The organism is bacterium, assembly GCA_026708055.1.
GTDB lineage: Bacteria > Actinomycetota > Acidimicrobiia > Acidimicrobiales > CATQHL01 > VXNF01.
On the sequence record JAPOVS010000052.1, the window covers coordinates 1 to 57,671 of the forward strand.

The window sequence follows — 57,671 nt, forward strand, 5'->3', positions numbered from 1 at the left end:
CGCCGCCTTCACGGTCACCGCCCGCCCGGCCCCGGCGTCGCCGCTCACGGTCAACGTCGCGGTCGCGCAGACCGGCGACTTCGGCGCACCCGCCGGCGCGACGACGGTGACGATCCCCACCAGCGGCAGCATCACCCACACCGTCGCCACCCTCGACGACGCAGCCGACGAGGCCGACGGCGCCGTCACGCTCACCGTCAGCGCGGGCGACGGCTACACCGTCTCCTCCAGCAGCGGCGCCGCGACGGTCGCGGTGTCCGACGACGACACACCCGAGGTCAGCGTCAGCGCCGGCAGCGGGATCACCGAGGGCGCCAGCGCCGCCTTCACGGTCACCGCCCGCCCGGCCCCGGCGTCGCCGCTCACGGTCAACGTCGCGGTCGCGCAGACCGGCGACTTCGGCGCACCCGCCGGCGCGACGACGGTGACGATCCCCACCAGCGGCAGCATCACCCACACCGTCGCCACCCTCGACGACGCAGCCGACGAGGCCGACGGCGCCGTCACGCTCACCGTCAGCGCGGGCGACGGCTACACCGTCTCCTCCAGCAGCGGCGCCGCGACGGTCGCGGTGTCCGACGACGACCAGGCGCCCCCCGAAGCGGACGACGACGAGGGAGGGCCCGGCGACGACGTCGCGGTCGCGGCCTGCGCCAGCGACGACGCCGCCCTCTTGGCCCGAGTCGCCGCCAAGACGCTCGACCCGTGGAACGGCGCCCGGCCCGACCTGCTGGAGATGTTCGCCCGCGCACACGACACCATGCGGGGCGCCGACACCTACACCACAGCGGACATCAAAGCCCGCGCCGACAAACAGCAGTCCAGCTGGCAGGGCGACGGCCCCAACGACCTCTGGCAGAGCATCTACACAGAACTCGACCGACTCCAAGCCTGCCGCGCCGACCACCAAGACCCGCCCCCGCCGACGTCGCAGCAGCAGGACCCCCCGCCGCCGCAACAACAGCAGGACCCGCCGCCGCCGCCTCCTCCCCCGCCTCCTCCGGCCCCGCCTCCTCCGCCCCCGCCCCCGCCTCCGCCACCGCCTCCGCCGCCGCCGCGGGGCGCGCCGACGCTGTCGGTCCACGACGCCTCAGCCGACGAGGGCTGGGAGCTCATCTTCGTCGTCACCCTCTCGGCGCCCTCCGACGAGGACGTCACCGTGCGCTGGCACACCCGCGCCGCCGACGACCCCGCCGGGCGCGCCCACGCCAGGCGCGACTACCTCCACAACAGCGGAACCGTCACCATCCCCGCCGGGCAGACCACCGCCTTCGGCGCCGTGCTCCTCCAACAGGACGACCTCCCCGAAGGCGACGAGCAATTCGCCGTCCAACTCACCCACCCCCAAGGCGCCACCCTCGCCGACGCCGTCGGCGCCATGACCATCACCGACGACGACTAGCCGGCCGCCGAGCAGTCCACGGTCACCGCCGGCCCCGCGGCTCCGTCATTCCGGCCTCCACCGGAATGGCGGGGCGGGGCGCCGGCGGCCTACTCACCAGCCGCCTGGACTCCGGCCCCGGATCGAGTCCGGGACAGGCTCTCCGCCGGAATGACGCACCGGGGCGGCGGGCGCATTGCTCGGCAGTCTCCTATAGGGCCGAGCAACGCCGACGCCGCGTCGGGCCGGTAACGTCTGGCTGGACCGCTGATGCGCCGAACAGGGAGGGAAACGCCATGATCGACGCGCTCGACCGGCTCGGAGGGCTTCTCGTCGACGGCGACAGCCCCCGCGCCGACGGCAGGCTGGACGTCTTCGATCCCACAACGGGTGACATGATCGCCGGCGTCGCCACCTCCACGACCGACGACTGCCTAGCTGCGGTCGAGGCGGCGGCGCAGGCGGCCGAGGGATGGGCGACCTCTCCGCCGCGTGAGCGGGCCGAGATACTGCGGCGCTGCTACGAGACGATGATGGCCGAGCAGACCGAGATCGCCGAACTCCTGCAGCTCGAGAACGGCAAGCCCATGGCCGAGGCCCTCGGCGAAGTGGCGTACGCGGCGGACTTCTTCCGCTGGTTCAGCGAGGAGGCGGTGCGCGTCGCCGGGGAGGTCCGCCGGTCGCCGCTGGGCGACAAGCGCATCATCGTGCTGCCCGAGCCGGTGGGGGTCTCCCTGCAGATCACACCGTGGAACTTCCCCGCCGCCATGCCGGTGCGCAAGATCGCCCCGGCGCTCGCTGCAGGATGCACCACCATCGTGAAACCGGCGCCGGCCACCCCGCTGACCGCCTACTACATCGCCGACCTGATGGAACGCTGCGGCGCCCCGGCGGGCACAGTCAACCTGGTGCTCCCCGAGCCGCCGAATGAGGCCACGGCGGCGATGCTGGCGCACCGGGCCGTCCGCAAGGTGTCCTTCACGGGCTCCATAGCGGTCGGCAAGCACCTGCTGCGCCTCGCCGCCGACCGGGTGCTGCGGACCAGCATGGAGTTGGGCGGCAACGCCCCGTTCGTGGTGCTGGCCGACGCCGACGTGGAGGTGGCCACCGAGGCCGCCATCGCCGCCAAGATGCGCAACACCGGCGCCACCTGCGTCGCTCCCAACCGGCTGTACGTACACGAGCGCGTCGCTGACGACTTCACCGAGGCGCTCAGCGCCCGCATGGCCGGCCTCACCGTCGGCTACGACCGGCAGCCCGACGCCCAGGTCGGCGCGCTGATCAGCACCCGCGAGCGCGAGAAGGTCGCCGGTCTCGTGACCTCGGCCGTGGACCGAGGCGCCAAGGTGGTGACCGGCGGGCGGGCGCCGGGGGGCGACGGCTATTTCTACGAGCCGACCGTGCTGGCCGACGTGGCGCCGGACGCGCCCATCCTGGCCAGGGAGATCTTCGGACCGGTGGCCCCGCTCGTGCGTTTCGGCGACGAGGCCCGCGCGATCGAGATGGCCAACCACACCGACGCCGGGCTGATCGCCTACGTCATGAGCGGCGACCTGGGCCACGGTCTGGCCGTCGGCGAGCAGCTCGATGCGGGCATGGTGGCCGTGAACAGGGGGATCATCTCCGACGCCTCGGCCCCGTTCGGGGGCGTCAAGGAGAGCGGCATAGGCCGGGAGGGCGGTTTCGAGGGGATCGAGGAGTACCTCGAGCGCAAGTACGTGGCGAGCAACTGGTAGCGGCCGCGGCGGACCGTCCTCCCCCGCCCCGACGGGCGCTGACCGTCACGCCGCGGCGCCGGGGCCGACAGCGGCGGCAAGTGCCGGACACCGCCCGGCGGATAGAATGGTCGACGGTGTTCTGACGCTCCGTCCGGGGTGACCGAGACCCTCGGTCCGCCACCACACCCGCGGAACCGCGCAAGAGCCGACCCCCGAGGCCCGATTGCAGTACCGAGTCGACCGGCAATGAACAGACCCCGCGACTACGACAACCCGGGCTACGAGCGGGCCCGCGGGTCGCACCCCGAGATGGCGGACAACTACGTCGCGCACACCGTGATCGCCGACCCGATAGCCGACGCGGCAGTGGATGCGCTCACGTCGCTTGATCGATTGGACGCCAGCCGGCTCGTCGGCGCCTATATGGACAACACGGACGGGGAAGCCCTGCCCGATGCGCCGGCGGCGGTCCGCGAGCTCTTCGAGGACGCCACGACCCCGCCCGGCTGGCTGGACCTGCCCGCGCTCGCCCCGGCCGTGCGGATGTTCCACAGGAACACGAAGCACGTTCTGGCGGGGATGCTGGCGGGCGTGCTCGTGGAGGGCTTCTCCACCAACATCAGCGAGTCGTTCTTCATCACCGGCCGCCTCCGCGATCAGGGCGTGCGGCGCCTGCAGCAGAACAACCGCCACATGGTGGAGATCTTCCTGCCCGGCGGGCTGGAACGGTACGGCGACGGCTGGAAGCTCTCGTTGCGTATCCGGCTCGTCCACGCGCACGTCCGGCGACTGCTGACGAACTCCTCCGACTGGGACACCGAGCGGTGGGGGGCACCGCTGAGCGCAGCCCATGTGGGCTACGCCGTCACGGCGTTCTCCGCCCGGCTCCTGAAGCACATGCGAAGCCTGGGTGCCACCTTCAGCGACGAGGAGGCGGCCAGCTTCATGGCGACGTGGCGCTATTCGGGCCGCCTGATGGGCATCCCCGACTCGATCCTGTTCCACGACGAGGCTGACGCGCTGCAACTGTTCGAGATCGGCGCCGCCTGCGAGCCGCCGCCCGGATCGTCGTCCATCGTGCTGGCCAACTCGCTCGTCAACTCGGCACCCCTCGTCGTCGGCATCACCGACCCGACAGAGCGGCGGAACCTGGCGAAGTACGTCTACAAGGTGTCCCGCTGCCTCATCGGCGACGAGCTGGCCGATCAGCTGAACTACCCCCCGCAGTCCACCGCCGGGGTGCTGGGCTGGTTCCGGGTCCAGTCGCGCTACGACCGCCTCGTGTCTCGGCACTTCCCGAAATACGTGCGGAAGAACAACTACACCAACTTCACGACGCTGCTGTCGGGCTCCCGGTTCGACGACGAGGGAATCAGCTACCGGATGCCCGACCACGTACACGCCGAGCGCTCCGGCAGATGGTGAGGCCGCCGGCGACGAGGAGCGCAGAGGAGGGACCGATGGGCGCTGAGGGGTCCGCTGGACGGCACGGCGTCGGGCCGGGCGTGACCTCGCCCGCCGATTTCCTGGCGATCGACTCGTTGCTCAACGACGAGCAGGTGCTGCTGCGGGACACGGTGCGGCGCTGGGTGACCGAGCGCATCGTGCCGCACGTCGGCGACTGGTTCGAGCAGGGGACCTTCCCCGCAGAGATGCTCGGACCCGAGTTGGGATCCCTGGGCCTGCTGGGCATGCACCTCGAGGGTTACGGCTGCGCCGGTGCCGAGGCCACCGACTACGGGCTCGCCTGCATGGAGCTGGAAGCGGGGGACTCCGGGGTGCGCAGCTTCATGAGCGTGCAGGGTTCGCTGGCGATGTTCCCCATCCGCGCCTACGGCAGCGAGCAGCAACGCCTGCAGTGGCTGCCCACCATGGCGGCCGGCGAGGCGGTCGGCTGCTTCGGCCTGACCGAGCCCGACGCTGGCAGCGACCCGGCCGCCATGCGCACCCGGGCTCGCCGCAGAGGCCCCGACTGGATCCTCAGCGGCACCAAGATGTGGATCACCAACGGTTCGATCGCCGATGTGGCGGTCGTGTGGGCGCAGACCGACGACGGCGTGCGCGGCTTCGTCGTGCCGACCGACGCGCCGGGCTTCGGTGCCCGCGACATCCCCCGCAAGCTCTCGCTGCGCGCCTCGGTCACATCCGAACTCGTCTTTGAGGACGTGCGCCTCCCCGCCGACGCGGTACTGCCGGGAGTGGTCGGGATGCGGGGGCCGCTGTCGTGCCTCAACGAGGCCCGCTTCGGGATCCTTTTCGGCGCCGTGGGGGCTGCCCGCTCCTGCTACGAGGCCGCTCTGTCCTATTCCGCCGGCCGCAACGCCTTCGGTGGGCCGATCAGCCGGTTCCAGCTCACGCAGCAGAAGCTCGTCGAGATGATGATCGCCGTCCAGCGGGGCACGCTGCTGGCGCTGCACCTGGGACGCCTGCGTGACGCCGGCCGACTCAGCGCCGCGCAGATCAGCGTCGGCAAGCTCGACAACGTGCGCATGGCCCTGGACGTGGCCCGCACCGCCCGCGGCGTCCTCGGCGCCAACGGCATCACGCTCGAGTACCCGGTGGTCCGCCACATGAACAACCTCGAATCGGTCTACACCTACGAGGGCACCCACGAGATCCACACCCTCATCCTCGGCCAGGCGCTCACCGGTCAGTCGGCCTTCACCTGACCGGCACCCGAGCGCCCGAACGAAATGCATTAGCGGATAGGCTCTGACCAGGCGCTTTGCAGTCGACTACGGCGGCGCGAATCGCGTCGCCGGAGCCTGGATTCCGGCCTTCGCCGGAATGACGGGAGTTCGCGGATTGGAATTCTCAGTCGGTGATGGCCGCCTATCCGCTAACGCTCTAAGGTCGAATCATGTTCCGGTGGCAGGCCCGGACGATTCGGAGGTCACCGGGACGGGTGCTCGCGGCCCTCGGCGCGGTGACGCTGGCCCTGCTCGCCGGCTTCCTGGTGCAGGACCGGCCCGAGGGCCCCGTCGACTCCACCGGCATATTCCTGCCCGCCGGCAGTGACCTCGCGGTCGCCACCGACGCCATCAGGGAGAGCTTCCCCGCCGCCGCCGACTTGCGGGTGGTCCAGATCCTCGCCAAGGGCGACGTCCTGACGGCCGAGGGTCTCCGGGCAATCAAGAACCTGCAGACAGCCATCAGCAACGACGCCGGCGTGCAGCCGTTCCTGGTCGCTGAACCGCTCTACGGCTATGTCCAGATCATCGAGCTGGCGGCCGCCGAGGCCGGGCTGTCGCTGGCGACGATCACCGATGACCAGCTCTCGCTGGGACTGGCCCGCCTCGCGCGCGATCCGCAACGGGCAGAACTGCACGACCTGCTGGAGCGCTTCATCGCGCGGAACGCGAGCGGGGAGCCGACGGCGGGGCTCTCCCTGATCATCCTCGACGACGCCGGCGACCCGCTCGGCCAGGAGCGAGCACAGCTGCGCGCCCATGAGATAGCCGAGGGGGTGGACACCGGCGGGCTGGACGCCTCGATCATCACCCTCGCCAAGAGCGACGCCGAGGCCAAGGAGGCGCGGGACCGGAACCTCGTCACCGTCACGCTCATCGCCCTGGCGGTGATCGTCGTGCTGCTGGCCGCCTTCTACCGCACCCAGTCCGACGTCCACATCACCATGGCGGGACTCGGCATGGTGATCCTGTGGACCCTCGGCGCGCAGGCCTGGCTGTCGCCGGGCGGCGCCGGCGTCGTGGACCCCGACAACATCCTGCTCACGCTGGTGCCGGTCCTGCTCATCAGCCTGTCGGTGGACTACGCGCTGCAGATCACCGGACGCTACCGCGAGGCCTTGCGGAGTGATCCCGAGCGCGGGGCAGAGGCGTCGGGGCGCGCCGTCTCGCGCGCCGTCAGGCTCTGCGGGGTGCCGGTCCTGCTGGCGGCGGGCACGACCGCCGTCAGCCTGCTCGCCAACCTGACCAGCAGGTTCAAACCCATAGCCGAGTTCGGCATCATCGCCAGCATCGGGGTCGTCTCGGGCTGGATCGTGATGACCAGTTTCGTCCCAGCCGCCCGCCTGGTGCTGGACCGGCGGCGCGCCGCCAAGGGACGGGAACCGGCGGTCCAGCCCATAGCCGAGCGGATTCCCGGCGCTGCGGCCGCCCTCCCCCGCATCGCCGCGATCGTCGTGCGCCGGCCGCTCCCGGTCCTCGCTGCCGCCATCGCCGTCACGGTCCTAGCCGTCGTGGCCGCCACTGACCTCAGCACGACTTTCGCGGTGAAGGACTTCCTGCCGCGGGACTCCGAGGTGGCGGAGGACTTCGACTACCTCGACGAGAACTTCGACGGGAGCGCCACCCTGATGACGGTGCTCATAGAGACCGATCTCAACAGCGGTCGGGCGGTTCGTGACCTCAGCGACCTCCACACGATCCTGGTCGACCCCGCCCGGCGCCCGGACGGCATCATCGGGCCTCCCCTGTCCTCGGCCGGGACGCTCCTCGCCGACTGGACCGACGAAGCCGGCCAGGCGGGTGACGGCGATGGCACCGCCGTCTCCGGCGCCTTCGCCGAGCTACGCGCCGAGGTGACGGCGCCCGAGGGGGACGTCCGGCGTGCGTGGGAACTGCTCGAAGGCGCCGACGCCGCCGGTTTCGCCGAGGTCCTGGACTTCCGGGCCGACGGCCCCGACCGCACCATCATCCAGATACCCGTTGCCACCGAGAGCAACGAGACCCTGCAGGAGCTGATCGGGGAGATCGAGGCGCTGTGGGGCGGCGGCGCCTCGGAGGTCACCGTCACGGGCGGCGACGCGCTCATCGCTCTGATCACCGACGAGTTGGCGGCCAGCCAGGTTTCCAGCGTGAGCCTCGTCGTCGCTGCCGCGCTGGCGATCCTCATCCTCTACTTCGGCTTGAGCGAGCGCCGCCCGCTGCTCGGACTGATCACGATCCTGCCGATCACGGTGACCCTCGCCTGGCTGCTGGGCGTCATGTGGCTGTTCCGGATCTCCTACAACATGAGCACCGCCCTCATGGTGGTGCTCACGATCGGGATCGGCGTCGACTACACGATCCACCTCACGCACCGCTACCTGGAGGAGCGGAGGGATTCGCCGGAGGTGGCGGAGGCGTTGCGGCGGGCGATGGTCACCACCGGCGGGGCGCTCCTGGGCAGCGCCCTCACCACCGCGCTCGGCCTGCTGATGCTGCTGTTCTCCCCGCTGCGGCCGATGCAGGAACTGGGCATCCTCGCCGCCGTCGCAATCTTCTTGGGGCTCGTCGCCACCTTCGCCGTGCTACCGCCGCTGCTGGTCCTGTGGTCGCACTACCACCGTTGGCGCAGCCGCGGGAACGGGCTCGAGGCCCCCGAGCCGGCGCCCACGGGCTAGGGCGGAGGGCTCCGGCCTGTTCGACGGGACTGCGAAGGCGCTGTCGACCGGGTAGCGTCGGGGTGCCCCTGCGGGTGTAGTTCAATGGCAGAACATCAGCTTCCCAAGCTGAATACGGGGGTTCGATTCCCCTCACCCGCTCCGAGAGCCCCCGCGGGAGCGACATGTCCGAGGCGGGTGCCGGGCCGGTTCAGCGGGTGAAGTTCAGCAGCAGTTCGATGGTTCCGACGTCTTCCACCGAGAGCACCACAGGGGCTCGCGGAGGACTGATCCCGTAGTCCTCGAAGCGGATCTCGAAGGTCCCCCCGACAATAACGACCGCCTCGATCCAGGTGGCCTCGAGGGAGATCTCCACCGGGCGGCTGGCACCGTGGATCTCGAAGGCTCCGACGACGGTCGCCGTCACCGACTCGCCCGCGGCGGGCAGGCTCTCGAAGGTGACCGGCTCGGTCAACTCGAAGCGTGCCGCGGGGAACTGCTGGGTGTCCAAGGCCCGTCGCACGAGACCGTCGCGCTGGGGCCGGTCGCTGACCACCGTGGTGAGATCAACCTCCACCACGGCCGTTACCACCGTCGTCCCGGCGATCTCCAGGGTTCCGGACACAGCCGGAGTCCGCCCCACGGCGTCGGTGGCCCCGATCCCCGAGAGTTCCTCACCCACGCGGTAGCCGGCCCAGGAACTGGTGTAGTCCTCAAAGTTCCCGAGCGTCGTGTTGACCGACCACACGCCGTCGAGGTCGGCTGCGCCGGGTTCGGTGGGTTCGGCGGGCGGCGCTGGCTCAGCGGGGGGCGCCGGTTCAGGTTCAGGCGGTGGCGGCGGCGGGTCGGACGCCGACGGCGGAGCAGGTGAGGCAGGCGGCGCCGGCGGCGCGGTTGGTTCGGCGGGCGGTGCCAGCTCGACAGGGGCCGGTGGAGGAACGGACGCGGCCTGATCGTCGGCCGCGGGCGCCGGCGCGGGCACCTCTGTCGTTGCCGTCAGTGCCTCGCTGCGTTCGAGCACCGACGGTGGCGGCGGGGCGTCGCCGCGCCACACAAGCAGCCACACCAGCACGATCGCCACGATCACGGCCACGACACCGGCTGCCGCAAGGGTCAGGATCTTGCGGCGCCGTGACCAACCGCTGAGACGTTCGAGGATCATGAGGGCACTCCCGCCGCAAGGGTAGGCGGAGCAGGCGGTGCTCCAATCCCGTGCAGCGCTCCGGCAGGCAAGAAGCGCCTAAGAGCACGAGCGGACAGGCTCTGACCAGGCGCTTTGCAGTCGACTGCAGCGGCGCGAATCGTGTCGCCGGAGCCTGGATTCCGGCCTTCGCCGGAATGACGGGAGAATTCCTCGGTCGGCGGTGGCCGCCTATCCGCTAATGCTCTAAGAATCTGCCGCTCGGCTCGGATCAGACTGGCTGAGGACGGCGCCGAGCAGGGGAACGGTCCTGTCAGCCGGGCGCCGCTGACGGTGGACGCCAGCAGGACGGCGCCAGCCAGTGAGTTCAAACTCAGCGTCCCACGAAGCGAGCCTTGCCGGGGCCACCCTCGACGAAGCTCTTGACGCCGATGCGCGCATCCTCGGTGGCGAAGGCGGCGACGAACTCTCTGGACTCCAGGTCGAGGGCGTCGCCGAGCGGCAGGTCGAAGCCGTCGTTCATGGCGGTCTTGGCGTGCCGCAACGCCGCAGGTCCCGCGGCGAAGCGCTCGGCCATGGCCACCGCCTGCTCGTACGTCTCCCCTGCCGGGTGCACGGCGTCGGCCAGGCCGATGGTCAGGGCCTCCTCGGCGCTCACGCGGCGACCGCTGTAGATGATCTCCTTGGCGCGGCTGAGCCCCACGAGGCGCGGCAGGCGCTGCGTGCCGCCGGCGCCGGGGATGATGCCCAACAGGATCTCCGGCTGACCGAAGACGGCGTCGTCGGCGGCCACACGGAAGTCGCCGGCCATCGCCAACTCACAACCACCTCCGAGGGCGTACCCGTTCACCGCTGCCACGAGGATCTGGGGAATGCACTCCAACCGGCGCAGCGCACCAGTGAGGCTCACGGGTGCTCCCGCGCCGTCCGCGCCCGCGGCGCGGCCCGGCCTGAATTCCTTGATGTCGGCGCCGGCGGCGAAGATCCTGGGGCCTCCCCAAAGCACCGCCGCGCGGATGTCCGGGCGCCGTTGCAACTCCTCGGCCACAGCGGCGATCTCCGCTGACACCGCATTGCTCAGGGCGTTCATCTTCGGTCGATCCAGGCGGATCGTTGCCACGCCGGGCGCCGTGTCGGGCTGGAGGTGGACGAATTCGCTCATGGCGGGTCAAGCTATCCGGCGACGAGACTGGCCAACGCCCAGATGGCCGCAACCGTGCCGACGGCGATCATGACGAGGCTCCGCCCCAGGGGCGGGCGGCGCAGGTCCTCGCCGGCTCTGCCGGGGGGCCGAGGACGGGTGAGCGCCAGGATGTTGCCGACGGCCATCGCGCCGCCGAGGGCCAGGACGAGCCAGCGCAGGATGTCGTCGCCGAGGAAGACCACGCGCTCAGAACTCCCCTTCCGATGAGCGCTGGCTGAGGTTGTCGAAGCGCGTGTAGTGCGGCAGGAAGGCCAGCCTCACGACGCCGGTGGGACCGGTGCGGTGCTTGGCGACGTGCAGTTCGGCGATCCCGCGGTCGGAGGTGTCGGAGTTGTACATCTCGTCGCGGTACAGGAACATGACCACATCGGCGTCCTGCTCGATGGCGCCCGACTCGCGCAGGTCCGCCAGCATCGGCCGCTTGTCGGCGCGGCTCTCCGGGGCGCGGGAGAGTTGTGAGAGCGCCATGACCGGGCACTCGAGCTCGCGGGCCAGGATCTTCAGGCCCCGGCTCATCTCGCTGACCTCCACCTGGCGGCTCTCGGCGCCGACACGGCCGCCCATCAACTGCAGGTAGTCGACCACCACGAGGCCCAGATCGCCCCATTCGGCGTGCTTGCGGCGCGCCTTGGCGCGGATCTCCAGAACCGAGGTGCTGGGGTTGTCGTCGATCCACAGCGGCGCCTCGGCGAGATGCCCCACGGCGGCGTTCACGCGCTTCCAGTCGTTGTCGCTGAGGCGGCCCGAGCGGATGTTCTGCGTGCTGACCTGCGCCTCGGAACACAGCAGCCGCTGGGTCAACTCCAGATGGCTCATCTCCAGGGAGAAGAACAGCACCGGCCGGCGGGCGTCCATGGCGGCCGCGGCGGCCAGGCCCAGCGCCAGGGAGGTCTTGCCGATACCCGGCCGGGCACCCAGGATGACCAGCGTGGACGGCTGCAGGCCCAGCAGGAGGTTGTCCAGGTCGGTGTAGCCGGTCGGCACGCCGGTGAGGCTCTGGCCGTGCTGGTACAGCTTCTCGAGGTGCTCCACGCCCTTGTCGATGAGCGTGTAGAGCGACTCCAGCGACGTGGCCGAGGCGCCGCTGGCGACCGAGAAGATCATCGACTCGGCCTGATCCAACGCCGCGTCGACGTCCGCGGGCCGGCTGTAGGCCAACTCGGCCACCTCGCCGGCCGCGCCGATGAGCCGCCGCAGGGTGGCGTTCTTGGCCACGATGTCGGCGTAGTGCGCGGCGTTGCCCGCCACCGGCGTGCTGGCCTGAATCTCCACGAGAGCGCCGGCTCCGCCCACGGCCTCCAGCAACCCGTTCCGCTGCAGTTCGGCCGCCACGGTGACGGTGTCCACCGGTTCGCCGGCGCCGTACAGCGCGGCCACAGCGTCGAAGACATGGGCGTGCGCGGGCCGGTAGAAGTCCTCCGCGGAGGTCAACTCCACCGCATCGGCGATGGCCGCGGCGGTCAGCAGCATCGCCCCCAACAGCGCCCGCTCCGCAGCGAGGTCATGCGGCGGCACCCGTCCCGGCGCTCCCTGACCTGTTCGGTCCCCTTCGCCACGGCGCGCTGCTGCGGCGCCCTCGCGGGCACCGGATCCGGGCTGCAGAGTGCTCGAAGTGGTGGTCATGGTCACCGCTTCAATGTGCGACGGGGGTGTGACAGCGTCCCCCGAGGGAGTTCGGTTGAACGATGGGGCCCGAGGGCCAAGGGGCCGGACATCCGCAGGCGCGGTCCCGGCGATATCCCTTGCCGGGACTAACGACCGGCCAGGACGCTCATTCTCGGACGTTCCCCGGGCGTGCCGGGGACATGGGTCCGGATCCGCTCAGAAGGGTTCCTCGTCGCCGTAGGACGGCGTCGCGGCGCGAGCGGGGCTCCCCCCGGGCGCAGCGGTCCGCCGCGGGGCCGTGCCGTTGCCCTCCCGGAACTCGTTGCGGTTGACCTGAGCGGAGGCCCAGCGCAGGCTGGGCGCCACCTCGTCGGCCACGATCTCCACCTTGTTCCGCTTCTCGCCCTCGGGTGATTCCCAGGAGCGCTGCTCCAGCCGGCCGGACACGATCACGCGGGCGCCCTTGGTGATCGATTCGGCAACGTTCTCCGCCAGCGACGACCAGCAGGTGATGTCGAAGAACGAGGTCTCCTCCACCTGCTCGCCACCGCGCTCGTAACGCCGGTTCCACGCCAGGCCGAACGTACAGACCGGTGTCCCTGAGGGCGTGAACCGCAACTCGGGATCGCGCGTGGCGTTACCGACAACCGTCACAGTGTTTCCGAAAGCCATTGGCTCTTTCCTCCTTCGTTCTTCACCGAACAGCATAGTACATGTGTTCGGATAGACTGCCCCGCCCGCTCGACGGAGCGACCGGCATGATTGCATCGCCGCGTTGTAGAACGCTTGTCAGCGACCTAGGGATTTCCGGGGGTAATCCCCATTCCTCGCGGTGGATTGTCCGCGGTAAGACCGGGGACGCACGGGGGATACCGACAACTCAAGTGTGAACACATCGCCTGAGGGCTACGGGAATCCGCTGCCCGACGACCGGCGACCAGGGTGGCAGCTACCACTCTACAAGGAAAAGCACTGTAACTCCACCCAAGGAGCGGACGAGCGTCCGCCGGCCTCAGGTCTCGGCAATGACCTCGACGCTCACCTCGGCGGCAACCTCGGGGTGGGGTTTCACCGGAACCACGTAACTCCCGAGTTCCTTGATCGGCTCGGGAATCTCCAGCATCTCCGGCTCGAGCACCACCCGCTCCTGCGCCGCGATGGCCGCGGCAAGGCTCGCCGCGTTCACGGACCCGTAGAGGCGCCCGGCCTCGCCGGCACGTGCCACGACGCGAATGCTGCATCCAGCGAGCCGCTCGGCCATCTCCCGGGCCTCGCTCAGCACCGCGGCGTCGGCGATCTCGCGGCGGCGGCGCATGGCTTCGGCCTCGCGCTCGGAGCCTCGTGTGGCACGTATCGCCAGGCCCTTCGGAATGAGGTAGTTCTGGGCGTAGCCGTCGGCCACCTCGCAGATGTCGCCCCGCCGTCCGAGGGACGGCACCTCGTCGCGCAGCACCACCTTCACGAGACCGTCTCCTCCGCATCCTCCGGGACCTCCGCGTCCTCGGGAACACCGGCAACGTCCGGAGCGTCCGCGTCCTCCGGAACCCCGGCGTCCTCGGCCGAGGGGCCCGGCGGGGGCGGTGGCACGCTCGGCGGGCTCGGGGGCGAGCCGTCGCGCCAGCCGGGGCCTCCCTCGCCGCGCGGGCCGCCGCTGCGGCCGGCGCCGCGCTGGGTCGTGATCCGGTTGGCGTAGGGAAGCAAGGCCATCTCCCGGGCGTTCTTGATCGCACGGGCGACGGTGCGCTGTTGCTGGGCGTCGTTGCCCGTCACACGGCGGGCACGGATCTTGCCCCGATCCGACATGAAGCGGCGCAACAGGTCCACATCCTTGTAGTCGATGTACTCCACCCGCTTGTGGGTGAGGACGCTGACCTTCTTCTTGCCTCTGCGGATGTTGTCCCGGCTCTTGGCGCGCGGGCGGCTCTTGGACATGGTCTCCTCCGGTACGGGCGGGCTAGGAGGCCTCGGCGGCCACGGGATCGGGCGACGTCCCGAGCAGGCCCCGCCGGGCGGCTTCGGAGTCGGGCAGCCGGATGAGCTTGTGACGGACCACCGCGTCGTGGAGGCGGAGCGACCGCTCGAAGCCCGACAGGTCGAGCCCGTCGCCGACGAACTCGAACACCACGTAGTAGCCCTCGTGCAGGTGGTCGATCTCGTAGGCGAACCGGCGCTTGGGCCAGCGGTTGACCCGTTCGGGATCGACTTCGATACCCAGCGATGCCAGCCCGGACAGCGCCCGCCCGAGTGGCTCATCGACGGCGTCCTCGGCCAGGTCGCCGCGATAGATGATCATCAACTCGTAGGCCCTCACGGAAACAGGGCACCTCCTCTGGTCCTGCGGATGCAGGGCCCCGCCGTGCGGTCCGGCGGAGCAGGCTCTCGATTGCAGATCACCCTACCGGGACTCGCCGCCGCCCGGCGCGGCCGCCGGACTCAGGAGGCGTAGAGCCTCAGCGCGGCGGCTTCGGTGGACTTCAGCGAGTACGACTCCTCCGCCGCCGGGAACCGGCCCGAGCGCACGTCGGCGGCGAAACGGCCGAGAGCCTCGACGGTGGCGTCGCCGAGGTCGGCGTAGCGGCGAACGAACCGGGGCCGCAGATCGTCCTGCAGACCCAGTAGGTCGTGGTACACCAGCACCTGGCCGTCGCAGTCCGGACCCGCTCCGATGCCGATCGTCGGCACCCCGACCGCCTCGGTGACCAGCCCTGCCACATCGGCGGGAACGCCCTCCAGCACGACCGCGAAGCAGCCGGCGTGCTCGAGGGCCTTGGCGCTCTCCACCAGCTGGATCGCCGCCTCGGCGGTGCGCCCCTGAACCCGGAACCCGCCCAGGGCGTGAACCGACTGGGGTGTCAGGCCGACGTGGCCCATGACCGGAATCTCGGCCGCGACCAGGGCTTCGATCATCGGGACCCGCCCGGTGCCCCCCTCCAGCTTCACGGCCTGCGCGCCGGCGCGGACGAGCCGGGCTGCATTGCAGATGGTGTCCTGGGGCGACACGTGGTAACTCAGCCACGGCAGGTCGGCCACGATGAGCGCATCGGGCTCGACCCGGGCCACAGCCGCGGTGTGATGAGCCATGTCGTCGACGGTGACGCCGAGCGTGTCCGGATAGCCCAGGACCACCATGGCCAGGGAATCGCCCACGAGCAGCATGTCGACGCCGGCCGCATCGGCCAGTCGCGCTCCCGGAGCGTCGTAGGCGGTCACCATGACGAGCGGCTCGCCGCCGGCGCGCGCTTTGCGCGCCCGAACGGCGGGAACGGTGAGACGAGTGCCCATTGGGCACCTCCTTTCGGTGTCCAGCGCGCAAGGCTGCCGGCAGGCGCCAGCGTAGCCGGGCGGCGGGATGGCCCCACCCGCCACCGCGGCGGGCGGCAGGCTCCTCGCCGCCTTGTGGTTCCGCCCGCGAGGAGTGCGGCGTGCCGTCAGGCGGCCCGGGACGCCGGATGCGGCCTCGGGCGGCGTGCGGGCGGACTGTCAGCGCGCGCCCGCGACCCCGAAGCGGAACCGGAGGTGGTTCCAGGAACAGTCCGAGCAGACCTCCACCACGTAGCAGGTGAAGTCCCCCTTGCGCCGGCGGATCCGGTCCCAGTCCCCGTTCGTGGCCACACAGCGACCATTCGGCGGTAGGCGAGGTCCGAAGACGTACCGGACGAGGACGAGCGGCCCGTCACCGCACAGCGGGCAGGACTCGTTGGTCTGCTCGCTGTAGGACCGCGCCGCCCGCAGCAATTCCGGATGCGCGTCGCAGGCGTCTGAACGGCTGATGCGCCCCTGGCGGACGCCCGTCAGCGTGGCCTCCCGCAGCAGCCGGTAGTCCACCCTTCCCGGCCCTCGGGTGGGGGCGTGCAGCGCTGCCGGATCCGTCGTCACAACTCAAGACAGTACTCATCTGTCGGCGCGGCGTTTGCGACCGCGCTCCCACCACTCGCTCAGGCGCCGCCGGGCCTCGTCGCCATCCAGAGGTCCGCCGGCAATCCGCAGCTCCTCCAGATGGCGCAGTGCGGCGCCGACATCGGGGCCCGCGTCGATTCCCAGATGCGCCATGACCTCCGATCCGCTGAGCGGTTGGAGCGCCGACAATTCCCCGCGGGACCACAGCTGCTCCCAGCGCTCCACGAACGCCGCAACTCCCGCATCGTCCGGCGCCGCCGCCGTGGCGAGTTGCGCTGCCGGCGCGGAGACGTCGCCAGCCTCCGCGGCCCAGCGCCGGACCGGGGCGTCGCCGGAGGGGGCCGAAGCAGCGTCGAGCAGCGACCGGGCCGCGGTTGCGATGCGCCCGGCGCGGCGGGCCACTGCCCCGGGAAAGCGCAGCCGGCCGGCGCTGGCCCCGACATCGGGCACCGCCCAGAGCAACGCAGCCAGCCGCAGCGACTCCTCCGGCGCCACCAGGTCCAGGAGTGCCACACCGGCTGCGGCGTCCGGCTCCGCGGCGGCCAACTCCGGGATGATCTCGACCAGCACGCCCGTCCGCGCCAGCAGGTCGGCCCCGGCGCCGGGAGACTCGGCGACCAGCAGCAGCGAGAGTTCCCGCGCGCAACGCTCTGCCGACACGATCGCCAGACGGCCGCGGAGTCGACGCATGGCGGCCTCGAGATCCGGCTCGGCGGTCAAGCCCAGCGTGGCCACGAAACGGCCCGCGCGGAGGATCCGCAGCGGGTCCTCGCTGAAGGAGAGCTCGGCCGAGCGGGGCGTGCGCAGGCGGCCCCGCTCCAGATCCTCCCGGCCGCCGAACGGATCGATCAACTCGGTGGTCGTCGCCGCCGCCGCGCTGGCGGGCACCTCGAACGCCATGGCGCCGATGGTGAAGTCGCGCCGTGTCAAATCGGCCAGCAGGTCGCCGCCGTAGGTCACTTCGGGTCGTCGCGAGTCCTCCACGTAGACCTCGGCGCGGTGTGTGGTGATCTCGACGGTCCGCTGCCCGCGCCGGCAGCCCACCGTGCCGAACTGCTCGCCCTGGGTCCAGACGGTGTCGGCCCAGCCACCCAGGATGCGCCGGACCGTCTCCGGGCGGGCGTCGGTGGTCATGTCCACCTCGTCCCGGGGACCCAGCGGCGTACCGCCCAGGAGGCTCCGGACCGCTCCGCCCACCACGTACAGCCGCCACGCACCGGCGGCGGCGAACTGCCGGCCCCAGGGAACCAGCACGGCCGCGGCGGCGCGGATCGTGGCCAGGGTCATCGTCGTCTCACCGGGCGCGGCCCGGCCACTCAGCGATCCAGGTGCAGCCGGGCGGCAGCGTCCACGACAACACCCCCCGGCCCGCCCGCGGTGACGGGCTCCGGCCGGTACGACACGCCGGCAAGCGCGGCCACGCAGGCGGCTGCGCTCGCCCCCAGCGCCGCCAGGTCGTACCCGCCTTCCAGAAAGGCCACGACGCGGCCCGCCGGCGCCACGGCCCGCACGGCGGCCGTCAGGTCGGCGAAGTCGCCGGCGCTCAGACCCAGCATGGTCAGCGGATCGGCCCGGTGGGCGTCGAAGCCCGCTGAGAGCAGCACCCACGTGGGCGCGAACCGCTCGACGACCGGTGAGATGACCTCGTCGAAGGCGCGCCGGAAGACGTCGCCGGTGGCCCCCGGCGGCAGCGGAACGTTGAGTGTCGTGCCGAGCCCGGCTCCCGCGCCAATCTCGTCGACGGCGCCCGTGCCCGGGTAAGCCGGGAACTGATGCAGCGAGACGTACAGCACATCGGGGGACTCGTAGAAGATGTCCTGCGTGCCGTTCCCGTGGTGGGCGTCGTAGTCCACGATCAGGACGCGCTCGCCCTCCGAAACCAGCCGCGCCGCGGCGATGGCCACATTGTTGAACAGGCAAAATCCCATCGACCGGAACGGCGTGGCGTGATGACCGGGCGGCCGCACGGCACAGAAGGCGGCCTCGCCGCGCCCGGCCGCCAGTTCCGCCACGGCGGTGAGGCCGGCGCCCGCCGCCAGCCGGGCCGCCACAACCGACCCGCCGCTGAGCACAGTGTCGGGATCGAGGGCTCCGCCGCCACCGGCAGCCAGGGCCGTGGCGCGGGCTGCGACGTCGGCGCCATGCACCATCCGCAGGTCTGCAGCAGTGGCCTCGCCGGGCGCGCATTCCACGATGGCGTCGCCGAGTCCCGCAGCGAGCACGCCCTGGTGCACTGCGTCGACGCGCCGGGGACGCTCCGGATGTCCCCTGCCGGGATCGTGGTCGAGGCAGCGCTCGTCGGCGAGGAACAGAACCGTCACCGCAGCGAGCCTAACCCAGCGCCCTTCCGGGACATTCGTGACTGTGGCGCACATTAGGGTGAAGCCCGGAGAACCCACGAGCCCCCCACCGAGGAGAATCCGCCATGAGCAGCATCCGCATCGTCACCGACAGCGCCAGCGACCTGACCGACGAGCTGATCGAGCAGTGGGGGATCAGCGTCATATCGCTGATCGTCACATTCGGTGAGGAGCCCCTGGTCGACCGGGCGGAGTTGAAGCCGCAGGACTTCTACGCACGCATGAGCGCCGCCGAGGAGTTGCCCACAACCGCAGCGCCGTCTCCGGGGCATTTCGAGGAGGCGTTCAGAGCACTCGCCGCCGACGGCGCCAGCGGGATCGTCTGCGTCAACCTCTCCTACGAGCTCTCGGCCACCGGACCGGCCGCTGTCACGGCCGCCGAGTCCGTGTCCGATCTGGTCGACGTTCGCTGCGTTGACTCGCGCTCGCTGACGAGCGGGCTGGGTTCGATCGTCCTCGAGGCTGCGGCCGCCGCCGAGGACGGCAAGTCGCTCGACGACATCGAGGCCCTCTGCGCCGACATGGCCGAGCGCACCCGCATGTTCGGCGCCATCGACACCATGGAGAACCTTCGCAAGGGCGGCCGTGTGGGCGGCGCCAAGGCGATGGTTGGTTCGATGCTGTCGATCAAGCCCATCGTGGACGTGAGCAGCGGGCGTGTCGAGGAGGCCGCCAGGACCCGCACCCGGCGCCGTTCCTTCGCCTGGCTGCGTGACCGGATCCTCGCCGACGAACCGGTCACCCACCTCTGCGTCGGGCATGGCGCCGCCGAGGACATGGACGACTTCCTGGCACTGCTCGGCGAGTCGATCGATCTCGAACGTGTGCGCACCGGCTGGATCGGCCCGGTCATCGGCACCCACGCGGGCCAGGGAGTGATCGGCGTCACATACGTCGTCGGCGGCGACGACTGACGCCGGTGACCGCATCCGCCGGAGGCAGCAGCGAGCGACCGCCCGGCGAAGCCGCGGCCGGGCAGATCCTCAAGGGGCGCTACCGACTTCTGCGCTCGCTGGCCGCCAGTCCTCGAACCGAACTCTGGACGGCGCGCGACGAGGTTCTGGACCGGACGGTGCTGGTGAAGCTCCTGCACCTCGCGCCGGGCGATGCGGCGGTCCGGGAACGATTCCGCAGCGAGGCCCTTGCTGTGGCGCGGCTCGCCCACCCGGGCATCGTGGCGATCTACGACACGCTCCTCGAGCCCGATGTCACAGGTCTCGTCCTCGAGCACGTCGAAGCCATGCCCCTCAGCCGGTTCCTCCACGAGGGCGGTTCGGTGTCGGTGGGCGAGGCCCTGAGCATCGCCCTGCAGCTGGCCGACGCTCTCGCCGTGGCGCACGATCGGGGGGTCCGCCACTGCAACCTGTCGCCCGACAGTGTCTGGCTCTGCGGCGACCAGCGCATCAAGACCACAGACTTCGGAACCGCCTGGACCCTGGGCGACGTGTCGGCCGGCGACCTGCCTGCCTCCGCCTGGGCGCAGGAGCAGGCCGACATCCGCGCCCTCGTCGGCGTGCTGCGGGACTGCCTGAGCTCCAGTGGCGACCCCGTCGACCCCGTCGACCTGCCGGAGGACTTGGCGGCCTTCATCGCCACCGCAGAGTCCCCCCCGCCCAGGAGCCGGTTCGGCTCGATCGCCGAGGCGCGATCCTTCCTGGCGTCGGCGCGCGGCGTATCCCCGCTGCCGGAGCTTCCCCGCATCGACCTCCCGGCGAGCACTCCCGACCTGCCCTTGCCGGATCCCGAGCCGATCACCCGGCCGCGCCGATTCCCCCGTGCCCCGGCGGTCGCGCTCGTTGCCGCCGCGGTGGCGGCGGCGGTCGTCGTCCCGGCACTCACCGGTGACGATTCACCTGCCCCGGATCCCCCGCTGCCGGTGCCCCCGGTCGTCACGACCCAAGCGCCGGAGGATCCGGCCGGCGGCGAGCAACCCCCGCCGGCGGCCGCCGTACCCGACGAGAACGGCGACGCCGAAGTCGAGGACCCCGTCGAAGGCGACGTCGAAAGCACCGGCGACGGATCACCGGCTCCGGAGGCGGATGGATCGCTGCCGCCCGGCGACGCCGGTGTGGCGATCGTGGACGTGCGGACCGTCACCTTCCGCCCGCCTGCAACCGGCGCGGACGATCCCGACGCCCTCCGGACCCTCGACGGCGATCCCTCCACGCACTGGGCCACGCCGGGTCTCAGCGCCGGGGACAGCACCGTCGCCGGCGTCGGGCTGGAATTCCACCTCGCCGAGCGGACCGCCGTGTCAGAGTTGGCGGTCACCTCCGACACGACCGGCTGGGAGGCGGCGGTCTTCGTCGGCGAGGGCGGCCACGAGCGATTGAGCGACTGGGGCCCGCTCGTCGACCAGCAGGTCAACACCACCGGTCACGTGGTCCTCGGCCTGGCCGACCAGCAAGCAGCCGCGGTCCTGCTGTGGATCCCCGACCCCCGGGCGGCGTTGACCGACGAGATCCGCATCGCCGAGGTGATCATCTCGGCGGCACCCGACCCCGCAGTACGCTGAGTCGATCGGTCGCCAGTTCCGTGAGGACCTAGGTCGCAACCCCGCCGTGACGCGCCGTCAGCGCCCGGCACCGGCGAGCCAGCAGCGGAGGCAACTCTCCGACGCCGACCTTGCGAGGGCGGCCGCGAGAGACGACCGGGACGCCATGGAACTCCTGCTGCGCCGTCACTATCCCCGTGTCTACGCCGTCTGCCGCCGGCTCGCCGGCAACGACGCCGACGCCGCCGACGCCGCGCAGGAGGCGCTCATCGCGATCAGCCGCGGCCTGAAGAGATTCGACGGCCGCTCCAGCTTCACGACCTGGAGCTACCGCGTCGCCACCAACGCCTGCCTGGACGAGTTGCGGCGCCGGCAGCGGCGCCACGCCGGGCCCCTGCCCGAGCACCTCACCGGCGGGCGCCGCGATCCCGTCGGAGAGAGAATCAGCACGCGCCTCGACCTCGACGCGGCGCTGGGGGCGCTTGCCGAGGAGTTCCGCGTACCGGTGGTACTGCGGGACCAGGCGGGACTCAGCTACGACGAGATCTCCGAAGTGCTCGGAATCCCGCCCGGCACCGTGCGATCGCGCATTGCCCGCGGGCGGGCGCGACTCGTCGAGAGGCTCGGCGAGGGGAACCAGATGCCCGCCGGGGAACGTCAGAAGAGCGACGAGCCATGAACGACCACCGCCTTCCCCCCGACGAACTGGCCTCCGCCTTCCTCGACGACGAGCTCGGCACCGAGGAGGCCACCGCTGTCCGGCGGCATCCCCGCCTGGCGGCGCGCGCCCGCGCGCTGCGCCGCGCCGCCGAGGCCGTCGGCGAGGACGTGGCGCCGCCGACGGGCGCCGCGGACGTCGCCGTGGAGGCCGCCATGGCGGACTTCGACGCCCGTCGCCGGGCGGCGGCGGATCTCGCACAACGGCGTCCCCGCGGCCTCTCGGTCATCGCCGGTGTAGCGGCCGCCGTGGCCATCGGCTTCATCGTGGCCGCCGCGGTGGGATTATTCGCCGAGCAGGAGGCGGACCACGCCGCCGCCCCCGCGCCGGAACCGGCGCCCCCCGCCGAGCCTGCGCCGCCGGCCGGCGAGGCAGCGATGGCACCGACCCCGAGCGCGGCGCAACTGGCCGCAGCGCCGCCGCCGCCCGCGGCCGCCCCGCTGCCTCTCCTCGAGCCGGCGCCCGCCGCCGACGAACCTGGCGCCGCGCCGGCGGCGGCGCAGGCCGACGCGGAAGCGGCGCTAGCCGAGGCAGAGGAAGCGTCCGCGGCCCAGGCCGAGGCGGCGGTCGCTCAGCCGGCGCCCGCGCCGGAACCCGCGCCTCCGGCGGACGACGAGATGGAGGCCTTGGACGACGCCGGTCCCGCGGCTGCAGTCCTCGCGGATCCGTCGCCGGGGGAGGCCTGCGCCGGCGCCATCGGTGCCAGAACCGTCGAACTCCGGCTCACCGTCGGCGGCACACCCATCCTCATCCTCGGAGCCTCCGACGAGTCGCTCACCGGTCTTGACGGCACCACCTGCGCCGAGATCCCACCACCCGACGGCACGGAGTTGGTCGCCGACGAGGCGCCGGACGGCTGCGCCGCGGCCATCGGGGACGGCACCGTCGAACTCCGGGTGATCTTCGGCGGCACGCGGATCCTGGTGATCCGGACCGCCGACGGATCGCTCAACGCGCTCGACGGCACCAGCTGCGGGGGGATCCCGGCCGGGTAATCGGCCTCGGTAGACTCTCGACCTCATGGCGCTCGACCCGTCGGATCCGCAGCCCCGTGCCCTGCCGGGGCTGTCCGAGGACTGGCCCCGCCGGGTCGCCGACCGGATCGTGGGGATCGTAGGTCGCATCCGCGGCGCCACCGACCGACCCAGCGCCAACGTCGCCCGCCGTCTCGTCTACGGGCTGATCATGATCGTGCTGGCCGTCCTGATGCTGGTGCTGGGCGTCATCGGCCTCGTGCGGCTCATCGACACCTACCTGCCCGGCGACATTTGGGCCACCTACGTCCTCCTGGGGGCATTCTTCTGTGGGATCGGCCTGCTGCTGTGGGCCAAGCGCCCCCGACGCGCCGCCTCGCGGCAAGCCACGTGACCTCCTCGCCCCGCGAGGTCGTCATCGTCGGCTCGGGCCCCGCGGGACTGACCGCCGCCATCTACTGCGCCCGCGCCAACCTGGCGCCCCTGGTCTTCGAGGGCGAGCCGTCCTCCACCGGCGACCAGCCCGGCGGGCAACTCATGATCACAACCGACGTGGAGAACTACCCGGGCTTCCCCGACGGGATCATGGGCCCCGACCTGATGGCGGCGTTCCGCGCCCAGGCCGCCCGGTTCGGGGCCGAGTTCCGGACCGAGAGGATCAGCCGCGTGGACTTCTCCCAGCAACCCCTCCGACTCTGGGTCGGTGACGACGCCGCTCCCGGCGCGCTGGCTCGGACCGTGATCGTCTCCACAGGCGCGCAGTCCCTGATGCTGGGGCTCGAGGCCGAGGAACGCCTCATCGGGCGCGGCCTCTCCACATGCGCCACCTGCGACGGGTTCTTCTTCGGTGGCCGGGAGATCGCTGTCGTGGGCGGCGGCGACTCCGCCATGGAGGAAGCGCTCTTCCTCACCAAGTTCGCCACCAAGGTCACCGTGATCCACCGGCGCGACCAGCTGCGGGCCTCCAAGATCATGCAGGAACGCGCCTTCGCCTCCGACCGCATCGAGTTCCTGTGGAACCACGTCGTCACCGACATCCTGGGCGACGAGACGCTGGAGGGAGTCCGCGTCCGGCACACCGGCAACGGCGACGAGCACACGCTGCCGCTCGCCGGGCTGTTCATCGCCATCGGGCACCGGCCGAACACCGATCTCTTCCGGGGCTCGCTTGCCATGAAGCCCAACGGCTACCTGATCACCGAACCGGGCTCCACCAGCACAAACGTTCCCGGGGTGTTCGCCTGCGGCGACGTGCAGGACGATGTCTACCGCCAGGCGGTGACAGCCGCCGGCAGCGGTTGCATGGCCGCCATCGACGCCGAGCGCTGGCTCGAGGCGCAACACGACGCCGGGCACCGCTAGCGTTGCGGGGGCGGTGGCGCGGTGCGCCGCCGGAACCCCTGAACACCTCGGCGCGGCTCCGCAGGGGGTGCTGCGCCCCCACTGGCCCTGGAGGACACATGGCAGCCATCACGACACTCTCCTCAGCAAGCTTCGACGAGGCCGTCGGCGCGGCGACGAAGCCGGTGCTCGTGGACTTCTGGGCTGAATGGTGCGGCCCGTGCAAGATGATCGCGCCGATCCTCGACGAGCTGGCCGGCGAGCACGGCGAGAGCATCACGTTCGCCAAGCTCAACGTGGACGAGGCGCCGGACGTGGCGCGGCGCCACGGCGTGATGAGCATTCCCACGCTCATCGTCTTCAACGGCGGTGAAGCCAGCACGCGCATCGTCGGCGCCAAGAGCAAGGCGGCGCTCCTGGAGGACCTTGCGGAGTACCTGTAGGTCGTTGATGGGTCGGCGGCGGCGCCGGGCGGAGGGAGAGCACCGATAGCCGAGGAGGCGCTGCCTCTCCGAATCGGTGCCCGAGGGGCGACCGTACGCGACCTGCATCGCAAGCTGGCCGCGGCCGGAGAGTTCGAGATCGCCGCGACGGAGGAGTACACGGCTGCCACCGCCGAGGCGGTCAAGCGCTTCCAGCAGAGCCGCGGGTTGCCGGCCGACGGGGTATGCGGTGCCGGCACCTGGGCCGCACTGGTCGAGGCCGGGCATCGTCTCGGGGATCGGCTGCTGTACCTCCGCACGCCCTACCAGCGCGGCGACGACGTGGCCGACCTCCAACGGCGTCTGGGAGCTCTGGGCTTCTCCGCGGGTCGGGTCGACGGGATCCTGGGTCCCGACACCGCCGCCGCCATCGGCGCTCTGCAGGAGAACGCCGGACTCACCGCCGACGGGATCTGCGGTCCCGACACCGTCGCGGTCCTGGACCGGATTCCCGCCGGTGACAGCCACAGCATGCAGATGCTGCTCGAGCGGGAACGACTGCGCAGCAGGCCGCGGCTGCTGCGCGCCGCTCCGATCGCGCTCGCCGGCGCTGATTCGCTCGTCGTGGCCGCGGCGCGAGTGCTGCGCCGCCGGGGAGCCAGCGTGCTCGTCCTGGCACAACGCGAGGGCTCAGAGGTGGCGGCGGCGGCGAACGAACTCGACACCTCGGTGCTCCTCGACGTCCAACTGGCGGACGGGCCCGGCTGCGCGACGTTCTACTTCGAGACCGCCGGCTTCACCTCCAGCGGTGGCAAGCGCCTAGCGGAGATGTTGGCCGCCGCGTTGGGCGGCGTGCTGGACGTGCCGGGAACGGCCGCCGGGATGCGCCTCCCGCTCCTGCGCGAGAGCCGGATGCCGGCGGTGGCCTGCCAACTCGGATCGCCGGCGGTCGTGGTCGAGCAGCAGGCAGCCCTTGCCGAACAGATCGCGCAGTGCCTGGCCGACTGGATCGCGGCACCGCTCTGAGCGGTATACGAACACCTGTTCGTATACCGCGGCAGCGGGGCGCTCCCGCGGTCAGCGCGTTACCAAGTGGTAGATGCGTTCGAGATCGTCCAGATCAGCGAACTCCACCGTCAGACGACCCTTGCGCTCACCGATCTCCACGCGCACCACCGTCGAGAGGAACTCCGCCAGCAAGTTCTCGAGTTCCAACAATGCCGACTCGCTGACTGCGCTGCCGTCGCTCTGCTCGTCGGATTCCGGTGCCCGCTTCGCAGACCCGTCGGCGGCGGCAATCTGCCCGGTTCCCAGAGGTGACCGCAGATGGTCCTCCAACTGGCGCACCGACCAACCTTCACGAACGATCTGGCGCGCCAGGCCCACCTGCTCGGCGGAATCGGCGATGCCCACGAGTGCCCGGCCGTGGCCGGCCGAGAGACGGCGGGAGGCAATGAGTTCCTGTACCTCGCCGGGCAGTTGCAGGAGACGGGTCGTGTTGGTAACCGCCGCCCGGCTGCGGCCCACCCGGTTCGCCACCGCCTGCTGGGTGAGTCCGAAGTCCTGCTGCAGCTGAAGGAACGCGGCGGCTTCCTCCAACGGGTTCAGATCCTCCCGGTGGAGGTTCTCGACAAGCGCCTCCTCGAGCGACTCCTGGTCCTCAACCGACCGGACAAGCGCCGGGATCGTCTGTAGGCCGGCACGCTTGGCTGCCCGCCAGCGCCGCTCACCGGCGATCAACTCGAAGCGGTCTGTCTCAACCTGTCTCACCAGAATCGGCTGCAGCAGGCCGATCCGCCCGATCGAATCGGCGAGCGCGTCGAGCGGTTCGTCATCGAAGTGGGCCCGCGGCTGGTTCGTATTGGGCACGATGCTGGAGACCGCAATCTCGCGATAGCCGCCCGCGACGCGGCCGCCGGTCGGTATGAGAGCGCCCAGGCCGCGCCCCAGGCCGCGTTCACCGTGCGCCATTGGCCTCGAACTCCTTGGCCAGAATGCGATACGTCAGCGCAGCCCGCGAACGCGGCGAGAATACCGTAATGGGCAGGCCCCGCGCCGGAGCTTCCGCAAGGCGCACCGACCTCGGGATCACGGTGTGGCAGACGCGTTCGTCGTAGAGGCTGCGTACCTCCTGGGAGACCTGCCGGGACAGGTTCGTCCTGCTGTCGTACATGACGAGCAGCAACCTGGACACGCTCAGCTCAGGATTCAGATGCCGGCGAATCTGGTCCACGTGTATCGTCAGCTGCGCGAGCCCCTCGAGGGCGAAGTACTCGCATTGGATCGGTACGAGAACCTCGCGCACCGCCGTCAGCGCGTTCACCGCCAGTAACCCGAGAGCCGGCGGGCAGTCCACGAAGAGGTAGTCGAACTGCCCGATGACGGGCCCCAGCGCCGCAGCAAGACGCCGCTCCCGGTTGAAAGCCGACTGCAATTCGATCTCGGCGCCTGCCAGATCCAGGTGCGATGGGACAGCCATCAGGCCCTCGACAGGCGTCGAGACGATGCACTCGACCATCGACTTTCCATCCAGCAGGACGTCGTAGACCGAGACCGTGAGGTCCCGGGGATCGAGGCCGATGCCTGTGGTGGCGTTCGCCTGGGGATCCATGTCCACCACCAGCACACGACGCCCCAACTCGGCAAGAGCAGCAGCGAGGTTGATCGCCGTCGTGGTCTTCCCGACGCCGCCCTTCTGGTTGGCGACGGCGATCGTGCGGCATTCAGACGTCACAGGAGTAACACCTCCAACAGGGCCGGCTCCTCACGAGTCTAACCGCCGGGCCCTCGCCGGAGGGTGATGTTTCACGTGAAACACAGGGTTCGGAGCACACGGCCGTCGGCGGCGGGCCGGCAACGTCGAACGTGCTCTAGTAGAGAGGGTTGCGCCGCATCGCGGCAGGCCGACGTGGAAAGCGATCCTCGTGCGGCGTCACCTTCCGGAGTTCAGCGAAACGCGGCCCGGTTCCGGTCGTGTGCAGTTCCAGACCCAGCCGCGTCAGGGGCACGGACGGCCAGCGGGTCGCCGTCTCGTGCTCCGGCTCGCTCACGACAAGGCGTCCTCCGAGCGCCAGGAAGCCCGTGGCGCACTCGGCGGTGAGCGGCGGTGGCCCGAATGCCCTGGCGACCACCAGTGCAAATGCTCCCGCCAGCGTCACCTCACGCGCCAGTTCGGCCGCCTCGCCGCGCCGGAAAGACACCCGCTCGGCCATGTCCAACACGCCGATCGCCCACCGGACGAAGCTCTCACTGCGCACCCGCCGGTCGGTCAGCAGCCACCGTGTGGCCGGCCAGCAGGTTGCCATGACGAGCCCGGGCAGGCCCGCGCCGGTTCCCAGATCCAAGCAGCGGCTCTCGCCGGGATCGGTGAGTTGCCGTGTGATCGCCGCGGCGTGCATCCACTCCTGTCGGGGCGTTGTGGCGCGACCGAGCAGGCCCTGCTCCTGCGCGCGCTCGAATACCGGATCGAGGCGATCCGCCGCGGGCGAGAGTGCGGCTGCGTCGGACCCCAGGTCAGCCCCCCGGGCGCACCACGACGCGCCGACGGGGCTCCTCCCCTTCCGATGCGGTCTCCACACCGGTCAATTCCACGATGGCGTCATGCACGATCTTGCGGTCCACCGCGTTCATCGGCTCAAGGATCCTCGGCTGCCCGGTCTCGACGACTTCGGCGGCGATGCGCCGCGCGAAGGACTCCAGCGCCTCCTTCCGGCGTCGCTTGTACCCGCCGACCTCCAATCGCACCTTGCTGGAACGACGCCCCTGCGCCCTTCGCTGCACCACAACCCGCAGAAGCTCCTCGATGGCGGCCAGCGTCGTGCCGCGCCGGCCGATCAGCAACCCCACCTCGTCGCCGTCGACGGCCACCTCGAGAGCGCCGTCGTCAGTACGCGTCGTCGTCACCGACGCATCCACTCCGAACGCCTCGATGAGGCCCACCGCGAACGAGCGAAGCAGTTCTTCCTCGTTCGCCAAGTCCAATCCGTCCTCTCCGCCATTGGCGTCAACCGTGTTCATCTTCTCTCCTCTGCCCTTCGATCTGGACGCTGCCGTTGATTTCTGTGTGCGGCCCTTGGGCGCAGTTGCCGACGCCCGGCGCTCGGGCCGCTTCTCCTTCGTCTCCGGCGCGCGCCGCTCGCCGCCGCTGCGTGCGTCGTTGGACGATGGTTGCTTCTCCCGACCGGACTTCTGCTTCCGCTCCCCGCTACGGGCACGCCGCTGCCGGCCACGGCGATCCGGCGGGGTCTCCACACGAGGCATGACCCGGGCTCTTACCTGCGCATTGGCCCGGCCGAGTCCCAGCAGGCCGCGCTGCGGTTCCGCGAGTACCTCGAACTCGGCCTCCCGCTCGTCGACGCCGAGCTCGTCGAGGGCCGCCTCCTTGGCGTCCGCGACCGTACGCGCCTCCGTCACTATCCACTCCATAGGCCTCTCACTTCTTGTAGCGCTTGCTCCGCTGCTGCTTCGCGCCCTTCGGTGTGACGCGACTCGGCACGGGTTTCGGCGGCGGTGTGTCCTTTTTCTTCGAACGCCTGTTCGTTCCTTCGCTCTTGCGGCGGTCCGGCCGTGTGACCTGCGTGCGCGCTGCACCGGGCTTGCCCGTCGCCCGAGACGACGGCTCACGCGCCGGCCGTGGCGGTGCTGCCTTGGCTGCCGGTGGAACGGACTTCGGCTTTGGCGCAGCCCCGCTCACCGGACGCTCCCGGCCATGCCGTCGCGGATCGGGAGGGCTGGCAAGGCCCAGTCGCTCCGCCAACCCGCGTGGCGCCTCGGGCCGGCGGACCGGTTCCGGTTCCGGTTCCTCGCCGCGCTCGACCGCCTCTTCCGCCGCCTTGCGGGCGGCTTCCTCTTCGGCAAACGGTCGGTACAGCTTCCGCGTGATCATCGCCTGCTGCCCGATGCGAATGACGCTCTGCGCGTTGTAGTACAGCACCAGCCCCGCCGACAGGCTGAACGAGATGATCGGCAGCATGATCGGGATGATTCGCATCATCATGCGTGCCTGGGGCGTCTGCTCGTCGGCGGACATCCGCCCGCTGATCTGACGCTGCTGGTAGTAGCCGAGGCCCGCCACCAGGACGATCATCCCGAGGTACGGCAGCCCCGTCACGAAGGAGTTCCCCAGTGCGGAACTGGCGGTCTCCGCCAGGTCCAAGCCCCAGCCCCGCATCTCGGTGCTGACCACCAGGTCCTGGTAGAGCCGGCTGTCGGGGTTCAGGTAGTCCGGATTGAACGTCTGTTTGGGTGCGCTGGTCAGCTGCGGCGCGCATTCGGTGCCAGGAGACGCCGCGCAGGTCGCGGCCGCCTGCCCGGACGACCAGCCCAGCACCGAGGTCCGCCGTGTCAAGCCGCGCAGCACGTAGAAGAGCGAGATGAAGATCGGCGACTGCATCAACAGCGGCAGGCATCCGCCCAGCGGATTGACGCTGTTGGACCGGTACAGCGCCATGACCTCCTCGTTCATCCTCTGACGGTCGTGGCGGTACTCCGCTTGCAGCCGCTTGACCTCCGGAGCCAGACGCCGCATGGCCAGCATCGACTTGGTGCTGCGGATCGTGACGGGCGTGAGGATCGTCATCACGCACACCGTCAGCAGCACGATTGCCCCCGAATAGCTCGGCCACACGTCGTAGAAGAACGAGAGCACGCGCGCCACCAGCGTCATCAGGGGATTGAACGCCCGACCGATTGCGTCGAACATCAGGCAGCGCCCTCAGTTGTGATCGGCTCGCCGCGCCGCGGCGGCACCGGATCAACCCCGTACGGCCCGAGCGGATGGCACTTCAACAGCCTTCGGGCGGCGTAGCAGCAGCCGCGCCAGGCACCGTGGGTCCGGACCGCTTCCAGGGCGTACGCCGAGCAGGTCGGCAGGAAGCGGCATCGGGGCGGGCGCACCGCGCTGAACGCCTGGTAGAGGCGGATCGCCCCGACGAGTGAACGTCTCGGGAGGCTCACGGCGCGTCCCCACCCTCGACGATGCGCTCCAGCAGGCGCTCGGCGTCCTGCTGCAATCGGGCGAAACCGGCGGTGCCGGCGGTGCGGCGCGCCCGGATCAGATAGGCGCCGCTCGGAAGGGCCGGCAGACGGGCGGGATCAGCCAACTCACGCATCACAGCGCGCAACCGTCGCCGCAGGCGGTTCCGTACCACCGCCGAGCCGGTGCTGCGAGACACGGCGAACGCCACCCGCGGTGGGTCGCCGCCCCCGTCGAGGAGATAGCGGATCTCGAGTAGTCCATGACGGACGACTCGACCATCCCGGCGAAGCCGCTCGAATGTCGTCCCGGCCCGGATTCGCCCGATCAGGCTGACAACCTCTGGCGACCGCGCCGCCGCCTCGCCCTCAGAACAGCCCGGCCACCGCGACTGCTCATCCGCTTCCGGAACCCGTGCCGCCGAGACCGGCGACGTACATTCGGCTGGTACGTCCGCTTCACTTCCGTTCCTCCTTGCGCCGGGCCAACCCACTCCTGCCGATGCACACGCAACGAGTGGCTCCCGCGCGCCGGATCCTCGGGCCGGGTGCCGCGAGGACCGTCGAGACAAGTGGTCCGGACAGGCGACCGGACACAACTCGACCGTCTCACGCTACGGGGACACGATGGCCGCCACAACCGAGCCGCTCGGACGCTTCGGCCCGCGCCCGCGGCGTACTCATCCGACGACTTCCACGCTCATGGTCGGCGTCACGAAAAAAATTAAAGAAATCACGCAGAAAGCACTTGAATCAATTTCTGCCGCCAACACGCGCCGAACCGTGCGGCTAGATTGCCCGCCACGACGAACACCGCAGGCCCGTCAAGCAGCCGACCAGTGTGACCACTCGCCCTCCGCCGACAGTTGGAGCCGGTAAGGCGGTCCCCATCAGAACTGAGCCGCAACCGTGAACGACCCAGCGCATCTGTGGAGCGCATGCGCGACCACGATCCAGAACCACGTCTCCGATGCCGTCTGGCACTCGACGTTCCGGGACATCCGACCGTACGATCTGACGAGCGACGGCCTGCGCGTCCACGTCCCCAGCAGCATCGCCCGGGACAAGATCGAGCGGCGCTACCGGCATCTCATCGAGGACGTTCTCACGGAGATCACCGGCCAGCCACTGACGCTGCTCATCGACATCGAACCCGTCTCGCTCGAGCCCGCCGACCCCCTGGCGCTCGAGGAGTTACTGCTGCCCGCCGCCGAGGACACGACCGCCGTCCGCCGGATCGAGGAGCCCCGCCAGGTAACGGCGCCCGCCGGCGCTGAGGGACTCTTCGCCGATGAGCCGCTCAACCCGCGGTACAAGTTCGAGCATTTCGTCTGCGGTCCCTCCAACTCCTTCGCGCAAGCCGCCGCGTTCCAGGTCGCCGAACAGCCGGGCAAGGTGTACAACCCCCTGTTCATCTACGGCGGCGCAGGCCTCGGGAAGACGCACCTGCTCCATGCGATTGCCCACTACGTGAATGAGCACTACCCGGCATCGCTCGTGCGCCTGGTGTCCACCGAGACCTTCCTGAATCGTTTCGTCTACGCCATCCGGTCCAACCAACTTCCCGCCTTCAAGGATTACTACCGGCGCCTCGACGTGCTGCTGGTGGACGACGCCCAGTTCTTCGCCGGCAAGGAAGGTCTCCAGGAGGAGTTCTTCCACACGTTCAACACGCTTTACGAGACCAGCAGCCTGCTCGTCATCACCTGCGACCGGCCACCTGACTCGATTCCGACACTCGAGGACCGCCTGCGCAGCCGGTTCAAGATGGGGCTCATCACGGACATCCAGCCACCCAATATCGAGACCCGACTCGCCATCCTCGAGCACCGCGTACCCGAGGAATGCCGTCACCTGCTGTCCAACAAGGTGCTCGAACTGATCGCCGAGCGTGTGACCAACAACATCCGCGAACTCGAGGGAGCGTTGACCCGGGTCTGCGCGTTCGCCACGCTCAACCGCCAGGAGATCTCCGTCCCGACTGCCCAGGAGCTGCTGCGCGACGTCTTCACACCGCAGAAGCAGCAGGTCGTCATGCCCGTACACATTATGAACGCGTGTTCGAGTATGTTCGGCATCTCAGTCGAGGAGATCGTCGGCACGAGCCGGCGTCGCCAGCTGGTCACGGCACGGCACATCGCTATGTACGTGATGCGAGAACTCACCGACCTCAGCTTCCCGGCGATTGCAACCGAATTCGGCGACCGCGACCACACCACGGTCATTCACGCTGTGAACAAGATCAAGCAGATGATGTCAGAAAAGCAGCAGGTCTACGAACAAGTCACTCAACTTACCCGTATGCTGCGCAGCAACGTCGGGAGTGCCGCGTAGCCCCGGCGGCTTTGGGGAATCCTGTGCACAACCGACGGGCAACATCTTACGGATCACCACCGCTTCCGCCGGTGACCGTCTGCTCGCCGCTCGCCGCTCGGGAAAAGCGGGCATGGCCTCCACAGACAGCCGGCCGGCTGACCTGCGCCGCGAGCGCGAAATGCACAATCCCCAGCCCTACTACCACTACAAACTCATGTACAACAAGAACCTGAGTGAAGGACGGAACCTGTGAAGTTCAAATGCGAACGGGACACGCTCATCAGCGCCCTCAGCAGAGCCGGTCGCGCCGTGACGACCAAGGCCGGACCTGTCGTGGGTCTGTCGGGAGTCCTGCTCGAGTTGTCCGGCGACAGTTTGTCCGTTACCGGAAGCGATGTCGACCTGACGATCGCGGACCGGATCACCGTCAGCGGCAGCGAGAACGGCGCCGCGCTGGTCCAGGCCCGTCTGCTGACCGACATCGTCCGTTCGTTGGATCTGGGAGCGGTGGAGATGGAGTTCGAGGATCAGGCGCTGAGCGTGCGCGCCGGTCGCTCGGAGTTCTCGCTGCGGACGATGCCGGCGTCGGATTTCCCGCGGATCCCATTGCTCGGCGAGGCCACCGTCACCGTGGACGGCCAGGCGTTGGTGGGTGGGCTGCGGCAGGTGGTGTCGGCCGCCGGCCGCGACGAGTCGCGTCCGGTTCTGACGGGAGTGTTGCTGACGGCGTTCGGTGGCGGCTTGCGAGTCGTGGCGACCGACTCGTACCGGTTGGCGCAGCGGGATCTCACCAGTGTGTCGATGGAGGTCGGCGAGAAGGGCGTGCTGGTGCCGTCACGGGCGCTGGAGGAGGTCAGCCGGCTGGTCGTCGGCGACGTGCGCGTCGGCGTCCAACTCGACGACAACACCGTGCTGTTCGAAGTCGGTGAGACGCGCCTGTCGGCGCGCCTGATCAATGGGGACTTTCCGAGCTACGAGGGCCTCATCCCGACCGATCACCCCAACCGGTTGCTGACGAACCGGCAGAACCTGCTCGATGCCATCCGCCGTGTTCGCCTGCTGGCCCTGGAGCAGGTGCCGATGCGAGTGAGCATGCAGACCGGCGGATTGACGTTGTCCGCACGCGCCCAGGACGTAGGCGAGGCCACGGAGGAGGTGGCCGCCTCGTATGAAGGTGAGGACTTGGTCATCGCCTTCAACGCGCAGTACCTGCACGACGGTGTGGAGGCGCTCGACTGTGAGGAGATCGCGTTGCTCACCGCCGACAAGTTGAAGCCGGCGCTGCTGCGCACCCCGGAGGAGGACGACTTCCTGTACGTCCTCATGCCGCTGCGCATCACCTGAGGAGGCGCGCTGCTTCGCTGGCTGGAGGTCACTGACTTCCGTCTGCACAAGAGTGTCGCGCTCCAGCCCGCAGAGGGCTTGACGATCGTTCGCGGCCCCAACGGGTCGGGGAAGACGTCGCTCCTGGAGGCGGCGGGCTACCTGGGCACGCTGTCGTCGTTTCGTGGAGCCGGAACGGCTGACCTCGTCCGGGCCGGCGCCTCCCAGGCGGTGCTGCGCGGGGAGTTCGAGGTGGCCGGTCGCCGGCTGCTGGTGGAGATCGAGCTCCGGCCGGCAGCGGGCCGCAACCGGACCCAGGTGAACCGTCAGGCCCTACGCCGGGCCGCGGAACTCCAGGAGCACGTTCCGGTGCTGACCTTCCAGCCCGACGATCTCCTGGTGGTCAAGGGTTCTCCCGGCGCACGCCGCGATGCAATCGACGGCGCGATCGTCAGCTTGCGGCCCCGCACCGCCGAGGATCGTCGGCGCCTGGCCGCCTGCCTGCGGCAGCGCAATGCCCTGCTGCGCCAGATCGGCCCCGGGCATCGCATGGACGCCGACAGCGCTCGCTCACTCGACATCTGGGACGATCGGCTCGCGGCGGCGGGCGAGGTGTGGGCGGGGCATCGGCAGGGCGCGGTCCGCGAACTTCAGCCGCGCATGGAGCGTCTCTTCCGGGAACTCAGCGGTGACAGCTCGAGTGCCGTGGAGATGTCGTACGAACCGGCCTGGCTGGCTGCGGGGCTCCAGGCCGCCCTGAAGGAGGCTCGCGGCGAGGACCTGCAGCGCGCGGTCACGACTGTCGGTCCGCACCGCGATGACCTGGACTGGCGGCTTGACCGCCTGCCGGCCCGAACGCACGCTTCGCAGGGCAACCAGAGGTGCCTTTCCCTCGCCCTGCGCCTGGCACTGCACGAGACGATGACTGCGGCGTCCGGCGTACCCCCGCTCCTGTTGCTGGACGACGTCTTCTCCGAGTTGGATCCCGAGCGCCAGGAGCGACTGCTGGCTTTGCTGCCGGCCGGGCAGATCCTGCTGGCGACCGCCGGAGAGGTTCCCCCGGCGGCACGCCCGGCACAGGTCTTGTGGGTCGAGGAGTTGCCGGCGGCCCCCGCGGCAACCCCATGAGCCGGGCATCCGGCAGCCGGCGCGGGCCGCGCCACGTCTCCGATGGCCTGAACCGGCTCTTGGGGGGGCTCGGCTCGCCTTCCGCGGATGTCCTGGTGGCCCTTTTCGAGCACTGGCCGGAGGTCGCCGGCCCCACACTCGCCGAGCGCGCCCGGCCGGCGCGCCTCGTCCACCGCCGGCTGACCGTCGATGTTGACGATCCGGCGCTGGCTGCGCAGGTGCGTTTGCTGGAGAGCGAATTGCTGGCCCGTCTGGCCGAGCGGCTGGGCCACGGGAAAGTGCAGTTCATTCGCCCGAGGGTCGCTGGCAGAAGCAACCGGGACGGGCGGCGGAGGCGGTAGAATGACACTGGCCGAGAACAGCCGGCGGCCGGCACCACCGGTGCATGCGCTGCTCCGCCCCGGGGCGCGCGACACGGCCTCCCAGAGGCCCCGAGAACGACCGGTACCGGACGGAGACGCTTTCGAATGGTTGATAGGGCCGAGTCCTACGAAGCAGCTGACATCACCGTTCTCGAAGGTCTGGAGGCTGTACGCCGCCGACCCGGGATGTACATCGGGTCGACCGGGCCCACGGGTCTGCACCACCTGGTCTACGAGGTGGTGGACAACGCGGTGGACGAGGCGATGGCGGGTCACTGCAGCGAGGTGGACGTCACCCTCCACGCCGACGGGTCCTGTGAGGTAGTCGACGACGGTCGGGGCATCCCCACGGGTCCCCATCCCGACATGCCCGAGCAGTCGGCGCTGGAAGTGGTCATGACGACGCTGCACGCCGGCGGCAAGTTCGGCGGCAGCGGCTACAAGGTGTCCGGCGGGCTGCACGGTGTGGGCGTCTCGGTCGTCAACGCACTGTCGCGGCGCCTGCAGGCGGAGGTGCGGCGCGACGGCGCTCGCTGGGCGATGTGTTTCACCGACGGCGGCAATATCGAGACGCCTCTGCAGCAGGTCGAGGAGTTGCCCGAGGGCAACCCCACCGGCACGACGGTTCGCTTCTGGCCGGATCCGACGATTTTCGACGAGGTGGCCTTCCATGCCGACCGGCTCGCGGAGCGCCTGCAGGTGATGGCCTTCTTGAACGCCGGCCTGCGGATTCGCTTTCGTGACCTGCGGGCCCAGCCGACCCAGCCGACCCAGCCGGCCCAGGCGGCGTCGCGCTGGACCACCTACCGCTACACGGGGGGGATCGAGGACTTCGTCCGCCACGTGAACGCCTCCAAGGAGTCCCTCTTCGACGAGGTGGGCTACTTCGCCCAGGAGGAGTCCGACCAGGAGGTGGAGGTCGCATTCCAGTGGAGCACCGCCTACAACACCGACGGGCTCTACTCCTTCGCCAACGGCATCACCACGACCGAGGGCGGGATGCACGAGGAGGGGTTTCGCAAGGCCCTCACCGGGGCGGTCAACCGCTACGCCGACCGCAAGGGTCTCCTGCGCGGCGTGGACAATCTGCAGGGCGAGGACATCAGGGAAGGCCTCACGGCGATCGTCAGCGTGCGCCTGCGCGAGCCCCAGTTCGAGGGTCAGACCAAGAGCAAGCTGGGGAACGTCCCGATCCGCGCGCTGGTCGAGCGGGCCACCAACCGCCATCTGGGCGACTGGCTGGAGGAACATCCCACCGAGGCGCGCCGCATCGTCACCAAGGCCGTCGAGGCCTCGCGTGCTCGCGAGGCCGCCCGCGCGGCCCGCGAGGCCACCCGCCGCAAGTCGGCTCTGAACGGGGCCGGGCTGCCGGGCAAGCTCACTGACTGCATGTCCGGGGACATCGACGAGAACGAGTTGTACATCGTGGAGGGTGACTCCGCCGGCGGGTCGGCCAAGAAGGCCCGCGATCCCCGCACCATGGCCGTGCTGCCCATCAGGGGCAAGATCCTCAACGTCGAGCGGGCTCGCGTCGACCGGATGCTGCGCAACAGCGAGATCGCGGCGCTCATCAGCGCCATCGGCGCGGGTTTCGGTGCTCCCGACGGGGACAACGCCGAGAGTGCCGCCGATGCCGCTGATGGCAATGGGCGCCGAGGGGCCAACGGCAGTGGCAATGACGGCAACGGCGGGTTCGACATCAACAAGCTGCGCTACGGCAAGGTCATCCTGCTCTGCGACGCCGACGTGGACGGCAGCCACATCCGGACGCTGTTGCTGACCTTCCTGTTCCGTCAGATGAAGCCGCTGATCGAGGAAGGGCACGTCTACATCGCCCAGCCGCCGCTGTACTCCACCGAAGTGGGCCGCGACAAGGTGTACCTGAAGGACGATCGGGCCAAGGCTGATTTCCTCGCCGCTCACCCGAAGCATCGCAACGAGTTCCAGCGCCTCAAGGGCCTCGGCGAGATGGACGCCGACGAACTCTGGGAGACGACCCTCGATCCGGCCCGACGCACCCTCCTGCGCGTCGGTGTCGAGGAGGCCTCGGTCGCCGCCACCGTCTTCTCCCAGCTGATGGGTGATGACGTGGAGGGACGCAAGTCGTTCATCCAGGCGAACGCGGGCGACGTGCGCTTCCTCGACATCTGAACGGCGTGAGCGGCAAACCGCCGGACGGTCCAATCGAGGACGTGACACCTTCCGCCGCGGCCGGCGACGGGGTCGAGACCATCGAGATCCAGACCGAGATGGAGCAGTCCTTCCTGGACTACGCCATGTCGGTCATCGTGGCTCGCGCCCTGCCTGACGTGCGCGACGGTCTCAAGCCGGTCCATCGGCGGATCCTGTGGTCGATGGCGTCCAACGGGCTTCGCCACGACAGGGGTCACGTGAAGTGCGCCACCGTGGTCGGCGACGTGATCGCGCGTTATCACCCCCACGGCGACACAGCCGTGTATGACGCCCTGGTGCGCATGGGCCAGGATTTCAGCCTGCGGCATCTGCTGATCGATCCTCACGGCAACTTCGGCTCACCGGCCGACCCGCCGGCTGCCTACCGCTACACCGAGTGCCGCCTGTCGGAGCTCAGCGGCGCCATGTTGGCCGGACTCGACGAGGAGACGGTGGACTTCGTCGCCAACTTCGACGGTCGCCACCGCGAACCCGAAGTGCTGCCGTCGCGTTTCCCGAATCTGCTGGTGAACGGCAGCCAGGGAATCGCCGTGGGGATGGCGACCAACATCCCGCCGCACAACTTCGGCGAGATCGCCGATGCCGTGCTGCACCTGCTCGCGCACCCCGACGCCACTGTTGAAGAACTCATGCAGTTCGTGCGCGGCCCGGACTTCCCCACCGGCGGGCAGATCCTGGGCCGTTCGGGGATCGAGGAGGCCTACCGGACCGGGCGCGGCACGCTGCGCCTGCGCGGGCAGGCGGAGATCGCCACCGAAGGACGCGCCACCCGCATCGTCGTCAGCCAGATCCCCTACCAGGTCAGCGTGGAGGCCATCGAGCGCCGTGCCGCCCACCTGGTGGAGACCAAGGTACTGACGGGTATCAGGGACATCCGCAACGAGTCGGCCAAGGGGCGGACCCGGCTGGTCTTCGAGTTGACGCGTGACGCCCCGGCATTGGTCATCCTGAACAACCTCTACAAGCACACCCCGCTGCAGGTGTCGTTCTCGGTGAACATAGTGGCGCTCGTCGACGGAGTGCCGCGCACGCTCAGCCTGGCCGAGTTGCTTCGGGCGTACGTGGCCCACCAGGTCGAAGTCGTGCGGCGCCGCTCGGAGTTCCGCCTCGCGCGGGCGACCGAGCGGGCACACATCGTCGAGGGCCTGCTGCGAGCGCTCGACATGCTGGACGAGGTGATCGCCCTCATCCGCTCATCGGACGACCGACCCGAGGCCCGCAGCGGCCTCATGGCCGAGCCCTTCGACTTCAGCGAGGTGCAGGCCAATCACATACTGGACACACCGCTCGGACGCCTCACCCGTCTGGGGCGCAGCGAGCTGGCTGCGGAGTTGGACGAGTTGCGTGCCACCATCGCCGAGCTGGAGGCCATCCTGGCCGACGAGTCGCGGCTGCGGGGGGTCATCCGCGGCGAGTTGTCGGCGCTGCGCGAGCAGTTCGTCGACGCCCGGCGCACCGAGTTGGCGATCGATCCGGGCGAGTTCGACATCGAGGACCTCATCGACGACGAGGACCTCGTGTTCATCATGACCGGCGGCGGCTACGTGAAGACCACCTCCGCCGATGCGTTCCGCACCCAGGGCCGCGGCGGGCGCGGCGTGGCGGGCGCCAAGCTTAAGGAAGGCGACTACATCAGCGCCGTCATCCACACCTCGGCGCACGCCTACCTGCTGTTCTTCACCAACCGCGGTCGTGTGCACCGGCTGCGGGCGCATCAGATCCCCATGGCTGGCCGCTCGGCGCGCGGTACCGCCGTCGTCAACCTGCTGCAGCTGGCGGAGGGGGAGCGGGTGGCGGCGGTGATCGACACCCGTGACTACGAGACCAACCCCTATCTGGTGTTCGCCACTCGCCGCGGCCGGGTGAAGAAGACCAAGTTCTCCGCGTACCAGAGCCGGTACCGGGGGCTGCGGGCCATCAACCTTCGCGATGATGACGAGTTGGTGCAGGTCCTGCCGTTCGGCGAGGGTGATCACGTCTGCCTCGTGACCCGGCGCGGCAACCTGCTGCGATTCACCTCCTCTGCCGAAGAGGTACGCGCCACCGGGCGGGAGACCCAGGGCGTGCAGGGGATGAGGATGCGCCAGCGCGACGAGGTGGTCGCCATGGTGCGTGAGCGGCCCGATCAGCAGCTGCTGATCGTGACCGACGAGGGATTCGGCAAGCGCACCGGCTTCGACGCCTTCACGTCGCGTCACCGCGGCGGGCTGGGCATGCGGGCGGTGCGGCTCGTGGAGCGGAAAGGCGAGGTGGTGGCAGCCCTCGGCGTCTCCGAGAGCGATGAGGTGATGGTGGTGGCGAGTGACGGCGTCGTCATCCGCCTGCCGGTGGCGGATGTCTCTGCGCAGGGCAGGGACGCCACCGGTGTCAAGGTCATGAAGATCGACGGCGACCGGAAGGTCAGCGCGGTCACGTTGGTTCCCCGCGAAGAACCCTGACGCTCCGCCGGCGACGGTCTCCCCGGTCGCTGGGCCGCGGCGGGGAAGGGGGCCAGATCATGCCTCTGGTGTTGCTGTGCGTCGTGGCCGTCGCCGCGGCCGGACTCGTGTTGGCGCAGCTGGCGGGGCGTGCGCAGTTGATGGCCCGTGCGCAGACCGCCGCGGACGCGGCCGCCTTGGCGGGGGCGGGGGACCGGCGCGGCGCCGCGGTCGAGTTGGCCGCGGCCAACGGGGCCGAACTCACCGGCTTCGAGGCGGACGGCAGTGTGGCTCGGGTGGAGGTGAGGCTCGGCGGCGAGGTCGCCGCGGCCGCGGCGGAGCGGTCGCCGCCGCCTGTGGCACCGGCGCTGGCGGCGGCGCTGGACCGGGCGAGTGAGATCCTGGGCAATGACGTCGCCGGCTCGGTTCGGCTGCTCGGCCCGCTGGGAGCGGGTGGGATCGAGGTGCCGCGATCGCTGGCAGTGCGACTGGCGGTGCTGAGTCATCGCACCGGGCTGTGCCGAGCCGGAAGTGGTCGTCCCGTACACTTCGTGCTGTGTCCGGGGATCCATCGGGACTGAGCCCCTCGGCCGCGCCGCCCGATGCCGGGCACCGGCGGGGAGCCGAAGCCGAGGAGCGGGGCGGTCGGCGGTCGGCCGGCGCGGCGCCGTCCGAGCGCTGGACGATGGGCGAACGCCGCCGCCGCCGCCGGCTGCAGATCCGCAGCGTGCGCCGGATCGTGCGTCGCGTCGAGCTCTGGTCGGTGCTGAAGCTGTCGCTGATCCTGTATCTCTGCCTGTGGGCGGTGCTGCTGGTGGCAGCGTTGATCTTGTGGAGCGCGGTGGACTCGACCGGCCTGATCGACCGCATCGAAGCGTTCGTGACGCAGATCTTCGGGCTCGAGAGCTTCGAGTTCGTGCCGGGGCAGATCTTCCGGGTGTACGCCCTGGCCAGCCTGGTGATGGCGTTCCTCGCCACGGTGTTCAACGTCATGGCGGCCGTCCTCTTCAATCTCATCAGCGAGCTGGTGGGCGGCCTGCGGATCATGCTCGTGGAGGAGGAGTCGACGCGCTTCCGCCCGCCACGTGCCCGCCCCCGGCCGCTGCGGGATCGGGTGCCGTCCAGGGGACCGGTCAGGTCACACCGCTGAGCGCTCCGGCGGCCGCCGCCGGTGGGCGCCGGGTGGGGCGGCGCTAGCGTTGAGTCTTCCGGGGCTATAGCTCAGTCGGTTAGAGCGCACCCCTGATAAGGGTGAGGTCGCTGGTTCGATTCCAGCTAGCCCCACGCGGTCGCTAGAGTCGCCGTTGTGCGCGACGTGTTCGGGCGGATGGCGACGTTCGTTCTGGCCGCCCTGGCGATCCTCGTCATGGACCGGATCATGCGGATCTGCACCGAGGTCCAGCCGGCCCGCCAGGGAGGCTGGCGACCGTTGCGCGGTCCGGGCCTGACCTGAACCGCCGCGCCCGCGGGCTGGAGCGGATGCGTCTCGGGGTCGTCGGCACCGGTGCGGTCGGGGCGCGCCTCGCCCGGATTCTCGCCGCCGCCGAGGGCGTGGAGTCCGTGGCGGTGTGTGGGCGGAGTCCGGCCTCGGCCGCCGAGGTCGTGCGTGCGGTTCCTGGCACGATTGCCGCCGGTCTGGGGGACTTGCAGCGCGCTGATGCCGCGGTGCTGGCGACGCCGTCGGGCACGCAGTGGCCCATGGCGGTCCAGCTGGTCCGGGCCGGTGTGGCGGTCGTGTCGGTCTCTGGAGATCCGGGCGAGGTCCGGGGACTGCTGGCACTGGACGCCACGGCACGCGAGCGGGGGGTGCCGGTCGTGCTGGGGGCGGCCTTCTCGCCCGGGTTGACGTGCGTGCTGGCGGCTCACGCCGCCGGCTGGTTCGACACGGTGATTGCGGTTCACGTCGCCCGCCAGGGCACGGGCGGGCCGGCCTGCGCTCGCCGCTACCACGCGGCGCTGGGCCGCAGTGCCTGGATCTGGCTCGACGGCAGTTGGGTACGCCGTCGCGGCGGTTCGGGCCGCGAGTTGTGCTGGTTCCCCGACCCGGTCGGCCCGGCGGACTGCTATTTCGGCGCGCTCGCCGAGCCGCAGCTCCTGAACCGCCTGTTCCCGGACGCGACGACCCTCACAGCTCGGCGGGCCGCCGATCGTCAGGATCGGCTGACATCGCATCTCCCCATGCTCACACCCCCGTATGCGGAGGGCGGCCTCGGGGCTGTGCGGGTGGCTGTCAGCGGAACGCTGCAGGGCGAGAGCGCCCAGCGAGTGCTGGGCGTGGCGCACAATCCCGCTGCGGCCACTGCCGCGGTGGCCGCCACGGCAGTCCTGTCACTGGCGGCCGGCAGGGCGCGCCGTCGCGGCGCCATGGGGCTGGCGGAAGCGCTCGCGCCCTTGAGCTTCCTGAGCGCCTTGACCGAGCGGGGGATTACTCCCGTGCTCTTCGAGGGCGTCGGCCTCTAGACGTCACCGCGTCAGCAGCCGCACGACCGCGTCGTGCACGTGGCCGTTGGTGGACACCACGTCGCCTGCCTGCGGCAATGGGGCGCCGTCGTAGTCCGTGATGGTTCCGCCCGCCTCCGGAACGATGACGAGCATCGGGGCGACGTCCCACAGGGCCAGGCCGGCGTCGAGCATGATCTCCGCTCGCCCGGTGGCCAGCAGCACGTACCCGTAGCCGTCGCCCCAGGTCCGAACGAGCGGGCCGGGTTCCAGCAGCAGGCGGAGCCCCCGTTCCGGTAGGTACTCGATGCCGCTGGTCACCAGGTAGGACTCCTCGAGGTGCCCGGTGTCGCTTACCCGGGCGGGGCGCACCTCTCCGGCGTAGTTGTGTTCGGCGCCGAGGCCCCGGCCGGCGGCGACGGACTCGCTCAGCGGCGGGACGTGAGCGACTCCGACGGCGGGTCCGACCTCGTCGATCAGCGCCAGCAGGGTTGTGAAGAGGGGCACGCCGCGCACGAAGCTGCGTGTCCCGTCGATGGGATCGATCACCCAGCTTCTGCCACTGCTGCCCTCGACGTTGCCGAACTCCTCGCCGATGACGGCGTCGTCGGGGTAGCGCCGGGCCAGTTCGAGCCGCAGGAACTCCTCGGCGGCCCGGTCGGCCTCGGTGACCGGGCTGCCGTCGGTCTTGGTCCGGCTGGTCAGGCTGCGAGGCGAGAACCACCGCATCGCCACCTGCCCGGCCCGCGCCGCCAGTTCGGTGGCCTCCGAAACCAGTTCGGCGTCGACCGCCCGGGCAGAAGTCACGACCGCAGGCTAACGGTGCGGCACCGCAGCACTGGTCGGCGACGGGTTGCGGTGCACGGCCCGTGCGGGCGGTCCGAGCCGTTTGGCCATGGCGGCGACCGCGGGCCCGCGGACCGCCACGAGCGCGCTCGGAGGGACTCGAACCCCCAACCTTCTGATCCGTAGTCAGATGCTCTGTCCAAATTGAGCTACGAGCGCATGGGTGCCGGCCGACGGTGGCCGGACGGCGGTTCCCAAGTATGGCCCAGCGGCGGCGCTTTGGCTCGGCCGTGTCGGCGGAGGGAGGGGGATTCGAACCCCCGGGGTCGTGAAACCCAACGGTTTTCAAGACCGTCGCAATCGTCCGCTCTGCCATCCCTCCCGCGGCGAGGCTACCCGCGGTGGCCTCCTCAGTCGCTGAGGTGCTCCCGGATGTCGGCAAGCCACTTCTGTGCCCGCTGCCAGGCGGCGTCGGCGTCCCGCCGCGTGGCGTCGCCCTCTCGCCACGTGGCCGCCGGGTACGAGCCGAGGAACTTGACGTCGGCTTTCTTGGCTTGGATGTTCAGCAGGCTGTCGGCCAGGAGGTCGTCCGATATGTGCCCCTCGAGGTCTATGACGAAGCAGTAGTCCCCCAGTGCCTCTTTGGTTGGGCGAGATTCCAGCTTGGTGAGGTTGATGGATCGAGCGGCGAACTCGTGCAGGATGCCGGCCAGCGATCCCGGCACATCCTCGCGCTGGAAGATCACGATCGAGGTCTTGTCGTGACCCGTGGGTGCAGTGATGCCGGTCGCTGCCACCGCCACGAAGCGGGTGTGCTGCTCGTTGTCGTCACCGATGTCTGCCGCGAGTGACGCCAAGCGGTAGATCTCGGCAGCCCGGCCGGCTCCGATGGCGGCGGTATGCGGGGCGGCCTCCTCGGCAACGACGCGGACCGCCTCGGCGGTGGACGTGGCCGATTCGACGTTGGCGTGCGGGATGTTCGTTCGCAGGAACGTCCGGCACTGCGCGGTAGCCATCGGGAAGGACACGACCCGTCGTACATCGGCGAGTTCCGTTCCCGGAGGCGCCAGCAGGCTGAGTTGGACGGGTATGACGCTCTCGCGCTGGATGAGCAGTTCGGACTCCAGAGCCAGGTTGTCCAGGGTGACGTTCACCGACCCACCGAGGGAGTTCTCGATGGCGACGAAGCCGAAGTCCACGTCTCCGCAGGCGGCGGCCTCCAGCACGTCGGGGATCGTCGACATCGGTAGGTGGATGTCCTCGCAGAACGCCGGCTCCAGCCGCAGCGCTTCCTCGGTGAAAGTGCCTGGGGGTCCGAGGTAGGCGACGCGGCGGGGCGCCGCGGGACGGCGGGTCATGGGCGGCAAGGATACAGAAGCACCGGTAAGGTCGCCCTGTGGCACCGCGGTCGGCGTATTGCGGCCTCGGGTCACGGTGTCATCGGAGGTCGAAACAGTATGGACGAGGGCGTCTTGCGTGAGCTGCTCGCCGGCGTGCGGGCGGGGGAGATCCACCCCGACGAGGCCGTGCGGGAGCTCCGGCGTCTCCCATTCGGCGATCTGGGCTTTGCCAGGGTCGACCATCACCGGCGGCTGCGCTCACCGATCGGCGAGGTCGTGTACGGCCCGGGCAAGGAGCCTGGCGAGTGCGCCGCCATCGTGGCCGAGCTGCTGGCTGCGGGGTCGGGACCGGTCCTGCTGACCCGGGCGAGCGCGACCCAGGCGACCGCCGCCCTGGCCGCCAACCCGGGTGGGCGGGAGCATGGCTCGGTGATCGTCTGGCGTCCGGGGGAGCCGGTCCGGGCGAACGTCGTGATCGCCACCGCGGGCACCGCTGACGGGCCTGTGGCGGCCGAGTGTGACGCGGTCCTGGCGGCGCACGGTGTGGCAGCGCGGCGACTGAACGACGTGGGCGTGGCCGGAGTGCACCGCCTGCTCGTGGAGGTCGGCGCTTTGCAGGACGCCACCGCCGTGGTCGTCGTGGCAGGCATGGAGGGGGCTCTGCCGAGCGTGGTGGGAGGTCTCACCGCGGCTCCGGTCGTGGCCGTGCCCACCAGCACGGGGTACGGGGCCGCCTTCGAGGGCGTGACCGCGCTGCTGTCGATGCTGGCTTCGTGCGCCGCCGGGGTCACGGTCGTGGGCATCGACAACGGCTTCGGAGCGGCCGCTGCCGTGTTGCGAATGCTCGACGGTGCCGCTGGCCCGGCGTGAGTCGCCTGGCAGTGGAGGGCGGATGGACGATCCCGATCTGAGCCGACCGGCCGCCGCAGTTGACGCAGTCGTGCCGGCCGTGGCGTGGTTCAACTGCTTCTGCGGTGTCGCCGGCGACATGGCTCTGGGCGCGTTGGTGGATGCCGGCGCCGAGGTGGACGCGGTCCGCGACATCCTCGACGGCCTGACCCTGCCGGGTTGGGAACTCCTGGTGTCGCCGACTCTGCGGGGCGGGATCGCCGCCTCCGATGTCACCGTCAGGGTGTCGGAATCCGGCGTAGTGCGCACGGCGTCACACATCCTGGGTCTGATCGGCGATGCCGAGCTTCCCGAACGCGTGCGGCGCCGCGCCTTGGCGGTGTTCCGGGCACTGGCCACGACCGAGGCCCGCTTGCATGGCCGCCCCGTCGAGCAGGTGCACTTCCACGAGGTCGGCGGTCTGGACGCCATCGTCGACGTGGTCGGCACCTGCGCGGCGCTCGAGGCCCTGAATGTGTCCGAGGTGTACGTGAGTCCGATCGCGCAGGGCCAGGGAATGATCCGCAGCGCTCACGGCCACTTGCCCATCCCGGCGCCGGCGACCGTCGAGCTCCTGCGGGGCGCGCCGACATTCGGGACCGACGTTCCCCTCGAACTCACCACGCCCACCGGCGCGGCTCTGATGACGGCTCTGGCCTCGGGTTTCGGCGCGATGCCGGCGATGACGGTCTCGTCGGTCGGCTACGGCGCCGGCGACCGGGACCTGCAGGATCGGCCCAACGTGACCCAGGTCGTCATCGGGCGGAGCGAGGCGACGCTCAGCGCCGGCCAGGAGGTCCAGTTGCTCGAAACGAATGTGGACGACGTGACGGGCGAGATGCTCGCCTACACCACCGGGGCGCTGCTTCAGGCGGGGGCCCACGACGCCTGGATCACGCCGGTCGTCATGAAGAAAGGTCGCCCGGCCCACGTGGTCAGCGCGCTGGTTGATCCCGCGCTGGCTGCCACCGTCGCCGACGTGATGCTGACCGAGACCGGCAGCCTCGGCATTCGCGCCACGACGCTGCAACGCTGGCCCCGTTCGCGCGAGCAGGTCGAGGTACACGTCGACGGCCTGCGGGTTCGCCTGAAGGTTGCCCCGGGCCGGGTGAAGGTGGAGCACGACGATGCCGCCGCGGTGGCCGCCGCAACCGGCCGTCCCCTGCGCGAGGTCGTGGAGCTGGCCGTCGAAGCCTGGCAACGGCCGCACGCGGCCCCCGAACCGCCCGGGGAGTGAGCCTCCGGACAACTCGCCGCCCGTAGGCTCGCCTCCGTGGACGAGCGCTTCTACTTCCGGCAATTGCTTTCGGGCGCGGACTTCGCCCTCGGCGACGAGTTGGCCCGGCAGATGCGCAACTTCGTCTACCTGATCGGCGACCGGGAGACCTCCGAAGCGCTCGTCATCGACCCGGCCTATGACCCCGCCGGCATCGTGGACCTCTGCAATGCCGACGGGATGCGCCTGGCCGGCGTGCTCGCCACCCACTACCACCCCGACCACGTCGGGGGCAGCATGATGGGCCTCTCGATTCCCGGCATCGCCGAACTCTTGGAAGTCGTCGACGTGCCGGTGCACGTACAGGCCGACGAATTGGCCTACATGTCCGCCGTGACCGGCCTCGGCCCCCCGGAACTCCGCAGCCACAGCGGGGGCGACGTGGTCAGCGTCGGCGGATTGGAGATCGAGTTGATCCACACGCCGGGGCACACGCCCGGGAGTCAGTGCTTCCTCGTCCGCGGCAGCCTGCTGTCGGGGGACACGCTGTTTCTCGAGGGCTGCGGGCGCACCGACCTCCCCGGCGGCGATCCGGCGGCCATGTACGAGAGCCTCACACGCCGGCTGGGGCGGGTGCCCGATGACACGGTGCTCTTTCCGGGGCACTACTACGCCGCGGGTCCGTCCGCACCTCTCGGACGGACCCGCAGGTCGAACTACGTCTTCAAGCCTCGCAACGCGACGGAGTGGCTGGCGATGTTCGGTGGCTGAACGGCGTCCTGTCGGCGGTCGGTGCTCCGCCCGAACATGGGAGCCGCCGGTCTCGGAGTGCGCGGAGTTAGGCTGTCCTGGGCAGTGGAGCGGAGTAGTGCCGGAAACCGCACTTGGCGGATGCCGGCATGACAGGGCAGATCCGCGATAAAGGAAACGACATGATCAGGCGATCTTCTCTTGGCCGCGCCGCGCCGCGCCGCTTGGCGCTTCGGACTCTGGCGCCGGTGCTCGTCCTGGCGCTCGCCGCCGCCGCGTGCGGGAACGCCGAGGTGGGCCCCACCCTGACCGCCGAGCGGCCGCCGCCGCCGACGTCCGCGACACCCGCGGCGACGACCGCTCCCGCTGTCGAGCCGCCCCTGGCCGCTCCCACGACGACCGCGGTGCCTCTCAGCCGGACGACCGAGCCCACGATCCTCGTCACGGCGCCTCCAGCGCCGCCGGGCGCCGAGGGCGGCGATCCGCCCGTGCCCCCGCCGTACCTGCCCGACGTGCCGCTGCCGGAGGAGATGGAGGATCCCAGTCTCACTGTTCTGCCGGTGGAGGAACTCCCGCCGCCGCCACCGCCCACGGCGGCCCCGACCACGGCGCCTCCCTGGGAGCCCGTCACGATCCTGACCTCCAGGGACGATGTGAACACCATCATTCCGGTGTACGACGCCCCCAACGGCACGCGTCTCGCCTTCCCCGACGGGGATCTCTGGAGTTACACCTTCCGCCGTAACCGTCTCGTGGCGCGAGTGCTGCAGGGGGCCGAGGGCGACGAATGGGTGCAGGTGGAGTTGCCGGTGCGGCCCAATGGGGCGCGCGGCTGGATTCGCGCCGAGCACTTCAACTGGTCGACTGTCAGCCACCATGTCCTCATCGACGTCTCGGATCGCAGCGTGGCGCTCTACGAGGGCGACAACCTGGTCGCGTCGACGAGGGCGATCGTCGGCAAGCCGGCGACACCCACCCCGACGCTGTCGGGGTTCCTCGTGGAGAAGCTGCCGAACCACGGCCAGCAGAACGCCAGCATCGTGCTGGGGGACTGGATCCTGATGCTGTCGTTCTTCAGCGAGGCGCTGAACAGCTTCGGCGGCGGGTTGCCGCGCATCGCCGTGCACGGCACGCACATTCCCGAGCGCGTCGGCGAGGCGCTGTCCAACGGCTGTATCCGCATCCCCAACGACATTGTGGAGACCATCGCCCAGCAGGCCCCGCTGGGAACCGTGGTGAACATCGTCGCCTGAGAGGGGCGCCGGTGCGGTCCTTGCAACGTCGAAGCAGAGTTGGTGCACCCGCCTGCGGGTCGAGTCCCCGCCGCGGTCGGCGCGCGGCGCGGGCGACGGCGATCGCGGCGACGATTGCGCTGCTGGCGTCGTGCGGTTCGGACACCGAGCAGGTGGTCGTGGAGCCTGCTCCTCCCGAGACTGCCGCCACGACAGAGCAAGCGGCGACTCCGGCGACTCCTCCTCCGGCGTCCGCCAAGTCGGCAGCTCCCGATCCCGCCGAGACGCGTGCGTCACCTCAACCGCCCCCGGACCCTCCCCCGCCGCCGGATCCCGCGCCCTCGCCCTCGCAGCCGCCGGATCCGGTGCCCCCGGAGCCGCCCCCGCCGCCGCCCGAGCCGCCGGTCCCGGACCCCGACCCGCCGCCTCCTGAGCCCCCGGACCCCGAGCCGCCGCTCCCGGACCCCGACCCGCCGCCTCCTGAGCCCCCGGACCCCGAGCCGCCGCTCCCGGACCCCGACCCGCCGCCTCCTGAGCCCCCGGACCCCGAGCCGCCGCTCCCGGACCCCGAGCCGCCGCCTCCTGAGCCCGCGGCCGCGCCCGAGCCACGCGCTCCCCCGGAGCCCGCTGAGGACCCCGAAGTGGCGGAACCGCCGGCGTCCGGCCCTCCCCCGGATCCACCGGCGCCCCCGCCGCCGACCCGGGCGCTGCAGCCACCGGCGACCCCCGCGTGGAGTCCGGTCACCGTCCTCGTCTCCAAGGAGACCGTGAACGGCATCATCCCGGTGTACGACGCCCCTGAAGGGGACCGGCTGTCATTCCGCGACGGTGAGGTCTGGAGCTACACCTTCCGCGGCAACCGGTTGGTGCTTCGAGTACTCCGGACCTGGCCGGGCGACGAATGGGCCGAGGTGGAACTACCCGTCCGTCCCAACGGCAGCCGCGGCTGGGTCCGCACGGAGAATTTCACCTGGTCGACGGTGAACCACCACGTCCTCATCGACCTCTCGGACCGCCTGGTGGCCCTGTTCGACGGCGACGACCTGGTGACCTACACCCGCGCCATCGTGGGCAGGCCGAACACGCCAACCCCGGCGCTGCGAGGCTTCATTGTGGAGAAGTTGCCGAATCACAGCCAGCAGAATGCCAGCGTCGTGTTGGGTGATTGGATCTTGATGCTGTCGTTCTTCAGCGAGGTGCTGGAAAGTTTCAGCGGCGGGTTGCCGCGCATCGCCGTGCACGGCACGCACATCCCCGACCGCGTCGGCGAGGCGCTGTCGAACGGCTGCATCCGCATCCCCAACAACATCATCGAGGTCATCGCCCGCACCGCCCCCCTCGGCACGGTCGTGAACATCACGGCCTGAGCGCCGGTCAGCGCAGGGCGTCGGCCATGGTGTCGATGAGGCGGTCGATCTCGGCGTCGCTGATGATCAGGGGCGGGCACATGGCCAGGGCGGAACCGATCGGGCGCACGATGACCCCCGCCTCCAGGATCTCGGCGCGCACGCCGGCGGCGTCGCGGCCGAGTTCGGCCGCCCAGACGGCGCCGGTTCCCCGGTAGCCGGCTACGAGGCCGTCATCGGCCATCGCCCGCAGGCCGGCCGAGATGCGCGCGCCGATGTGCGGCGCCCGCCCCACCAGACCCTCGGCATCCATGAGCTTCAGGTTCGCCACGCCGGCCGCGCAGGCGGCAGGGTGCCCCGAGTAGGTGTATCCGGTGCGCAGCAGGAAGCCGTCCGCTTGGGCCTCGAAGGTCTCGCAGACCCGCCGTGACAGGATCACCCCGGCCAGCGGCTGGTAGCCGGAGGTGATTCCCTTGGCGAAGGTCATGACGTCGGGGGTGACGTCGTAGTGCTGCGCGCCGAACCATTCGCCGGTTCGGCCGAATCCGCAGATCACCTCGTCGAGGATCAGCAGCGCCCCGTGGGTGTCGCAGAGTCGCCGCAGGCCCTCCAGGTAGCCCTCGGGGGGCGGCCACACCCCGCCGGCGCCCTGCAGCGGTTCGGAGATCACCGCGGCCAGTTGCTCGTCCTGGGCGGCCATCGCGACCGCCGCGGCCTCCAAGTCGTCGTGGGGCACCTCGATGAAGTGCGGCACCAGATCGCCCCAGCCTTCGCGGTTGGGAGCGATGCCCTGTGCCGCGGTACCGCCGAAGTTGGTGCCGTGGTAGCCGTTCGTGCGGGTGATCACGGTTTGCCGTCCGAGGTCGCCGCGCAACTGGTGCCACTGGCGGGCGATCTTCAACGCGGTGTCCACTGCCTCCGAGCCCGAGCAGCACAGGAACACCCGCCCGCCGGAGAGCGGGGAGCGCTCGACGATCATGGCCGAGACTTCGTCCGCTGCGGGGTTCGTGAACGGCGCGAACGTGTTGTAGGCCTCCAGGTTGCGCATCTGGTCGGCGACGGCATCGATGATCTCGGCCCGACCGTGTCCCGCCTGGCAGTACCAGAGGCTGGCCATGGCGTCCAGGTAGCTGTTGCCGGCGTCGTCCCACAGGGTGCAGCCCTCGCCACGCACGAGGTTGATGTACCGCTCCAGGGTCGGCGGCGAGAACGGGTGGAGGAACGCGCTCGGCATGACGCCTGCTCCTTTCGATCCGGAACGATTCGAGGGTAACGTCGCCCCGGAATGATTCTGTCCGATCGGTCCATCCGGGAACAGATCGCCCTCGGGCGCGTCGCCATCGAACCGCTGGCCGACGACGCTGTCCAACCCTCCTCGGTGGATCTGCGCCTCGACCGCTACTTCCGGGTCTTCCGGAACCACACGATGGGCTGCATCGACGTCAAGAAGGATCTCGGCACCCTCACCGAACCCCTGGAGATCGGCCCCGACGGCGTGTTCATCCTGCACCCCGGCGAGTTCGTGCTGGGCTGCACGCTCGAGCGGGTGAGCCTGCCGGACGATCTGGTCGGGCGCCTCGAGGGCAAGTCGAGCCTGGGTCGGCTCGGGCTGTTGATTCACTCCACCGCCGGGTTCGTGGACGCCGGCTGGCAGGGTCAACTCACGCTGGAACTCTCGAACGTGGCAAACCTGCCGATCACGCTCTATCCGGGGATGAAGATCGGCCAGATCAGCTTCATCGCCATGAGCACCGCCGCGGAGAACCCCTACGGCTCGCGGGCGGTCGGCTCCAAGTACCAGGGCCAGGTCGGTCCGATCCCCAGCCGCTACTGGGAGAACTTCTGACCTCAGTCAGTTCTCGTCACCGAAGCGCTCCAGGAGATCCTGCGCCTGCGCCACCCAGTTCCACTTCTGGATGCGGCCCGGCGCGCCGATGGCCTCCGCCAGTGCCTCCACCCCCGCGTCGTCGAGACCGGCGATCTGGTCGTATCCCGTGATCCCCTGCTTGGCCAACTCGGCCAGCAGCATGGGATCGGTGCCCTTGATGAGCCGCAGATCGTCGCGCCGGGGGGCGGCCGTCTCTCTCTCCGGTGGTGGTGACGGCGGTACCGGCGCCGGAGCCGGCACTCCTGCGGGTGCCACGGCCGGGGCGTCCCGGGTAGGCGAGGGACGCAGCCGCGCCATCGGAGCGAGGTCCAACCCGGAGACCGAACCGGCCACCGGTACGCCGGTCGTGGCGGGTTCGCCGATGATCACAGGCGCGATCATCTCGGCGTCGCGTCGCTCGGCCGCCTCGTCCTCTCCCCGGCGGATGGCCTCCAGAACGTGCAGCGCGATGTCGCCGACGTTCACGTCTTCGGGCGCCACGCCTTCGCCGCGCACACCGTCGTCGATCATCACGTAGCAGAACGGGCAGGCGGTGGCGATGCGGTCGGCACCGGTGGCGAGCAGCTCCCGGCTGCGGACCACGTTGACCTGCTCACCGACGTGCTCCTCCATCCACATGCGTGCGCCGCCGGCCCCACAGCACATGCCCTTGGTGCCGTTGCGGGGGGCCTCGACCACTTCGAGGCCGCCGATGGATCCCACCACGCGGCGCGGCGACAGGTACACGTCGTTGTGCCGGCCCAGGTAGCAGGAGTCGTGGTAGACGAGGCGCTCGGGCAGCCGGGCCTCGGACAGGTCGAGGCGGCCGCTGTCCACCAGTTGCTCCAGCAGTTGACTGTGGTGGATCACTTCGTAGTGCCCGCCGAGCTGCGGGTACTCGTTGCCGAGCGTGTTGAAGCAGTGCGGGCACTGGGTGATGATCTTGCGCACTCCCATGCCGTTGAGCGTCTCGACGTTCTGCATGGCGAGCATCTGGAACACGTACTCGTTGCCGGAGCGCCGCGCTGGGTCGCCGGTGCACATCTCGGCGGGGCCCAGCACAGCGAAATCCACGCCGGCCCGTTGCATGAGTTCGGTCATGGCGCGGGTGACCTTGCGGTTCTTGTCGTCGTAGCTGCCGGCGCAGCCCACCCAGTACAGGTACTCGGCCTCGATGGGGTCGCTGCCGTCGAGCACCACGACGCCCTCGAAGTCGCCCGCCCAATCGGCGCGGGCGGACTGGGCCATGCCCCACGGGTTCCCGGAGTTCTCCATCGAGCGGTACGCGGTGCCCAACTCGGTGGGGAAGTCGCTCTCCATGAGCGACAGGTAGCGCCGCATGTCCAGGATCTTGTCGAGGATCTCGATGTTCACGGGGCAGATCTCGTCACAGGCGCGGCACGAGGTGCAGGCCCACACCTCCTCGGAACTGACGCGTTCGAACACGTTGGCGCTCGTCACAGTGATCTCGGCGTCGGCGCCGATGGGCGGCGATGTGGCGGGGGTTCCGCTGGCGGCCATCACCTGGCCCACCTTCAGGACGATCTCGCGCGGGTCCAGCGGCTTGCCGGTGGCGTGCGCCGGGCAGACCGACGTGCAGCGCCCGCACATCGTGCAGGCGTCGAGGTCCAGGAGTTGCTTCCAGGTGAAATCCTCCACGGCCGTCGCCCCGAAGGAGTCCAGGTCGGTCTCCATGAGGTTCGGCAACTCGCGCATGGCCCCCTTGGGGCGTTCCCGGTCGCGCAGGTACATGTTCACGGGCGACGTGAAGATGTGGCGCAGCATCGTGACCGGGATCAGCAGCACGAACACCACGAACGACACCACGTGCAGGATCCACCACACCTGATGCCAGCCGGCCACGTTGGTCAGGCCGTCGGCGATGGTGGCGAGCGGGTAGCCGATCACGGACCAGCGCTCGAATGAGGGTGTGCCGGCTTCGGCGATGCGGAAGGCCTCGGCCCCGAATCCGGTGACGCCGATGAGCAGCATCGTCGTCAGGATCACGGCGTGCTCGGGCCGGGTCTTGTGGCGGATCCGGTACGGGCGCAACCGCCAAGGCCCCCAGCGTCGCAGGATCGCCCAAGCCACGCCCACCAGGAACACCGCTCCGGCCAGGTCGCCGGTGAGGGAGTAGCCCTGGTACACGCGGCCGGTGAGGAACTTGGCGCCGTCGGGCAGTTGGTGCTCGATCTCCAGCGTAATGGTCACCGCCAGAAGCACCAGGAAGCTGAAGTAGATGAGGGAGTGCATCAACCCGGCCACCGGCTCGCGCAGAAGGGTGCGCATGTACACCCCTGCCCGCAGATCGGCCAGCCTGCGGTGCACGTTGCGCCAAGTCGTGCGACGCTCCTCGGCGGCACCACGCTGCCAGTTGCGCACCCTGTGGGCGAACAGCAGCGAGGCGTACAGCAGAGCGATCGGGATGACGGTGTAGAACGCCGCCCGCAGCGGCCCGGGAATGTTGCCGAACACCTCCCGGGTCACGCCGGCGGTGCTGTGGAAGCCCGTGATCGCCGCGGCGATGCCCGACGCGACGGTGACCAGAGCCAGTCCGAGCCCCGCCAGGATCACGAGGCGGTTGGGCGCGAGCCGACTGGAGCGGGATGATTCGGTGCTCATCTCGCCGCCGAGGCTATGGGGATCGACGCGGGCACGAAAGTGCCCGGCCGCAACGCGGTGGATTGCTCATCCCGCCGGGGAGGTTACGGCCATCGTGGTGCCTTCGCGTTGATTTGGGTGTCCCGGCGCCGGCGCGGAAATCGCGGGCGGTGTCGGGCAAAGAAGGGTGGCAAGCGCCGCGCGGGGAGGTACGGTGCCGGTGCGCCAAGGGAGTCGCCCCTTCGTCCCTCGCCGGGCTCGACCGGCACGACTCGATCAGAGAGGCACTCCCGTGAAACGTCGAACATTGGTGGCGCTCGGCGTCACCGGCGCAGCAATCGCGGTCCTCACCACGCCGGCGGTGGCCCAGACCGATGATCCGTCGGTCGCCGTGCAGGCCGTTCTGGACAATGTCTGGGTCCTGGTGGCGGGCGCGCTCGTTTTCTTCATGCAGGCGGGTTTCGCGCTGCTGGAATCGGGGCTGACGCGGTCCAAGAACGTCACGAACATCATGGCCAAGAACCTGGCCGACATGAGCGTGGGTGTTCTGGCCTTCCTGGCGGTGGGCTACGCCCTGGCCTTCGGGGCCGGCAACGCCTGGTGGGGCACCGAGGGATTCTTCCTATCCGGCAGCGCCCTCTTCGAGTTCGGCTCCAGCGGCGTCGGCAACCTCTCGACGGCAACCTTCTTCTTCTTCCAGGTGGTATTCGCCGCCACGGCGGTCACGATCGCCTCGGGCGCGATGGCCGAGCGGGCGCGCTTCAAGGCCTACCTGCTCTTCAGCCTCGCGATGTCGGCGGTCATCTACCCGCTGGTCGTGCACTGGACCTGGGGCGGTGGCCTCATCGCCGACATCTCCATCGGCGGAGCCGTCTACAGCGACTTCGCCGGCTCGACGGTGGTGCATTCCACCGGCGGCTGGGCGGCGCTCATGGGAGCCATGTTCCTGGGGCCGCGCCTGGGCAAGTACGGGCCGGGCCGCACGCCGCGGCCGATCCCGGGCCATTCCATGCCGATGACGATCCTGGGCGTGTTCATCCTGTGGCTGGGCTGGTTCGGGTTCAACGCCGGCTCCGAACTCGCCGCCGACGGCGTCGTGATGGTCGTGGCGCTCAACACGGCCATCGCCGCGGCCGCCAGCACGCTGACAGCCGGCGCCGTCGTCTGGCTGAAGACCGGCAAGCCCGACGTCGCCATGGCCGGCAACGGCACGCTGGCGGGGCTGGTGGGCATCACCGCCGGCTGTGCCACCATGAACGTGCTGGGCGCGGTCGTCACCGGTGCGGTGGCCGGGGTGCTGGTCGTCTACTCGGTGTTCTTCATCGAGCGCAAGGGGATCGACGACCCGGTCGGCGCCGTGTCCGTGCACGGTGTCTGCGGGGTGTGGGGCACGCTTGCGGTGGGCTTTTTCGCCCGCTACGACGACGCCTTCCTGGGCAGGGACAACGCCGGACTCTTCTACGGCGGGGGCGGCTGGCAGCTGCTCGTCCAATTGGTGTTCGTGCTGATCGTGCTGGCCTGGACCGTGGTCACGACGGGGATCCTGTTCGCCGCGCTGCGTCGCTTCGGTGTGTTGCGCGTCTCCGCCGCCGAGGAGGCCCGGGGCCTCGACCTCGCCGAGCACGGCGCCGGCGCCTACCCGGCCGATCCCATGCCCCGCGACGAGCGCGCCTACGAGCAGCCGTGACGTCGGGGGTTGCCGCGAGCCCGCTTCGCCCCCGCCGCCGGACGGCCCCGCCGGCGCTCGTCCCGACGGTGCGCTGCGCAAGTGCCGCTGTGCACGGGCGCGTCTAGGATCGCGCCAGTCGCGGGGAGGAGAACCGGATGCGGGTCGGGGTTGACATAGGCGGGACGTTCACCGATGCGGTGTCCGTCGACGACGATGGGCGTATTCGCACGGCCAAGGTCCTGACCACGCCGCGGCGGCTGCACGACGGCGTGCTCGAGGCGCTCGAGCGGCTGGAGGTGGACTGGGGACGCCTTGACTCCATCACCCACGGCACCACCGCCGGGCTCAATGCGTTCCTCGAGCGCCGGGGCGCCCGCGTTGCGCTGCTGACGACCCGCGGCTTCCGCGACGTCTACGAACTGGGTCGGGCGAATCGCCCCGACATGTACAACGTGAAGTACCGGCAACCGACGCCGCTGGTGCCGAGGCGCTGGATCTTCGAGATCGACGAGCGCACCTCGGCCGACGGCTCGTCACTGATCGAGCCCGACGAGGACGCCGTACGAGCCTTGGGGCGCCGCCTCGCCGCGGAGTTCGAGGCGGTCGCCGTCTGCTTCCTGCACTCCTACGCCAACCCTGACCACGAGCAGCGAGTGGCCGAGTTGCTGGCCGACGTCGCGAGCGGGCTGGCGGTCGTCTGCAGTCACGAGATCGCGCCGGAGTGGCGCGAGTACGAGCGGACGAGCACGACGGTGATCGCCGCCTACGTGGCGCCCATCGTGCAGAACTACCTCGTCGAGTTGGAGCAGGAGGTGAGCGACCGCGGACTGCGCGGTCCACTGCGGGTGATGCAGTCCAACGGCGGTGTGATGATGGCGGCGATGGCCCGCCGCAAGGCGATCCAGACGCTCTTCTCCGGACCGGTCGGAGGCACGATCGCGTGCGTGGCGGTTGCCGAGGATCTGCGCGACGAAGTGGACGTGAGCCGGCTCATCTGCATCGACATGGGCGGCACGTCCTTCGACGTGAGCCTCGTGGTCGACGGCGAGGCCGACGTGGAGTTGGAGTCCGAACTCGAGCGCCATCCCGTCCTCGCACCGACGGTTGCCATCCACACGATCGGAGCCGGCGGCGGCAGCGTCGGCCACGTGTCGGCCGGTGGCCTGCGCGTGGGCCCCCGCTCGGCCGGCGCCGAACCGGGACCGGCATGCTACGGCGGCGAAGGGATCGAGCCCACCGTCACC

General features: G+C 70.3%; 55 protein-coding genes, 4 tRNA genes and 1 pseudogene (1 of these 60 running past the window's edge). 34 read left to right on the forward strand and 26 right to left on the reverse strand.

All coding sequences use genetic code 11. From position 1 onward, the window contains the following. The 6 genes from OXG55_11120 to OXG55_11145 form a co-directional block, all read left to right on the forward strand. Positions 1–1,402, forward strand: a 1,402-nt coding sequence (locus OXG55_11120; protein ID MCY4103791.1) for a hypothetical protein, incomplete at its 5' end; no start/stop codon positions are given. A 275-nt stretch (positions 1,403–1,677) separates the two neighbouring features. Further along, positions 1,678–3,117, forward strand: coding sequence for an NAD-dependent succinate-semialdehyde dehydrogenase (locus tag OXG55_11125; GenBank protein MCY4103792.1), 1,440 nt, complete (start codon positions 1,678–1,680; stop codon positions 3,115–3,117). 228 nt (positions 3,118–3,345) lie between these two features. Then, positions 3,346–4,524 (forward strand): oxygenase MpaB family protein, encoded by a 1,179-nt coding sequence (locus tag OXG55_11130; protein MCY4103793.1) that lies wholly within the window; start codon positions 3,346–3,348, stop codon positions 4,522–4,524. Between the two features lie 35 nt (positions 4,525–4,559). After that, on the forward strand, positions 4,560–5,768 hold the full coding sequence (locus OXG55_11135; protein MCY4103794.1) for an acyl-CoA dehydrogenase family protein: 1,209 nt from the start codon (positions 4,560–4,562) through the stop codon (positions 5,766–5,768). A gap of 191 nt (positions 5,769–5,959) precedes the next feature. Further along, entirely contained in the window at positions 5,960–8,446 is a 2,487-nt protein-coding gene (locus OXG55_11140; GenBank protein ID MCY4103795.1) for an MMPL family transporter, read from the forward strand. Positions 8,447–8,516: 70 nt separating this feature from the next. After that, positions 8,517–8,587 (forward strand) — tRNA-Gly (locus tag OXG55_11145). 49 nt (positions 8,588–8,636) lie between these two features. Here OXG55_11145 and OXG55_11150 read toward each other — a convergent pair. From OXG55_11150 to OXG55_11205, 12 genes and pseudogenes are all read right to left on the reverse strand, one after another. After that, a complete protein-coding gene (locus OXG55_11150) occupies positions 8,637–9,587 on the reverse strand; it encodes a YceI family protein (GenBank protein MCY4103796.1) in 951 nt (316 codons plus the stop codon). 352 nt (positions 9,588–9,939) lie between these two features. Continuing rightward, positions 9,940–10,728, reverse strand: a complete 789-nt coding sequence (locus tag OXG55_11155) for an enoyl-CoA hydratase/isomerase family protein (protein ID MCY4103797.1) — start codon at positions 10,726–10,728, stop codon at positions 9,940–9,942. An 11-nt stretch (positions 10,729–10,739) separates the two neighbouring features. Next, a complete protein-coding gene (locus OXG55_11160) occupies positions 10,740–10,952 on the reverse strand; it encodes a hypothetical protein (GenBank protein MCY4103798.1) in 213 nt (70 codons plus the stop codon). A gap of 4 nt (positions 10,953–10,956) precedes the next feature. After that, positions 10,957–12,393, reverse strand: a complete 1,437-nt coding sequence (dnaB, locus tag OXG55_11165; GenBank protein ID MCY4103799.1) for a replicative DNA helicase — start codon at positions 12,391–12,393, stop codon at positions 10,957–10,959. Between the two features lie 198 nt (positions 12,394–12,591). Beyond that, complete coding sequence (gene ssb, locus OXG55_11170; GenBank protein MCY4103800.1) at positions 12,592–13,047, reverse strand: single-stranded DNA-binding protein; 456 nt, start codon at positions 13,045–13,047, stop codon at positions 12,592–12,594. A gap of 340 nt (positions 13,048–13,387) precedes the next feature. Beyond that, positions 13,388–13,837 (reverse strand): 50S ribosomal protein L9, encoded by a 450-nt coding sequence (gene rplI / locus OXG55_11175; GenBank protein ID MCY4103801.1) that lies wholly within the window; start codon positions 13,835–13,837, stop codon positions 13,388–13,390. A 227-nt stretch (positions 13,838–14,064) separates the two neighbouring features. After that, positions 14,065–14,307, reverse strand: a pseudogene (gene rpsR / locus OXG55_11180) (30S ribosomal protein S18). Between the two features lie 22 nt (positions 14,308–14,329). Beyond that, on the reverse strand, positions 14,330–14,686 hold the full coding sequence (rpsF, locus tag OXG55_11185; GenBank protein MCY4103802.1) for a 30S ribosomal protein S6: 357 nt from the start codon (positions 14,684–14,686) through the stop codon (positions 14,330–14,332). A gap of 122 nt (positions 14,687–14,808) precedes the next feature. Further along, on the reverse strand, positions 14,809–15,657 hold the full coding sequence (gene panB / locus OXG55_11190; GenBank protein MCY4103803.1) for a 3-methyl-2-oxobutanoate hydroxymethyltransferase: 849 nt from the start codon (positions 15,655–15,657) through the stop codon (positions 14,809–14,811). A gap of 198 nt (positions 15,658–15,855) precedes the next feature. After that, on the reverse strand, positions 15,856–16,251 hold the full coding sequence (locus OXG55_11195) for a DUF5318 family protein (protein MCY4103804.1): 396 nt from the start codon (positions 16,249–16,251) through the stop codon (positions 15,856–15,858). A 15-nt stretch (positions 16,252–16,266) separates the two neighbouring features. Continuing rightward, complete coding sequence (locus OXG55_11200; GenBank protein MCY4103805.1) at positions 16,267–17,559, reverse strand: CCA tRNA nucleotidyltransferase; 1,293 nt, start codon at positions 17,557–17,559, stop codon at positions 16,267–16,269. A gap of 29 nt (positions 17,560–17,588) precedes the next feature. Further along, positions 17,589–18,593: a histone deacetylase gene (locus OXG55_11205; protein ID MCY4103806.1), complete on the reverse strand. Its 1,005-nt coding sequence runs from the start codon at positions 18,591–18,593 to the stop codon at positions 17,589–17,591. Positions 18,594–18,697: 104 nt separating this feature from the next. Between OXG55_11205 and OXG55_11210 the strand changes: the two genes are divergently transcribed. The 8 genes from OXG55_11210 to OXG55_11245 all read left to right on the forward strand — a co-directional run bounded on the left by OXG55_11210 (position 18,698) and on the right by OXG55_11245 (position 25,607). Further along, a complete protein-coding gene (locus OXG55_11210; GenBank protein ID MCY4103807.1) occupies positions 18,698–19,546 on the forward strand; it encodes a DegV family protein in 849 nt (282 codons plus the stop codon). 5 nt (positions 19,547–19,551) lie between these two features. Continuing rightward, positions 19,552–21,147, forward strand: coding sequence for a protein kinase (locus OXG55_11215; protein ID MCY4103808.1), 1,596 nt, complete (start codon positions 19,552–19,554; stop codon positions 21,145–21,147). A 46-nt stretch (positions 21,148–21,193) separates the two neighbouring features. Further along, entirely contained in the window at positions 21,194–21,805 is a 612-nt protein-coding gene (locus tag OXG55_11220) for a sigma-70 family RNA polymerase sigma factor (protein ID MCY4103809.1), read from the forward strand. Continuing rightward, the gene (locus OXG55_11225) at positions 21,802–22,839 is read left to right on the forward strand and encodes a hypothetical protein (protein ID MCY4103810.1); all 1,038 of its coding nucleotides are present in this window, start codon (positions 21,802–21,804) and stop codon (positions 22,837–22,839) included. Before OXG55_11220 ends, OXG55_11225 begins: the two co-directional genes overlap by 4 nt. Positions 22,840–22,864: 25 nt before the next feature. After that, positions 22,865–23,212: a hypothetical protein gene (locus tag OXG55_11230; protein MCY4103811.1), complete on the forward strand. Its 348-nt coding sequence runs from the start codon at positions 22,865–22,867 to the stop codon at positions 23,210–23,212. After that, a complete protein-coding gene (trxB, locus tag OXG55_11235) occupies positions 23,209–24,180 on the forward strand; it encodes a thioredoxin-disulfide reductase (GenBank protein ID MCY4103812.1) in 972 nt (323 codons plus the stop codon). Before OXG55_11230 ends, trxB begins: the two co-directional genes overlap by 4 nt. A 98-nt stretch (positions 24,181–24,278) precedes the next feature. After that, positions 24,279–24,602 (forward strand): thioredoxin, encoded by a 324-nt coding sequence (gene trxA, locus OXG55_11240; GenBank protein ID MCY4103813.1) that lies wholly within the window; start codon positions 24,279–24,281, stop codon positions 24,600–24,602. 72 nt (positions 24,603–24,674) lie between these two features. Beyond that, positions 24,675–25,607 (forward strand): peptidoglycan-binding protein, encoded by a 933-nt coding sequence (locus OXG55_11245; GenBank protein ID MCY4103814.1) that lies wholly within the window; start codon positions 24,675–24,677, stop codon positions 25,605–25,607. A gap of 51 nt (positions 25,608–25,658) precedes the next feature. On the opposite strand, the gene OXG55_11250 is transcribed toward OXG55_11245, so the two are convergent. The 8 genes from OXG55_11250 to rpmH all read right to left on the reverse strand — a co-directional run bounded on the left by OXG55_11250 (position 25,659) and on the right by rpmH (position 31,017). Then, complete coding sequence (locus OXG55_11250; GenBank protein ID MCY4103815.1) at positions 25,659–26,552, reverse strand: ParB/RepB/Spo0J family partition protein; 894 nt, start codon at positions 26,550–26,552, stop codon at positions 25,659–25,661. Beyond that, on the reverse strand, positions 26,539–27,315 hold the full coding sequence (locus OXG55_11255) for an AAA family ATPase (GenBank protein ID MCY4103816.1): 777 nt from the start codon (positions 27,313–27,315) through the stop codon (positions 26,539–26,541). The genes OXG55_11250 and OXG55_11255 overlap by 14 nt, the downstream gene beginning before the upstream one ends. Positions 27,316–27,451: 136 nt before the next feature. Beyond that, on the reverse strand, positions 27,452–27,979 hold the full coding sequence (locus tag OXG55_11260) for a class I SAM-dependent methyltransferase (GenBank protein MCY4103817.1): 528 nt from the start codon (positions 27,977–27,979) through the stop codon (positions 27,452–27,454). Positions 27,980–28,094: 115 nt separating this feature from the next. Beyond that, positions 28,095–28,994, reverse strand: coding sequence for a Jag N-terminal domain-containing protein (locus tag OXG55_11265; protein ID MCY4103818.1), 900 nt, complete (start codon positions 28,992–28,994; stop codon positions 28,095–28,097). A gap of 19 nt (positions 28,995–29,013) precedes the next feature. Further along, on the reverse strand, positions 29,014–30,282 hold the full coding sequence (locus OXG55_11270; protein MCY4103819.1) for a YidC/Oxa1 family membrane protein insertase: 1,269 nt from the start codon (positions 30,280–30,282) through the stop codon (positions 29,014–29,016). Continuing rightward, positions 30,282–30,536: a membrane protein insertion efficiency factor YidD gene (gene yidD, locus OXG55_11275; protein MCY4103820.1), complete on the reverse strand. Its 255-nt coding sequence runs from the start codon at positions 30,534–30,536 to the stop codon at positions 30,282–30,284. Before yidD ends, OXG55_11270 begins: the two co-directional genes overlap by 1 nt. Further along, positions 30,533–30,886 (reverse strand): ribonuclease P protein component, encoded by a 354-nt coding sequence (gene rnpA, locus OXG55_11280; GenBank protein ID MCY4103821.1) that lies wholly within the window; start codon positions 30,884–30,886, stop codon positions 30,533–30,535. Before rnpA ends, yidD begins: the two co-directional genes overlap by 4 nt. Continuing rightward, on the reverse strand, positions 30,883–31,017 hold the full coding sequence (rpmH, locus tag OXG55_11285) for a 50S ribosomal protein L34 (GenBank protein ID MCY4103822.1): 135 nt from the start codon (positions 31,015–31,017) through the stop codon (positions 30,883–30,885). The genes rnpA and rpmH overlap by 4 nt, the downstream gene beginning before the upstream one ends. Before the next feature lie 446 nt (positions 31,018–31,463). Between rpmH and dnaA the strand changes: the two genes are divergently transcribed. The 12 genes from dnaA to OXG55_11345 all read left to right on the forward strand — a co-directional run bounded on the left by dnaA (position 31,464) and on the right by OXG55_11345 (position 42,753). After that, entirely contained in the window at positions 31,464–32,888 is a 1,425-nt protein-coding gene (gene dnaA / locus OXG55_11290; GenBank protein MCY4103823.1) for a chromosomal replication initiator protein DnaA, read from the forward strand. Beyond that, positions 32,878–33,123 carry a hypothetical protein gene (locus OXG55_11295; protein MCY4103824.1) on the forward strand — a complete coding sequence of 82 codons (246 nt, stop codon included), beginning with the start codon at positions 32,878–32,880 and terminating at the stop codon, positions 33,121–33,123. The genes dnaA and OXG55_11295 overlap by 11 nt, the downstream gene beginning before the upstream one ends. Continuing rightward, entirely contained in the window at positions 33,120–34,214 is a 1,095-nt protein-coding gene (dnaN, locus tag OXG55_11300) for a DNA polymerase III subunit beta (protein MCY4103825.1), read from the forward strand. Before OXG55_11295 ends, dnaN begins: the two co-directional genes overlap by 4 nt. 21 nt (positions 34,215–34,235) lie before the next feature. Then, the gene (recF, locus tag OXG55_11305; protein ID MCY4103826.1) at positions 34,236–35,321 is read left to right on the forward strand and encodes a DNA replication and repair protein RecF; all 1,086 of its coding nucleotides are present in this window, start codon (positions 34,236–34,238) and stop codon (positions 35,319–35,321) included. Then, the gene (locus tag OXG55_11310) at positions 35,318–35,662 is read left to right on the forward strand and encodes a DUF721 domain-containing protein (protein ID MCY4103827.1); all 345 of its coding nucleotides are present in this window, start codon (positions 35,318–35,320) and stop codon (positions 35,660–35,662) included. Before recF ends, OXG55_11310 begins: the two co-directional genes overlap by 4 nt. Before the next feature lie 126 nt (positions 35,663–35,788). After that, on the forward strand, positions 35,789–37,834 hold the full coding sequence (locus OXG55_11315; GenBank protein MCY4103828.1) for a DNA gyrase subunit B: 2,046 nt from the start codon (positions 35,789–35,791) through the stop codon (positions 37,832–37,834). A gap of 41 nt (positions 37,835–37,875) precedes the next feature. Further along, entirely contained in the window at positions 37,876–40,314 is a 2,439-nt protein-coding gene (gene gyrA, locus OXG55_11320; protein ID MCY4103829.1) for a DNA gyrase subunit A, read from the forward strand. A 59-nt stretch (positions 40,315–40,373) separates the two neighbouring features. Next, positions 40,374–40,874 carry a hypothetical protein gene (locus OXG55_11325; protein MCY4103830.1) on the forward strand — a complete coding sequence of 167 codons (501 nt, stop codon included), beginning with the start codon at positions 40,374–40,376 and terminating at the stop codon, positions 40,872–40,874. Next, positions 40,850–41,443, forward strand: coding sequence for a DUF3566 domain-containing protein (locus tag OXG55_11330; protein ID MCY4103831.1), 594 nt, complete (start codon positions 40,850–40,852; stop codon positions 41,441–41,443). Before OXG55_11325 ends, OXG55_11330 begins: the two co-directional genes overlap by 25 nt. 60 nt (positions 41,444–41,503) lie before the next feature. Continuing rightward, positions 41,504–41,577, forward strand: a tRNA-Ile gene (locus OXG55_11335). A gap of 22 nt (positions 41,578–41,599) precedes the next feature. Further along, complete coding sequence (locus OXG55_11340) at positions 41,600–41,746, forward strand: hypothetical protein (GenBank protein MCY4103832.1); 147 nt, start codon at positions 41,600–41,602, stop codon at positions 41,744–41,746. A gap of 26 nt (positions 41,747–41,772) precedes the next feature. Beyond that, positions 41,773–42,753, forward strand: a complete 981-nt coding sequence (locus tag OXG55_11345; GenBank protein ID MCY4103833.1) for a Gfo/Idh/MocA family oxidoreductase — start codon at positions 41,773–41,775, stop codon at positions 42,751–42,753. Positions 42,754–42,756: 3 nt separating this feature from the next. Here OXG55_11345 and OXG55_11350 read toward each other — a convergent pair whose 3' ends face one another. The 4 genes from OXG55_11350 to pheA all read right to left on the reverse strand — a co-directional run bounded on the left by OXG55_11350 (position 42,757) and on the right by pheA (position 44,876). Continuing rightward, the gene (locus OXG55_11350) at positions 42,757–43,539 is read right to left on the reverse strand and encodes a hypothetical protein (GenBank protein MCY4103834.1); all 783 of its coding nucleotides are present in this window, start codon (positions 43,537–43,539) and stop codon (positions 42,757–42,759) included. A 123-nt stretch (positions 43,540–43,662) separates the two neighbouring features. Then, positions 43,663–43,737, reverse strand: a tRNA-Arg gene (locus OXG55_11355). A gap of 78 nt (positions 43,738–43,815) precedes the next feature. After that, positions 43,816–43,900, reverse strand: a tRNA-Ser gene (locus OXG55_11360). A 28-nt stretch (positions 43,901–43,928) separates the two neighbouring features. Continuing rightward, positions 43,929–44,876: a prephenate dehydratase gene (gene pheA / locus OXG55_11365; protein MCY4103835.1), complete on the reverse strand. Its 948-nt coding sequence runs from the start codon at positions 44,874–44,876 to the stop codon at positions 43,929–43,931. A gap of 99 nt (positions 44,877–44,975) precedes the next feature. Here pheA and larB point away from each other — a divergent pair, with 99 nt between their 5' ends. The 5 genes from larB (at position 44,976) to OXG55_11390 (ending at position 50,311) form a co-directional block, all read left to right on the forward strand. Further along, the gene (gene larB / locus OXG55_11370; protein MCY4103836.1) at positions 44,976–45,728 is read left to right on the forward strand and encodes a nickel pincer cofactor biosynthesis protein LarB; all 753 of its coding nucleotides are present in this window, start codon (positions 44,976–44,978) and stop codon (positions 45,726–45,728) included. A 22-nt stretch (positions 45,729–45,750) separates the two neighbouring features. Further along, on the forward strand, positions 45,751–46,983 hold the full coding sequence (gene larC, locus OXG55_11375; GenBank protein ID MCY4103837.1) for a nickel pincer cofactor biosynthesis protein LarC: 1,233 nt from the start codon (positions 45,751–45,753) through the stop codon (positions 46,981–46,983). Between the two features lie 36 nt (positions 46,984–47,019). After that, a complete protein-coding gene (locus tag OXG55_11380; GenBank protein ID MCY4103838.1) occupies positions 47,020–47,733 on the forward strand; it encodes an MBL fold metallo-hydrolase in 714 nt (237 codons plus the stop codon). A 161-nt stretch (positions 47,734–47,894) separates the two neighbouring features. Beyond that, positions 47,895–48,965: a L,D-transpeptidase gene (locus OXG55_11385; protein MCY4103839.1), complete on the forward strand. Its 1,071-nt coding sequence runs from the start codon at positions 47,895–47,897 to the stop codon at positions 48,963–48,965. A 344-nt stretch (positions 48,966–49,309) separates the two neighbouring features. Further along, on the forward strand, positions 49,310–50,311 hold the full coding sequence (locus OXG55_11390) for a L,D-transpeptidase (protein ID MCY4103840.1): 1,002 nt from the start codon (positions 49,310–49,312) through the stop codon (positions 50,309–50,311). Between the two features lie 7 nt (positions 50,312–50,318). Here the strand turns inward: OXG55_11390 and OXG55_11395 are convergent, their stop codons facing one another. Further along, positions 50,319–51,524 (reverse strand): aspartate aminotransferase family protein, encoded by a 1,206-nt coding sequence (locus OXG55_11395; protein ID MCY4103841.1) that lies wholly within the window; start codon positions 51,522–51,524, stop codon positions 50,319–50,321. Positions 51,525–51,575: 51 nt separating this feature from the next. Here OXG55_11395 and dcd point away from each other — a divergent pair, with 51 nt between their 5' ends. Continuing rightward, on the forward strand, positions 51,576–52,136 hold the full coding sequence (gene dcd, locus OXG55_11400) for a dCTP deaminase (protein ID MCY4103842.1): 561 nt from the start codon (positions 51,576–51,578) through the stop codon (positions 52,134–52,136). Between the two features lie 6 nt (positions 52,137–52,142). Here the strand turns inward: dcd and OXG55_11405 are convergent, their stop codons facing one another. Beyond that, positions 52,143–54,779, reverse strand: a complete 2,637-nt coding sequence (locus tag OXG55_11405) for a heterodisulfide reductase-related iron-sulfur binding cluster (protein MCY4103843.1) — start codon at positions 54,777–54,779, stop codon at positions 52,143–52,145. Between the two features lie 271 nt (positions 54,780–55,050). On the opposite strand from OXG55_11405, the gene OXG55_11410 reads away from it, so the two are divergent. Together OXG55_11410 and OXG55_11415 are read left to right on the forward strand one after the other, a co-directional pair. Beyond that, positions 55,051–56,445 (forward strand): ammonium transporter, encoded by a 1,395-nt coding sequence (locus tag OXG55_11410; GenBank protein ID MCY4103844.1) that lies wholly within the window; start codon positions 55,051–55,053, stop codon positions 56,443–56,445. A 137-nt stretch (positions 56,446–56,582) separates the two neighbouring features. Further along, on the forward strand, positions 56,583–57,671 hold the 5' portion of the coding sequence (locus OXG55_11415) for a hydantoinase/oxoprolinase family protein (GenBank protein MCY4103845.1). 933 nt of this gene lie beyond the right edge of the window; the window shows 1,089 of its 2,022 coding nt (coding positions 1–1,089); it begins with the start codon at positions 56,583–56,585; the stop codon falls past the right edge of the window.

What these genes read in the sequence shown, in the direction of transcription:
- OXG55_11125 (MCY4103792.1), top strand. Translation starts at nt 1,678, where the DNA reads ATGATCGACGCGCTCGACCGGCTCGGAGGGCTTCTCGTCGACGGCGAC.
- OXG55_11130 (MCY4103793.1), top strand. Translation starts at nt 3,346, where the DNA reads ATGAACAGACCCCGCGACTACGACAACCCGGGCTACGAGCGGGCCCGC.
- OXG55_11135 (MCY4103794.1), top strand. Translation starts at nt 4,560, where the DNA reads ATGGGCGCTGAGGGGTCCGCTGGACGGCACGGCGTCGGGCCGGGCGTG.
- OXG55_11140 (MCY4103795.1), top strand. Translation starts at nt 5,960, where the DNA reads ATGTTCCGGTGGCAGGCCCGGACGATTCGGAGGTCACCGGGACGGGTG.
- OXG55_11150 (MCY4103796.1), bottom strand. Translation starts at nt 9,587, where the DNA reads ATGATCCTCGAACGTCTCAGCGGTTGGTCACGGCGCCGCAAGATCCTG.
- OXG55_11155 (MCY4103797.1), bottom strand. Translation starts at nt 10,728, where the DNA reads ATGAGCGAATTCGTCCACCTCCAGCCCGACACGGCGCCCGGCGTGGCA.
- dnaB (MCY4103799.1), bottom strand. Translation starts at nt 12,393, where the DNA reads ATGACCACCACTTCGAGCACTCTGCAGCCCGGATCCGGTGCCCGCGAG.
- ssb (MCY4103800.1), bottom strand. Translation starts at nt 13,047, where the DNA reads ATGGCTTTCGGAAACACTGTGACGGTTGTCGGTAACGCCACGCGCGAT.
- panB (MCY4103803.1), bottom strand. Translation starts at nt 15,657, where the DNA reads ATGGGCACTCGTCTCACCGTTCCCGCCGTTCGGGCGCGCAAAGCGCGC.
- OXG55_11200 (MCY4103805.1), bottom strand. Translation starts at nt 17,559, where the DNA reads ATGACCCTGGCCACGATCCGCGCCGCCGCGGCCGTGCTGGTTCCCTGG.
- OXG55_11210 (MCY4103807.1), top strand. Translation starts at nt 18,698, where the DNA reads ATGAGCAGCATCCGCATCGTCACCGACAGCGCCAGCGACCTGACCGAC.
- OXG55_11225 (MCY4103810.1), top strand. Translation starts at nt 21,802, where the DNA reads ATGAACGACCACCGCCTTCCCCCCGACGAACTGGCCTCCGCCTTCCTC.
- OXG55_11230 (MCY4103811.1), top strand. Translation starts at nt 22,865, where the DNA reads ATGGCGCTCGACCCGTCGGATCCGCAGCCCCGTGCCCTGCCGGGGCTG.
- trxA (MCY4103813.1), top strand. Translation starts at nt 24,279, where the DNA reads ATGGCAGCCATCACGACACTCTCCTCAGCAAGCTTCGACGAGGCCGTC.
- OXG55_11250 (MCY4103815.1), bottom strand. Translation starts at nt 26,552, where the DNA reads ATGGCGCACGGTGAACGCGGCCTGGGGCGCGGCCTGGGCGCTCTCATA.
- OXG55_11260 (MCY4103817.1), bottom strand. Translation starts at nt 27,979, where the DNA reads ATGCACGCCGCGGCGATCACACGGCAACTCACCGATCCCGGCGAGAGC.
- OXG55_11270 (MCY4103819.1), bottom strand. Translation starts at nt 30,282, where the DNA reads ATGTTCGACGCAATCGGTCGGGCGTTCAATCCCCTGATGACGCTGGTG.
- OXG55_11310 (MCY4103827.1), top strand. Translation starts at nt 35,318, where the DNA reads ATGAGCCGGGCATCCGGCAGCCGGCGCGGGCCGCGCCACGTCTCCGAT.
- OXG55_11315 (MCY4103828.1), top strand. Translation starts at nt 35,789, where the DNA reads ATGGTTGATAGGGCCGAGTCCTACGAAGCAGCTGACATCACCGTTCTC.
- OXG55_11325 (MCY4103830.1), top strand. Translation starts at nt 40,374, where the DNA reads ATGCCTCTGGTGTTGCTGTGCGTCGTGGCCGTCGCCGCGGCCGGACTC.
- OXG55_11345 (MCY4103833.1), top strand. Translation starts at nt 41,773, where the DNA reads ATGCGTCTCGGGGTCGTCGGCACCGGTGCGGTCGGGGCGCGCCTCGCC.
- pheA (MCY4103835.1), bottom strand. Translation starts at nt 44,876, where the DNA reads ATGACCCGCCGTCCCGCGGCGCCCCGCCGCGTCGCCTACCTCGGACCC.
- larB (MCY4103836.1), top strand. Translation starts at nt 44,976, where the DNA reads ATGGACGAGGGCGTCTTGCGTGAGCTGCTCGCCGGCGTGCGGGCGGGG.
- larC (MCY4103837.1), top strand. Translation starts at nt 45,751, where the DNA reads ATGGACGATCCCGATCTGAGCCGACCGGCCGCCGCAGTTGACGCAGTC.
- OXG55_11385 (MCY4103839.1), top strand. Translation starts at nt 47,895, where the DNA reads ATGATCAGGCGATCTTCTCTTGGCCGCGCCGCGCCGCGCCGCTTGGCG.
- OXG55_11395 (MCY4103841.1), bottom strand. Translation starts at nt 51,524, where the DNA reads ATGCCGAGCGCGTTCCTCCACCCGTTCTCGCCGCCGACCCTGGAGCGG.
- dcd (MCY4103842.1), top strand. Translation starts at nt 51,576, where the DNA reads ATGATTCTGTCCGATCGGTCCATCCGGGAACAGATCGCCCTCGGGCGC.
- OXG55_11405 (MCY4103843.1), bottom strand. Translation starts at nt 54,779, where the DNA reads ATGAGCACCGAATCATCCCGCTCCAGTCGGCTCGCGCCCAACCGCCTC.